The sequence below is a fragment of the Lentzea sp. NPDC042327 genome (genome assembly GCF_040647275.1).
Taxonomy (GTDB): Bacteria; Actinomycetota; Actinomycetes; order Mycobacteriales; family Pseudonocardiaceae; genus Lentzea.
In genome coordinates this window covers 1-55,795 of record NZ_JBEZBX010000005.1, presented here as the reverse complement: position 1 = coordinate 55,795, position 55,795 = coordinate 1, and the positions used below count along the sequence as shown (strand labels likewise).

The 55,795-nt window shown below is 68.9% G+C and carries 62 protein-coding genes and 1 tRNA gene (1 of these 63 cut by a window edge); 24 read left to right on the top strand and 39 right to left on the bottom strand.

What is annotated here, in order from left to right:
• Positions 1 to 115: the 5' portion of a DUF1453 domain-containing protein gene (locus AB0A63_RS14065; RefSeq protein WP_360390048.1), read on the bottom strand. Its footprint begins 350 nt before the window's first position; the window shows 115 of its 465 coding nt (coding positions 1-115); it begins with the start codon at positions 113 to 115; its stop codon lies beyond the left edge, outside the window.
• Between the two features lie 63 nt (positions 116 to 178).
• Between AB0A63_RS14065 and AB0A63_RS14060 the strand changes: the two genes are divergently transcribed.
• Together AB0A63_RS14060 and AB0A63_RS14055 are read left to right on the top strand one after the other, a co-directional pair.
• The gene (locus tag AB0A63_RS14060; RefSeq protein WP_360390045.1) at positions 179 to 775 is read left to right on the top strand and encodes a TetR family transcriptional regulator C-terminal domain-containing protein; all 597 of its coding nucleotides are present in this window, start codon (positions 179 to 181) and stop codon (positions 773 to 775) included.
• 106 nt (positions 776 to 881) lie between these two features.
• The gene (locus AB0A63_RS14055) at positions 882 to 3,890 is read left to right on the top strand and encodes a BTAD domain-containing putative transcriptional regulator (RefSeq protein WP_360390042.1); all 3,009 of its coding nucleotides are present in this window, start codon (positions 882 to 884) and stop codon (positions 3,888 to 3,890) included.
• A 36-nt stretch (positions 3,891 to 3,926) separates the two neighbouring features.
• Here the strand turns inward: AB0A63_RS14055 and AB0A63_RS14050 are convergent, their stop codons facing one another.
• Complete coding sequence (locus tag AB0A63_RS14050) at positions 3,927 to 4,376, bottom strand: helix-turn-helix domain-containing protein (RefSeq protein ID WP_360390039.1); 450 nt, start codon at positions 4,374 to 4,376, stop codon at positions 3,927 to 3,929.
• 71 nt (positions 4,377 to 4,447) lie between these two features.
• On the opposite strand from AB0A63_RS14050, the gene AB0A63_RS14045 reads away from it, so the two are divergent.
• From AB0A63_RS14045 to AB0A63_RS13955, 19 genes are all read left to right on the top strand, one after another.
• Positions 4,448 to 4,960, top strand: a complete 513-nt coding sequence (locus AB0A63_RS14045) for a GNAT family N-acetyltransferase (RefSeq protein ID WP_360390036.1) — start codon at positions 4,448 to 4,450, stop codon at positions 4,958 to 4,960.
• 24 nt (positions 4,961 to 4,984) lie between these two features.
• Positions 4,985 to 5,446, top strand: coding sequence for a hypothetical protein (locus tag AB0A63_RS14040; RefSeq protein ID WP_360390033.1), 462 nt, complete (start codon positions 4,985 to 4,987; stop codon positions 5,444 to 5,446).
• Positions 5,447 to 5,538: 92 nt separating this feature from the next.
• Entirely contained in the window at positions 5,539 to 7,014 is a 1,476-nt protein-coding gene (locus tag AB0A63_RS14035; RefSeq protein WP_360390031.1) for a hypothetical protein, read from the top strand.
• Between the two features lie 266 nt (positions 7,015 to 7,280).
• A complete protein-coding gene (locus AB0A63_RS14030; RefSeq protein WP_360390029.1) occupies positions 7,281 to 7,796 on the top strand; it encodes a hypothetical protein in 516 nt (171 codons plus the stop codon).
• Between the two features lie 38 nt (positions 7,797 to 7,834).
• Entirely contained in the window at positions 7,835 to 8,101 is a 267-nt protein-coding gene (locus AB0A63_RS14025; RefSeq protein WP_360390026.1) for a hypothetical protein, read from the top strand.
• Positions 8,102 to 8,191: 90 nt separating this feature from the next.
• Positions 8,192 to 8,866, top strand: a complete 675-nt coding sequence (locus tag AB0A63_RS14020; protein ID WP_360390024.1) for a hypothetical protein — start codon at positions 8,192 to 8,194, stop codon at positions 8,864 to 8,866.
• On the top strand, positions 8,859 to 9,989 hold the full coding sequence (locus AB0A63_RS14015; protein WP_360390021.1) for a site-specific integrase: 1,131 nt from the start codon (positions 8,859 to 8,861) through the stop codon (positions 9,987 to 9,989). Before AB0A63_RS14020 ends, AB0A63_RS14015 begins: the two co-directional genes overlap by 8 nt.
• Before the next feature lie 1,041 nt (positions 9,990 to 11,030).
• Positions 11,031 to 12,140 carry a site-specific integrase gene (locus AB0A63_RS14010; RefSeq protein ID WP_360390019.1) on the top strand — a complete coding sequence of 370 codons (1,110 nt, stop codon included), beginning with the start codon at positions 11,031 to 11,033 and terminating at the stop codon, positions 12,138 to 12,140.
• A gap of 665 nt (positions 12,141 to 12,805) precedes the next feature.
• A complete protein-coding gene (locus AB0A63_RS14005) occupies positions 12,806 to 13,900 on the top strand; it encodes a hypothetical protein (protein ID WP_360390016.1) in 1,095 nt (364 codons plus the stop codon).
• Positions 13,897 to 14,193 (top strand): hypothetical protein, encoded by a 297-nt coding sequence (locus tag AB0A63_RS14000; RefSeq protein ID WP_360390014.1) that lies wholly within the window; start codon positions 13,897 to 13,899, stop codon positions 14,191 to 14,193. Before AB0A63_RS14005 ends, AB0A63_RS14000 begins: the two co-directional genes overlap by 4 nt.
• A complete protein-coding gene (locus AB0A63_RS13995) occupies positions 14,193 to 14,996 on the top strand; it encodes a hypothetical protein (RefSeq protein ID WP_360390011.1) in 804 nt (267 codons plus the stop codon). Before AB0A63_RS14000 ends, AB0A63_RS13995 begins: the two co-directional genes overlap by 1 nt.
• On the top strand, positions 14,996 to 16,435 hold the full coding sequence (locus AB0A63_RS13990) for a hypothetical protein (RefSeq protein ID WP_360390008.1): 1,440 nt from the start codon (positions 14,996 to 14,998) through the stop codon (positions 16,433 to 16,435). The genes AB0A63_RS13995 and AB0A63_RS13990 overlap by 1 nt, the downstream gene beginning before the upstream one ends.
• On the top strand, positions 16,432 to 17,937 hold the full coding sequence (locus AB0A63_RS13985) for an SCO6880 family protein (protein WP_360390005.1): 1,506 nt from the start codon (positions 16,432 to 16,434) through the stop codon (positions 17,935 to 17,937). Before AB0A63_RS13990 ends, AB0A63_RS13985 begins: the two co-directional genes overlap by 4 nt.
• Positions 17,934 to 19,463, top strand: coding sequence for an ATP-binding protein (locus AB0A63_RS13980; protein WP_360390002.1), 1,530 nt, complete (start codon positions 17,934 to 17,936; stop codon positions 19,461 to 19,463). Before AB0A63_RS13985 ends, AB0A63_RS13980 begins: the two co-directional genes overlap by 4 nt.
• Positions 19,456 to 20,076 (top strand): hypothetical protein, encoded by a 621-nt coding sequence (locus tag AB0A63_RS13975; protein WP_360389999.1) that lies wholly within the window; start codon positions 19,456 to 19,458, stop codon positions 20,074 to 20,076. Before AB0A63_RS13980 ends, AB0A63_RS13975 begins: the two co-directional genes overlap by 8 nt.
• A gap of 115 nt (positions 20,077 to 20,191) precedes the next feature.
• On the top strand, positions 20,192 to 21,328 hold the full coding sequence (locus AB0A63_RS13970; RefSeq protein ID WP_360389996.1) for a C40 family peptidase: 1,137 nt from the start codon (positions 20,192 to 20,194) through the stop codon (positions 21,326 to 21,328).
• Positions 21,325 to 23,196 carry a TraM recognition domain-containing protein gene (locus AB0A63_RS13965; RefSeq protein WP_360389994.1) on the top strand — a complete coding sequence of 624 codons (1,872 nt, stop codon included), beginning with the start codon at positions 21,325 to 21,327 and terminating at the stop codon, positions 23,194 to 23,196. Before AB0A63_RS13970 ends, AB0A63_RS13965 begins: the two co-directional genes overlap by 4 nt.
• Positions 23,193 to 23,792: a hypothetical protein gene (locus AB0A63_RS13960; protein ID WP_360389992.1), complete on the top strand. Its 600-nt coding sequence runs from the start codon at positions 23,193 to 23,195 to the stop codon at positions 23,790 to 23,792. The genes AB0A63_RS13965 and AB0A63_RS13960 overlap by 4 nt, the downstream gene beginning before the upstream one ends.
• A 31-nt stretch (positions 23,793 to 23,823) precedes the next feature.
• Complete coding sequence (locus AB0A63_RS13955; protein WP_360389989.1) at positions 23,824 to 24,087, top strand: hypothetical protein; 264 nt, start codon at positions 23,824 to 23,826, stop codon at positions 24,085 to 24,087.
• An 18-nt stretch (positions 24,088 to 24,105) separates the two neighbouring features.
• On the opposite strand, the gene AB0A63_RS13950 is transcribed toward AB0A63_RS13955, so the two are convergent.
• The 9 genes from AB0A63_RS13950 to AB0A63_RS13910 all read right to left on the bottom strand — a co-directional run bounded on the left by AB0A63_RS13950 (position 24,106) and on the right by AB0A63_RS13910 (position 28,404).
• Positions 24,106 to 24,549 carry an Imm1 family immunity protein gene (locus tag AB0A63_RS13950; RefSeq protein ID WP_360389986.1) on the bottom strand — a complete coding sequence of 148 codons (444 nt, stop codon included), beginning with the start codon at positions 24,547 to 24,549 and terminating at the stop codon, positions 24,106 to 24,108.
• Entirely contained in the window at positions 24,540 to 25,328 is a 789-nt protein-coding gene (locus tag AB0A63_RS13945; protein WP_360389983.1) for a DddA-like double-stranded DNA deaminase toxin, read from the bottom strand. Before AB0A63_RS13945 ends, AB0A63_RS13950 begins: the two co-directional genes overlap by 10 nt.
• A gap of 157 nt (positions 25,329 to 25,485) precedes the next feature.
• On the bottom strand, positions 25,486 to 25,731 hold the full coding sequence (locus AB0A63_RS13940) for a hypothetical protein (protein WP_360389980.1): 246 nt from the start codon (positions 25,729 to 25,731) through the stop codon (positions 25,486 to 25,488).
• 76 nt (positions 25,732 to 25,807) lie between these two features.
• Complete coding sequence (locus tag AB0A63_RS13935) at positions 25,808 to 26,215, bottom strand: recombinase family protein (protein WP_360389978.1); 408 nt, start codon at positions 26,213 to 26,215, stop codon at positions 25,808 to 25,810.
• 25 nt (positions 26,216 to 26,240) lie between these two features.
• A complete protein-coding gene (locus AB0A63_RS13930; RefSeq protein WP_360389975.1) occupies positions 26,241 to 27,053 on the bottom strand; it encodes a hypothetical protein in 813 nt (270 codons plus the stop codon).
• Between the two features lie 39 nt (positions 27,054 to 27,092).
• Positions 27,093 to 27,169 (bottom strand) — tRNA-Leu (locus tag AB0A63_RS13925).
• Between the two features lie 7 nt (positions 27,170 to 27,176).
• Positions 27,177 to 27,404 (bottom strand): hypothetical protein, encoded by a 228-nt coding sequence (locus AB0A63_RS13920; RefSeq protein WP_360389972.1) that lies wholly within the window; start codon positions 27,402 to 27,404, stop codon positions 27,177 to 27,179.
• On the bottom strand, positions 27,391 to 27,825 hold the full coding sequence (locus tag AB0A63_RS13915; protein WP_360389970.1) for a hypothetical protein: 435 nt from the start codon (positions 27,823 to 27,825) through the stop codon (positions 27,391 to 27,393). Before AB0A63_RS13915 ends, AB0A63_RS13920 begins: the two co-directional genes overlap by 14 nt.
• Positions 27,826 to 28,143: 318 nt before the next feature.
• The gene (locus AB0A63_RS13910; protein ID WP_360389968.1) at positions 28,144 to 28,404 is read right to left on the bottom strand and encodes a hypothetical protein; all 261 of its coding nucleotides are present in this window, start codon (positions 28,402 to 28,404) and stop codon (positions 28,144 to 28,146) included.
• Between the two features lie 756 nt (positions 28,405 to 29,160).
• Here AB0A63_RS13910 and AB0A63_RS13905 point away from each other — a divergent pair.
• Positions 29,161 to 30,351 (top strand): helix-turn-helix transcriptional regulator, encoded by a 1,191-nt coding sequence (locus tag AB0A63_RS13905; RefSeq protein ID WP_360389965.1) that lies wholly within the window; start codon positions 29,161 to 29,163, stop codon positions 30,349 to 30,351.
• 38 nt (positions 30,352 to 30,389) lie between these two features.
• Positions 30,390 to 30,734, top strand: coding sequence for a hypothetical protein (locus tag AB0A63_RS13900; protein WP_360389963.1), 345 nt, complete (start codon positions 30,390 to 30,392; stop codon positions 30,732 to 30,734).
• 427 nt (positions 30,735 to 31,161) lie between these two features.
• Here the strand turns inward: AB0A63_RS13900 and mobF are convergent, their stop codons facing one another.
• The 4 genes from mobF to AB0A63_RS13880 all read right to left on the bottom strand — a co-directional run bounded on the left by mobF (position 31,162) and on the right by AB0A63_RS13880 (position 38,796).
• The gene (gene mobF, locus AB0A63_RS13895; protein WP_360389960.1) at positions 31,162 to 36,036 is read right to left on the bottom strand and encodes a MobF family relaxase; all 4,875 of its coding nucleotides are present in this window, start codon (positions 36,034 to 36,036) and stop codon (positions 31,162 to 31,164) included.
• 268 nt (positions 36,037 to 36,304) lie between these two features.
• Positions 36,305 to 37,018: a hypothetical protein gene (locus AB0A63_RS13890; protein ID WP_360389958.1), complete on the bottom strand. Its 714-nt coding sequence runs from the start codon at positions 37,016 to 37,018 to the stop codon at positions 36,305 to 36,307.
• Between the two features lie 290 nt (positions 37,019 to 37,308).
• Entirely contained in the window at positions 37,309 to 37,659 is a 351-nt protein-coding gene (locus AB0A63_RS13885) for a hypothetical protein (RefSeq protein ID WP_360389956.1), read from the bottom strand.
• A gap of 72 nt (positions 37,660 to 37,731) precedes the next feature.
• Entirely contained in the window at positions 37,732 to 38,796 is a 1,065-nt protein-coding gene (locus AB0A63_RS13880) for a hypothetical protein (RefSeq protein ID WP_360389953.1), read from the bottom strand.
• A gap of 897 nt (positions 38,797 to 39,693) precedes the next feature.
• On the opposite strand from AB0A63_RS13880, the gene AB0A63_RS13875 reads away from it, so the two are divergent.
• On the top strand, positions 39,694 to 40,221 hold the full coding sequence (locus AB0A63_RS13875) for a hypothetical protein (RefSeq protein WP_360389950.1): 528 nt from the start codon (positions 39,694 to 39,696) through the stop codon (positions 40,219 to 40,221).
• 66 nt (positions 40,222 to 40,287) lie between these two features.
• On the opposite strand, the gene AB0A63_RS13870 is transcribed toward AB0A63_RS13875, so the two are convergent.
• The 24 genes from AB0A63_RS13870 to AB0A63_RS13755 all read right to left on the bottom strand — a co-directional run.
• The gene (locus tag AB0A63_RS13870; RefSeq protein ID WP_360389947.1) at positions 40,288 to 40,713 is read right to left on the bottom strand and encodes a hypothetical protein; all 426 of its coding nucleotides are present in this window, start codon (positions 40,711 to 40,713) and stop codon (positions 40,288 to 40,290) included.
• A gap of 410 nt (positions 40,714 to 41,123) precedes the next feature.
• Positions 41,124 to 41,573, bottom strand: coding sequence for a hypothetical protein (locus AB0A63_RS13865; protein ID WP_360389945.1), 450 nt, complete (start codon positions 41,571 to 41,573; stop codon positions 41,124 to 41,126).
• A 194-nt stretch (positions 41,574 to 41,767) separates the two neighbouring features.
• Positions 41,768 to 41,992 carry a hypothetical protein gene (locus tag AB0A63_RS13860; RefSeq protein WP_360389942.1) on the bottom strand — a complete coding sequence of 75 codons (225 nt, stop codon included), beginning with the start codon at positions 41,990 to 41,992 and terminating at the stop codon, positions 41,768 to 41,770.
• A 114-nt stretch (positions 41,993 to 42,106) separates the two neighbouring features.
• Positions 42,107 to 42,307 carry a hypothetical protein gene (locus AB0A63_RS13855; RefSeq protein WP_360389939.1) on the bottom strand — a complete coding sequence of 67 codons (201 nt, stop codon included), beginning with the start codon at positions 42,305 to 42,307 and terminating at the stop codon, positions 42,107 to 42,109.
• 105 nt (positions 42,308 to 42,412) lie between these two features.
• Positions 42,413 to 42,832 (bottom strand): hypothetical protein, encoded by a 420-nt coding sequence (locus AB0A63_RS13850; protein WP_360389936.1) that lies wholly within the window; start codon positions 42,830 to 42,832, stop codon positions 42,413 to 42,415.
• Positions 42,833 to 43,002: 170 nt separating this feature from the next.
• A complete protein-coding gene (locus tag AB0A63_RS13845; RefSeq protein WP_360389933.1) occupies positions 43,003 to 43,386 on the bottom strand; it encodes a hypothetical protein in 384 nt (127 codons plus the stop codon).
• 143 nt (positions 43,387 to 43,529) lie between these two features.
• Positions 43,530 to 44,027 carry a single-stranded DNA-binding protein gene (locus AB0A63_RS13840; RefSeq protein ID WP_360389930.1) on the bottom strand — a complete coding sequence of 166 codons (498 nt, stop codon included), beginning with the start codon at positions 44,025 to 44,027 and terminating at the stop codon, positions 43,530 to 43,532.
• A gap of 295 nt (positions 44,028 to 44,322) precedes the next feature.
• On the bottom strand, positions 44,323 to 45,189 hold the full coding sequence (locus tag AB0A63_RS13835) for a hypothetical protein (protein WP_360389927.1): 867 nt from the start codon (positions 45,187 to 45,189) through the stop codon (positions 44,323 to 44,325).
• A 48-nt stretch (positions 45,190 to 45,237) separates the two neighbouring features.
• On the bottom strand, positions 45,238 to 45,612 hold the full coding sequence (locus AB0A63_RS13830; protein ID WP_360389925.1) for a hypothetical protein: 375 nt from the start codon (positions 45,610 to 45,612) through the stop codon (positions 45,238 to 45,240).
• Between the two features lie 100 nt (positions 45,613 to 45,712).
• Positions 45,713 to 46,219, bottom strand: a complete 507-nt coding sequence (locus AB0A63_RS13825; RefSeq protein ID WP_360389922.1) for a hypothetical protein — start codon at positions 46,217 to 46,219, stop codon at positions 45,713 to 45,715.
• 121 nt (positions 46,220 to 46,340) lie between these two features.
• Positions 46,341 to 46,757 carry a hypothetical protein gene (locus AB0A63_RS13820; protein ID WP_360389919.1) on the bottom strand — a complete coding sequence of 139 codons (417 nt, stop codon included), beginning with the start codon at positions 46,755 to 46,757 and terminating at the stop codon, positions 46,341 to 46,343.
• A 285-nt stretch (positions 46,758 to 47,042) separates the two neighbouring features.
• Positions 47,043 to 47,237, bottom strand: coding sequence for a hypothetical protein (locus AB0A63_RS13815; protein ID WP_360389916.1), 195 nt, complete (start codon positions 47,235 to 47,237; stop codon positions 47,043 to 47,045).
• A gap of 112 nt (positions 47,238 to 47,349) precedes the next feature.
• Positions 47,350 to 47,481 carry a hypothetical protein gene (locus tag AB0A63_RS13810; RefSeq protein WP_360389913.1) on the bottom strand — a complete coding sequence of 44 codons (132 nt, stop codon included), beginning with the start codon at positions 47,479 to 47,481 and terminating at the stop codon, positions 47,350 to 47,352.
• A 103-nt stretch (positions 47,482 to 47,584) separates the two neighbouring features.
• On the bottom strand, positions 47,585 to 47,797 hold the full coding sequence (locus AB0A63_RS13805; RefSeq protein ID WP_360389911.1) for a hypothetical protein: 213 nt from the start codon (positions 47,795 to 47,797) through the stop codon (positions 47,585 to 47,587).
• 105 nt (positions 47,798 to 47,902) lie between these two features.
• On the bottom strand, positions 47,903 to 48,136 hold the full coding sequence (locus tag AB0A63_RS13800) for a hypothetical protein (protein ID WP_360389908.1): 234 nt from the start codon (positions 48,134 to 48,136) through the stop codon (positions 47,903 to 47,905).
• A 168-nt stretch (positions 48,137 to 48,304) separates the two neighbouring features.
• Positions 48,305 to 48,769 (bottom strand): hypothetical protein, encoded by a 465-nt coding sequence (locus AB0A63_RS13795; RefSeq protein WP_360389905.1) that lies wholly within the window; start codon positions 48,767 to 48,769, stop codon positions 48,305 to 48,307.
• Between the two features lie 25 nt (positions 48,770 to 48,794).
• Complete coding sequence (locus AB0A63_RS13790; RefSeq protein ID WP_360389902.1) at positions 48,795 to 49,544, bottom strand: XF1762 family protein; 750 nt, start codon at positions 49,542 to 49,544, stop codon at positions 48,795 to 48,797.
• Positions 49,541 to 49,936, bottom strand: a complete 396-nt coding sequence (locus AB0A63_RS13785; RefSeq protein WP_360389899.1) for a hypothetical protein — start codon at positions 49,934 to 49,936, stop codon at positions 49,541 to 49,543. The genes AB0A63_RS13790 and AB0A63_RS13785 overlap by 4 nt, the downstream gene beginning before the upstream one ends.
• Before the next feature lie 536 nt (positions 49,937 to 50,472).
• Positions 50,473 to 51,447: a hypothetical protein gene (locus tag AB0A63_RS13780; RefSeq protein ID WP_360389897.1), complete on the bottom strand. Its 975-nt coding sequence runs from the start codon at positions 51,445 to 51,447 to the stop codon at positions 50,473 to 50,475.
• 183 nt (positions 51,448 to 51,630) lie between these two features.
• Complete coding sequence (locus tag AB0A63_RS13775; RefSeq protein ID WP_360389894.1) at positions 51,631 to 52,635, bottom strand: DUF932 domain-containing protein; 1,005 nt, start codon at positions 52,633 to 52,635, stop codon at positions 51,631 to 51,633.
• A 286-nt stretch (positions 52,636 to 52,921) separates the two neighbouring features.
• Positions 52,922 to 53,884: a hypothetical protein gene (locus tag AB0A63_RS13770; protein WP_360389892.1), complete on the bottom strand. Its 963-nt coding sequence runs from the start codon at positions 53,882 to 53,884 to the stop codon at positions 52,922 to 52,924.
• A gap of 132 nt (positions 53,885 to 54,016) precedes the next feature.
• Positions 54,017 to 54,907 carry a hypothetical protein gene (locus AB0A63_RS13765; protein WP_360389889.1) on the bottom strand — a complete coding sequence of 297 codons (891 nt, stop codon included), beginning with the start codon at positions 54,905 to 54,907 and terminating at the stop codon, positions 54,017 to 54,019.
• Positions 54,908 to 55,027: 120 nt separating this feature from the next.
• Positions 55,028 to 55,522 (bottom strand): hypothetical protein, encoded by a 495-nt coding sequence (locus AB0A63_RS13760; RefSeq protein ID WP_360389886.1) that lies wholly within the window; start codon positions 55,520 to 55,522, stop codon positions 55,028 to 55,030.
• Between the two features lie 65 nt (positions 55,523 to 55,587).
• On the bottom strand, positions 55,588 to 55,795 hold a 208-nt coding region (locus AB0A63_RS13755; protein WP_360389883.1), incomplete at its 5' end, for a hypothetical protein.

Here is a 55,795-nt window from a genome sequence, read left to right as displayed (position 1 = left end):
CGAAGAACAGCAGGAACACGGGTGGCGCGAGGAGGTCCCTGGCGTTGAGCGGTTCACCCAGGAACCGGCGCACGAGCACGTACAGGACACCCGCTGCTATCAGCAGATACGTCATGGCTTCCCCCTAAGTAGCATGACCATGCTACTTAAACTAGCAGGGTCGTGCTACAAAGTGGCCGTGTCTCCCCGAGTCGTCGATCCCGCCGCCCGCCGCAAGCACGTCGCCGAGGCGGTGTTCCGCGTCGTCGTGCGCGACGGCGTCGAGGGCGCCTCGCTGCGCACCGTCGCCCTGGAGGCGGGCCTCGCCATCGGCTCGGTCCGCCACTACTTCGACAGCCACGACGCGATGATCGTCTTCGCGGTCGAGGCGCTGGTGGACTCGATCGGCGCCCGCGTGCTGGCCCACGTCGAGCGGCTGGGCGAGGCCGAGTGCAGGCCGGGTGTGCTCGTCCTGTCGGAGGTGCTGCCGCTGGACGACCGCCGCCGCGACGAAGCCGTCCTGTGGCTGGCCTTCGCGACGGCGGCGCGAACCAGGCCGGCCCTGCTCCCGCACGCCGAACGGCTGTACGACGGGCTGCGGTTCCTCTGCGGGGAGGTCGTGCGTCGGATGGTCGCGGAGGGCACCGCCGCCGCGGACCTCGACGTGCGGGTGGAGGTCGAGCGGCTGGCGGCACTGGTGGACGGGCTCACCGTGGGAGGGGTGCTGCACCCCGATCGGATGACACCGGAACTGGCGGTGGCGTTGCTGCACCGGCACCTGGAGTCGCTGCGGTAGCACCGGTCGTGGCCCGGAACGCCGAAACGCGTTGCCCCGAACGCCGAGTAGTGCATCCTCGTAGACGCACACGCGTGCTCATCTACTGGGGGATGGGGGTGTGGGCGTGAAAGCGCTCGTACTGGGGCCAGTCGAAGTGTGGGTCGGCGACAGACAGGTGAACCTCGGCGGACCGAAGCCGAGAACCCTGCTCGCCGCGTTGTTGTTGCAACCGAGGCAGGTCGTGCCGGTGGAACGGCTGATCGACCTCATCTGGGACGACCAGCCGCCGCAGACCGCGGTCGCGCTGGTGCACACCTACGTGTCGTCGTTGCGCAGGGCGCTCGACAAAGCGCTGATCACGCGCGCACCGGGGTACGTGCTCGACGTCGACAGCGATGCCGAGATGTTCGCCGGGCACGTCGCCACGGCGCGGCAGGCGGAGCGGGCAGGGGACCTGAGCACCGCCGTCGCGCACTACCGGCAGGCGCTGGCGCTGTGGCGCGGACCGGCGTTGCACGGGGTCGAGGCGCAGTTCGCACGGGGGCACGCGCTCGCACTCGGCGAGCAGCGGCTCAGCGCCGAGGAAGGTCTCGGCAGGTGTGAGCTGCACCAGGGCCGGGAGCAGGACGCGATCAGCAGGCTCACCGCGTTGGCCAACGCGCACCCGGCACGCGAGGAGACACGTGAGCTGCTCATGCGGGCATATCACCGTGCGGGGCGCACAGCGGATGCGCTCACGGTGTACCGGGAAGCCCGCGAGTATCTGCTGGACGAGCTGGGGATCGAGCCGGGCGAGAAGCTCAGGGACCTGCAGACCGCGATCCTGAACGGCACGATCGAGGAGTCGCCCGCCAGGGCGGTGCCGGCACCGGTCGTGGTCCGGCCGCAGGTGGTCCCGCACCACCTGCCGCCGGACATCAGCGACTTCACCGGCCGCGAGGAGGCGCTCAAGCAGGTCATGGCGCTGTGCGAGGCGCCGGCGGACAGCACCGCGACGCCGACGGTCGTGGTCTCCGGGTTCGGCGGGGCCGGCAAGTCGGCGCTGGCCGTGCACGCCGCGCACCTGTTGCGCCGCACCTACCCCGACGGTCAGCTGTTCGCCGACCTGCGCGGGGCCGGGCGCGACCTCGAACCGCAGGAGGTGCTCGGGCGGTTCCTCGGCCTGCTCGGCATCCCCGGCAACGACCAGCCGGCGGCACCGGACGAACGCGTCGAGCTGTACCGGCGCACGGTCGCGGACCGCAGGCTGGTGGTCGTGCTCGACAACGCCAGGAGCGAGGCGCAGGTGAGGCCGCTGCTGCCGGGCAACGCCAACTGCTTCGTGATCATCACCAGCCGCAGCCGGCTCACCGGCCTGGAGGGCGCGGAACCGATCGAGCTGGGGTTCCTCGGCGAGGAGGTCTCCGCGGAGATGCTGAGCCGCATCGTCGGCACCGAGCGCGTCGGCGGTGAACCCGAGGCCGCGCAGCAGATCACGAGGCTGTGCGGCGGGGTTCCGCTGGCGGTGCGGGCGGCGGGCGCGAAGCTGCTCGCCCGGCCGCACTGGCCGCTGCGGACGCTGGCCAGGCGGCTGTCCGACGAACGGCGCCGGCTCGACGAGCTGGAGACGGGTGACCTGGCGATCCGCTCGTCGCTGCGGCTCAACTACGCCGAGCTGGACGCGCGGCACCGCAGGGCCTTCCACCTGCTGTCGCTGCTCGACCTGCCGGACTTCAGCGCGTGGGTCGCGGCGCCGTTGCTGGACATCCCGCCCTACGACGCCGAGGACGTCGTCGAGCACCTGGTGGACCTGCGGCTGGTGGACGTCGCGGGCGTCGACCAGCTCGGCCGGGTGCGCTACCGGTTCCACGACCTGGTGCAGCTCTTCGGCGCCGAGCAGGCGGCGGCGGAACCGGCGGAGGAGGTCGCGGCGGCCGTCGCGCGCACGCTCGCGACGTGGCTCGCGCTCGTGGAGACCGCGGTGCGGGCCCTGCCGCGCGTGACGCTCGGCCTGCGCCCTCCGCTCGCCCCGCTGGTCGAGGTGGACCCGCGGCTGGCCGAGGACGTCGAGGAGGACCCGACCGGCTGGCTGCACGCGGAGACCGGTGCGGTGGTGCGGGTCGTGGAACGCGCGCACGACCTCGGTGTCGACGAGCTGACCACGACCGTCATCGCGTCGCTGCTGTCGTCGCCCTTCGCTGCCCGCAACGAGTTCGGCAACTGGCAGCGCACCCACGAGGTCGCGCTGCGGGCCGCCCGCGACCGCGGCAACCGGCGTGCGGAGGCGGTGCTGCTGGCCGGGCTCGGGCAGCTGCGCTACGAGCAGGACGACTTCGTCGAGGCGTTGCGGAACTTCGAGCAGGCCGCGGAGATCGCGCGGGACATCGGCGAGACCGCGACGCTCGCCGTCGCGTGCGTGGGCATGGGCACGGTCCTGCGCGACCTCGCGGAGTTCGAACCGGCCCGCGAGCTGCTCGGCCAGGCGATCGCGCTGGGGGACGAGGGGGTCGTCGCCGCCGCGAGCTACGGCGTCGGTGCGATCCACCGCGACCACGGCGACCTCACCGAGGCGGTCGCGGCGTTCGAGCGGTGCGTCGAGCTCTACCGGCGGCTCGGCGACCAGCGCGGTGAGGCGCTGGCGTTGCGCGGGCTGAGCCTGTGCCACCGCGCGGAGGGGACGTACGTGCGGGCGGTGGAGCTCAGCCGGGACGCGGAGCGCGTCCTGCGCGCCGCCGGGGACGAGCTCGGTGCCACGTACGCGGTCCAGTCGCTCGCCAAGGCGGCGCTGCGGGCGGGTGAGGCCGCCGGTGTCACCGACGTCGAGGACCTGCTGGCCGGGTGCCTGGAGGTCTGCACCCGCCAGCACGACCGGTTCGGCGTGGCGCTCGTGACGAGGACGCTCGGCGAGGCCGCGCTGGCGCGGGGCAGCGACGACGAGGCCGCCGGCCTGTTGCGGGACGCGCTGGACCGGTGGACCGCGCTGGGGCTGCCGATCTGGCGGGCCCGCACGATGCGCGACCTCGCCGCCGCGACCGGGGACGAGGAGGTCTGGGCCGAGGCCAAGGCGCTCTTCACCGGGCTGCGCGCACGGGAGGCGGGGGAGCTGGCGGGGCTCAGCGCCGTCGAGTGGCGGGCGGCGCACCTGCCCGCGTGAACCACGGCCTCGCCCGGCGCCACCCGCCGGGCGAGGTCACCCGCGCGCCGTCACGTGCACGTCCCGCGCGGTCAGCTCGGCCCCGCAGTCCGCGCACTCGACCTTCGCCCGCACGCCACCGCCGCAGTCGCGGTGCTCCAGCGTGAACGACTCGTCCTCCTGCTCGGTCAGCATCCACTTCTCGCCCCACGTCCGCAGCGCCATCAGCACCGGGTAGAGGTCCTTGCCCTTCTCCGTGAGGCGGTACTCGTGCCGTGTGCGCCCATCGGCCTGGTACGGCACGCGCTTGAGCACGCCTTCGTCGAGCAACATGCTCAGCCGGTCGGTCAGCACGCTGCGGGAGATCTCCATCGTCGTCTGGAAGTCCTCGAACCGCCGGGTGCCCAGGAAGATCTGGCGGAGCAGCAACAACGTCCAGCGCTCGCCCAGCAGTGCGGCCGGGCGGCCCAGCGTGCACGGCAGGCTGGCGAAGCTCGCGTACGACATGCCCCCAGGATATCCCTTGCGTTCGTTTTTCGAACTCAGCTACGGTTCGGATTCCGAACTCAGGGGGTCTCATGCGCGTCACCGAGCTCGACCGGACCACGGCACCGGCGGCGGTGGACGCCGTGTTCGCCGGTCTGTCGGCACGAAGCCGCTTCCAGCGCTTCCACTCGCCGACACCGCGCCTCACCGCCGCCGCGCGCCGGGTGCTGGTGGACGTCGACGGCACCCGGCACGCCGCCGTGTGCGCCCGCGTCGGCGACGACCCGATCGGCATCGCCCGCGTCATCCGCACCGGCGAGCGCGGCGCGGAGATCGCCGTCGCCGTCGTCGACCGCTGGCAGCGCCGCGGCGCCGGCCGGCGGTTGCTGGAGGCGCTGACCGAGGTGGCCGCCCGGCTGGGGTTCGCGGAGCTGCACGGCGACGTGCTGCCCGGCAACCACGCGATGCTCGCGCTGGCGCGGAAGGTGCTGCCCGGTGTGCAACTGAGCGAGGAGATCGACACGATCCGGCTGAGCTACCCGCTCGCCTGGGCCACCGCCGAGGTCACCGACGCGGACCTTATAGCGAGTTTGCAGGGCGTTTAGAGGTCGGTGCTCGACCATGGCCCCGTGACGACTGCACGCACCGCCGGACGCAGGATCGGCCGCGCCGAGATCGTGGAACGCGCGTGCACGTGGCTGCGCGACTCGGTCCCGTACGGGCAGGCGAAGTACCACGCGAACGAGCACGGCATCTACCGCGCCGACTGCTCCGGGTTCGTGTCGATGGCCTGGGGCCTGCCCGGCAAGCCGGACGACCGCCACGGCGGCCTCGACACCCCCGGTCTCGCCGGTGTCAGCGCGGCGGTCGAGCGCACGGAGCTCCGCGCGGGCGACATCGTCCTGCGCACCGACGGCACCAACCTGACCCGGCACGTCGTGATCTTCGCGGCGTGGGCGGAGGAACGGGACCGGTACTGGGCGTACGAGCAGGCGGGCGGGCACCGCACGCGGCTGCGGGTGGTCCGGTACCCGTACGACAGCGCGGAGGAGCTGTACGTGCCGCGGCGGTACCGCGGCGTCCTCGACTGACCGCCGACCGGCCGTTCACGGTTGACCGGCCGGTCGAACTCAGGCCGTTCGACCGGACCAAAACTTCACACCGCCTTGCTACGGTGACCGGCATGAGATCGCTGGGGATGTTGGCGGTCGCCGCGGCGGCCATCACGTTCGGCTCGTCGCTGGCCATGCCCGACGTCGCGGTCGCGGCCGCCGAGGGTGGCGCGAACTGCGGGACGTACGCGGCGAACTCGAAGATCACGCGCAGCGAGGTCCTCGCGCGGTCGCGGACGTGGATCAGCGCGCGGGTGCCCTACAGCCAGAGCGACTGCTTCGGCAACAAGTACGGCGCCTACCGCACCGACTGCTCCGGCTACGTGTCGATGGCGTGGGGCCTGCGCATCTCCTACACCACCCACATCCTCGAACAGGTCGCGCACCGCATCGACTGGGAGGACCTGCGCCCCGGCGACGCGTTGAACGACCGCCTCAACCACGTGGCGCTGTTCATCGGCTGGGCGGACGCCGCCAAGACCCGGCCGATCGTGCGCGAGCAGGCAGGCCCGGACGGGTCCCGTCCCGTGCAGCGGGTGTGGAGCGCCGCGACCGCGAGCCGGTACGTGCCGTTGCGCTACAACGGCCTGGTCGAGTCCGGCGGCGCCGGCGCGGTCACCGGCGACACCCCGGTCACCGACGCGCCGGCCGTGAGCAGCGGCCCGCAGATCTCCAACACCGCCGCGCAGTCGCTCGAGGTCTACGCGCGCGCCGCGGACGGCACGATCATCACGAACTTCCACAAGACGAGCCGCTGGGCCGGCTGGCAGCAGCTGGGCCCCGAGCTCTTCGCCGGCGACCCGGTCGCGCTGCTCAACCCGGCGACGAAGATCGTCGAGCTGTACGCGCGCGGCACCGACGGCCGGGTCTACCACCGCGCCGACGGCAAGTGGCTCGCGCTCGGCGACACGGCCGTGGCCGGCAACCCCGTGCTGCGCTGGAACGACAAGGACAAGGCCGTCGAGGTGCTCGCCCGCGGCGTGGACGGCGCGCTGCTGCGGTTCGCGGCCGGCCGCTGGGACGCGCTGGGTGACCGCAAGGTCGCCGGCGACCCCGCCGTGCTCGACAAGGACGTCTACGCCCGCAGCGACGACGGCAAGCTCGTGAAGTTCGACGGCGAGAAGTGGCAGGACCAGGGCGACGTGCAGATCGTCAGCGACCCGAGCGTCGCCGTCGACCAGGTCTTCGTCCGCAGCGCCGCCGGCAGCGTCGAGCAGTACGCGGCGGGCGTGTGGAAGACCCTCGGCGGCAAGGGCGTCGGTGCCCCGTCGGCGGTCTACAACACGACGACGGGCTCGATCGACGTGCTGCAGCTCGGCGCGGAGGGCCAGGTCGAGCACTCGCGTGCCACCGACAGCGGCTGGACCGCGTGGACCAAGCTCGGCACGACCAAGGTCTCCGGGGCGCCGACCGCGATGTACCACGCGCAGACCAAGACCATCGAGGTCTTCGCCCGCACCGACGACGGCAAGCCGATCCGCCGCTTCTACAAGGAGAAGGCGGGCTGGAGCCAGTGGGCGCTGCTCGGCGACCGCACGGTCGGCTGAGCCGCCGCAGCGGAGAAGGGGTCACGGCGAACCGCCGTGGCCCCTTTCGCGTTCGCGGGTCAGCAGGTCCTGGAGGGCACCCGAACGCACGGGTCGGGCGCCAAGGCGAGGACGGGTGCCTGGCCAACCCGCTCGCGCACGCCCTGCTGCCCGCCCGCCGCGACGGTGACCGGATCGTGCTCGACGGAATCGACCGGGAGGTGGTGCGCGCCGCCGAGAAGATCGCTACGTTCGCGGAACTCGGTTGCGGTTTCGGAAGGTAGCCCGTGGACACCTACATCGACCTCAGGGACGTCCGGCTCACCGGTTTCGCGAGCCAGGGCCTGATCGCCCTCGTCGCCGCGGAGTCGGTGTGGGGCGCGGTGAACGACTGGTCCGGCGGCTCGTCGACGTGGAGCTTCCTGGCGCAGGTGCTCTACCTGCCCGCCGCCGTCGCGTTCGTGCTGTGGTTCCGCAACGCCACCCACAACGCCGAGGCCATCGCGCTGCGCGGGGTCCGGACGATCACCGACGTGTGGCGGGCCAGCGACCCGTCGCAGCGCAGCAAGCCGTTCGCCGAGCGCACCACCAGTCCGTTGATCAAGCCGTGGCAGTGCGCGTTCCTCGCGATGGTGCTGACCGACCTGCTGGAGACGCTGCTGCTCGACACCGGGGCGTACCTGGTGTTCTCGACGCTGTCCACGGTGGCGGCCGTGGTCGCAGCGGGACTCGCGTGCTTCCTCGTCTGGCGCATCTCGTGGATGCAGCTGCAGTTCGCGGTGCCGCGACCCCAGCGCCGCTGACCGTGTTGTGATCACGGGGTTCCCGTTAGCCTGACCCGATGCCGTTGCTCGGACCAGCAGACCCGCTGCCGCACGTGCCCCGGCGCATCCTGGTCGCCGGGAACGCCGGCTCCGGCAAGTCGACGCTGTGCCGGCGCATCGCCGCACTGCGCGGTGTCCGCTACGTCGAGCTCGACCGGCTGTACTGGGGTCCACAGTGGACACCGCGGCCGGAGTTCGCCGGCGAGGTCGCCGAGTTCGCGCACCAGGACCGGTGGGTGACGGAGTACCTCCTTACACACCCACATCCGGGACAGATCCCGTAGCAACGGCACCTCGACCGCCCACGCGACCCCCCGGTCACCGCACGGCACACATCCCGGACCTGTTCGGCGATCGGCATCGCGGAGACCGCCATGGGTGACGGGATCATTCCTCCGCTCAAGTTCGATGAAGCCTTGGCTGAGCGAGTTACCGCGGCCGGTGACGCCATAGCGAACACGCTTGGCTCGTCCGGACCGTTGCGCACACCTCGTGCACTGGACCTGAGGCGGACCGAGCCTCCTGCACTCGGCGGTATGCCAGCGAAACAACGGGGGCGGCAGCATCGACGGCGCTACGCGATCGTGCTGCTCGACTCCGACGGCAGGGTCACCGACCAGCAGCTGTTCTCACAGCTGGGATGGTCTCCAGGCATGCGCGTGGACATCGGTGTGGGCGATGGCCACGAAATCGTCGTACGCCGTGACGAGGACGGTGACTGGGCGCTGACTGCCCGCAACATGCTGTTGGTACCCGCGCCACTTCGGCGCTGGTGCGGCTACGAGTCCCGCGAGCCGGTACTTATGGTGGCGGTACCTTCGATGGCCGCCGTGGTTCTGCACAACCTTGAGACTTTGGATCAGGCGCTGCCCGATCCCCGAAGGATCGTGGAGAGGATGCGGCCCCCCGGAACACCCCCTGGTATCGACCCATCGATGGCCGTCGACCCTGCAGTCGACCCTGACGACGGCGAGCTCCCGTCCGGGCCCGGCTCTCAGGTCAGCAAGGCAGTCCAGGATGCGGCAGGTTCGGGTGATGGTCGTGGGTAGCAGTCCGGCCGACCTGCAGGTGTTGGTCCAGATGATGGAGCGCCTCGGTGTGGCGCCGGAGGAACTCCTGGCCGTCGTGCAGCCGGAGAGCGTTCCCACCTTCGAACAGTTCGTGCCTGTGGCGTTCGAAGCGACAAGTCAGGGGTCGCGCGCTGTCTTCCAAAGCTACTGGAACCGGATTGTCGCGTGCTGGGGCACACGCAGGCTGGATGAGCCGACCCCGCGCGAATTGGTCGAGGTGATCGAGCACTTCCGTGCCACTGCAAAACGGCGCCGGCACCACACCAATGGCGCCGGCGCGGCAAAACACGCCTACGACGCGCTGGAGCGCTTGTATCGAGTTGCAGTGGATGAGCGAGTACTGTCGTCCCAGCAGAACCCGATGTTAAGGGTGCGTAGACCTCGCAGGGCCAAGACCCGGCGTTATGCGTTGAGCTCGCAGCTTCTTGATTGCATCTGCCGGACAGCGGCAGAGACCGGACAGGATCCACGGTTGGACGCCCTGTTGATCCGGTTTCACCTGGAGACCGCTGCGCGCCCCAGCGGCGCGCTCAACCTGCGACTGGAAGATCTAGACGTCGCAAATCTGCTGGTCACGCTGACGGAGAAGGGTACAAAGCGTCAGCAACCGGTCTCCCTGACGCTGATGGAGGGGCTGCTCGACCACGCGAAGGAACGTGGCGTTCAAGACAAAGAGAGTCAGCTTTTCCGATTCCCCGACGGCAGGCCGATGAGCAAGCTCCGCTATCTGAGCCTATGGGCTCGATTAGGAAGATACATCGAGGTCGTATATAAGGAGGGAATTACCACGTACTGGTTGCGGCACACCACTTTGACGTGGGTGGAGCGCAATTTCGGTCTGGCGGTGGCTCGTGCTTATGGCGGACACGCTGAAAATCACCTCTGGTATGGCGTCACCGCGCACTACGTCAAGGCGAGTCTTGCGGAGGTCGCCACGGCTCTGCAGACTTTGACTGGTGAGCCGCATCCGCTGGCCTCGCCTGGATCTTTGATTCCCCAGCGCTCGGAAGTACTCCCCACTTCAATTTATGGACTGCCCCCGCGCAGTGAACCAAGCAGCGACCAATACCTTCTCCAGAAGCCTGGTCACAATGCTTATTGAGTAGAGTGCAGGTCGGCATCAGTCCTTGACTCGTCGGACAGGCAGGGCCGTGCTGTCCGACGAGTCAAGTGTTATCACTCTGATCTCGTCGACGCGGAACGTGCCGAGTTCACACATGCTCGTTGGCCACTTACGTGTTCGGTCGCACGGCGAAGCTGCGGCTGCTGTGGCGTACAGACCAAGCCTGGTTGTGTACGTACAGTGATCGCATGCTCGGCTGTTGCCGTGATTTGCCCATTTTTCTCCTGGGCTCGCGACTGTGAGTTAGAGCTGTGCTTGGGTGCGGACTGCGGGGCGTGTAACCCGCTCGCGATGCGGGGGCATCGGAGTCGGTCACCCGTACTCGCTGTAGTGGGGTCGTGCCCTAGGCGGCCTCGCAACGGTACGAGAGGTTCTATTGTTCGGGGGCGAATGATGAACGCCATTGTGAGGGAACGCGGTACGTCTGTTCGGCAGTCGAGCTACCGCGCTGCTCGCGGATCGCGGGTGTTGTTTGTCGGAGGAAACCGGTGACGCGTCACAGGAGGCTCCGTCTTGCGCCATCGCCCACGTCTGCGCCAGGCGCTGCTGACGGAGTCGATAAGGTTATCCGTGCGCTTGTCCCCAGAAGGGTTGCAGGCGACAGAAACCGGCGACGCATGCCGCGTATCGACCTCGGTCAACTTCAGATCGCGGTCGGCAGGGAACGTCTTGAGTTCGCGTTGTGTCTACTCGATGACAGCGGACGGTTAGCTGGCCGTCCACTGTTTGAACGCTTGCGATGGTCCACAGGGCACCCTCTGGAGCAGTCATTGGGCCGAGGGTTCATCACGCTGCAGCCGGCACCGGACGGAAAATTGTCATTGGACAGGAGGATGCGCTTGGGCTTGCCGCCAGGTCTCCAGCGGTACTGCGGACTCCGTCCTGGTGACAAGGTCCTGTTGGTTGCCGTGCCAGAGCACCAAATGCTCATCCTGCACCCAATGGCGAACCTTGCGCACATGGCGCGAATCTTTCACGCGGAGCAGTTGCAACACGACATGCGGCGAGGGGTGCCCGGCCTTGGCAACTGATGACGATCTCGCAGCGGCCCGACTCCTGCTGCAGCGTATGGGTATTTCGCCCAAGGAATTGATCGAGTTCGAGCGGCGTGCGACCGCTATGTCGCTTAGTGAGCTGGTGTCCACGGTATCCAGTGTCGTTCCCGACGGGTCGAGAAAGGTATATGCGCCTTACTGGCGCAAGGCGCTCAAAGCATGGCCGGACGCCGAAGTCGGTGGGATTATGCAAACCGACGTCGTCTGGTTTATCAAGCATGCCAAGGAGAGCGCAGTAGTGCGCAGATCCAGTCGGGGAGGTCATTCTGCCGCCGAGCACGCGTATGCGGCGCTAAGGTGTCTGTTCCGTTATGCCGTCGGTAATCGGTTACTGAATCCATGGGACGACCCCACCGCGGAGGTGACCAAACCCAAGCGCTTGGCATCTAACCGGCGGGCGTTGCAGCCAGAGCTGGTGGAGGAGATCGTCGAGGTCGCCTCCGAGACTGGAGACGATCCCCCTCTCGACGCCTTGCTTATGCGCACACATCTCGAAACCGCCGCGCGAAGAGGCGGTGTTCTGGCGCTGCGACTGTGTGATCTGGATCCGGACCAGTGCCAGATTTATCTGCGTGAGAAGGCTGGCTCCAGCCGCTGGCAGCCGGTGTCGCGGACCTTGATGACGGGCTTGCAGGACCATGCGCACCTGCGGGGCGCTCAGGATCCGCACGGAAGCCTCTTGCGATACCACAACGGTCGCCCGCTCAGCGGTCGACGGTATGACAACTTGTGGGAGCGAATCGGAGAGTACGTACCGACCGTGCGCTCGCAGGGCGTCACCATGCACTGGCTGCGGCACACAACCTTGACATGGGTAGAGCGTGCTTACGGCTATGGAGTCGCTAGTGCTTATGCGGGACACGCACCCGCGGCTACCCGTGAGCGCGGCGTTACGGCTGTCTACATCAAGGCGGACATCTATGATGTTGCCACCGCGCTCGCTGAGCTGACTGGTGAAGAGCATCCGCTTGCGCTTGTCCCGCCGAGCTGGCGGGTCGACGCGGTACCAGAGCGCAAGGCCGAGACGGAGATCGCTTCGGCCGCCGAGCCGGGTAAGGCCGATCCTGCCGCATGAGCTGCATGCGGGTCGGCACGCCGCACGTCTCGGGTCAGGTTCGCCATGCCCCCATGGCCTGGGTTGGGGCTGACTCTGGGCTGGGCCACATGCCTGGACAAGGGGCTCGTGCTGAATGGCGCAAATTTCATTCAACGAAACTTGCGAATCGTCGAGTCTACGTAGCGTGATCGAGTCGTCGCTAATCTGCGGAGATTGCACAGAAAAGCTTCATTGCGTTGACTGCACTCCGATCGCCACGTGAGTCTGTGCATGTTCACGAATCAAGAAGCGCTGAACCGGGCGGGTAATCGTCGAATGGCGACGTAGCGGAGCTTGGAAGGACCTGCCTGTAGTAGGTAGGACGCCTGCTGACAGGCAGGTCGACGGCCGCACGTCATCCCTGTTTAGCGGCAGGCCCGGTTCGAAGAGGCATAGAGGCCAACGGGATCACAGCAGTGCTTACTCGTCGCAGTGATACCCCAGGCTTTAACGAGCGGCGTGACGCAGATCGTTCGGGCGGCTTCCACCGCTGCTGTGCGCTGCGCAAAAAGGGGGATCGCAACATGGTGACCGCAAGGGGTGAGTCGACGGACGACCACGGGCCGAGCACGTCTCAAGCCGCTCGCACACCCATGTCGTCCTTCAGTACGCCGGTGCTCACTACGCCCCCAGGTGAGTCACCGATGCCACTCGCCGGGCTGGTCAGTATGGCGCGCTCGCCCGAAGGCCTGCGGGCCTTCGAGGGCGAGCTCGCGTTGGCCGCCCGGCGCACGTGGCCCGACCTGCCGGGTGCCGACATCGCGGCCGCAGTCGAGGCGGGGATGCTTGCCGCCGCCGGAGAGCGAGCGGACGCGTCTGTGCGCGATCCGGGCGAACTCGGCACCGGCGGGTCATCCGACCTCGATGACGTAGCGCGTTACACAGCCTGCGCGATTGGGCATGCCGCGGCGGAACTCCAGCGGCAGGGGCTGCCGCCCGAGGCGACCAGCCCGGTCGACTGGGCCGGGTTCGGCACCGTGATCCCAGTTCTAGCCGGTTCACCGGGTGCTGGAGCATCGATGCTCGCCGCCCTGCTCACCGATGTGCTGCAGATCGAGCGGCGCCGCGTGCTGCTGGCGGACCTGGCCGACCCGGTCCGGTCGGGTCTTGCCGCCGCCGCGCGCTCGGACGGGCCGCTGCTGACGCGGCCGCACCCGCAAGTGCACATCCGTTTCTCCTGGCGGGCTCAGGCACTGCTCGCTCGCCTGCAGACGGCGCTGCCCGTGGTGGCGCCGGGCATGGTTCCGCCGCCGCGATTCTGGTTGGCCCATGGCCAGCAGCCGGACGTGACGGTTGTCGATCTCGGCCACGACTCGTGGCGAATCAGCGCTCACCCACTGACCGGTGCCGGCGTGTGGCTGCGCTGTGGAACACCGCCACCGCGCCCGGTCCTGGTCGTCCGGCCCACACGTCCTTCGCTGTTGCACGCCGAGCAGGTCCTCACCCGGCTTGACCCCTGGGTCGTGGTCGGCGCGATCGCACTGCCTGTGCAGCTGGTCGTGATGGGCGCTCGGCGTTGGCCCGCCGGCGTTGCCGGTGCCGCAGGGCGCCGGGTCGCTGCGCTGCTGCAGGACGCGGTGTTCGTGCCCCACGACCCCGATTTCGCCGCGGCCGGTGTCACCGCCGCGGTCACCCCGCTCCGGCTGCGCAAGGCGGTCACGCCGCTGCTGCACCGCTGGGGCCTTCGACCTGACGCCGCAGCTCAGGCCACCACATCGCGCACAAGGGGGCGGTCATGATCGAACACGTCGACACGGTGCTGGCCTTCGTGCAGTTACCGCCGAACCCGACCCCCGTCGCGCCACCGGGCAGCGAGAAGATCATCGAGCTGGTCGGTCAGGCCAAGTGGGGTGCGGGCTTCGCCTTGCTGCTCGGGTTCTTCATCGGCTTGATCGTGTGGGCCGGTGGCCGGTGGGTGGATCACCACCGGGCTGGCCGGGTCGGCCTGGTCATGATGCTGTGCGCCGTCGCGGGCGGCCTGCTCTACGGCATCGGCTATCAGGTCATCGACTACTTCGCGAAGAGCGGCTGATGGCCGGCCCCGCCTCGCCGTCGCGCGCCCGCACACGGGCCGGACTGCGACTGACCACCGTCGTGCTCGTCGCCATCGCGCTGGCCGTCGCCGTGGTGGCGATCCTGGTCGCCCGCAAGGTCACCCCGCCCGCAGCCCCGCCCGTCCCGGAGACCGCCGCGCCCACGGCAACCGGGCCGGGGGAGGCGGGGGAGACCGCGCTCGCGACGCGGCCGATGCTGCACCTGCCCGCTCAGGCTGCTCAGCCGCAGGCCATGACGACCACCTCGGCCGGGCCTGCGCTCACCGTTCCCGCGCCGGCCAGCACCGCCGGTCGCTGGGTGCCTGGGGGATTCCCCGCCACCTCGGAGGGGGCGCTCGGGCAGCTCGTCGCGCTCAACGAGACGACGTTGACGGCCGCCGATCCGCAGGTCTACGCCCAGAGCTACCGCGAGCTCGCCGAGCCCGGCGCCCCGGATCCCGGGTCGACCGGTCTCGCGGCGTTGCTGCGGTCGCTGCGGTCCAGCGCTCAGCTGCCCGCGACCGGCTCGGTCTCCGGGCTGACCGCGACCTTCCGTGTCACGCACGGCCAGGTGAAGGGTGTCGCCTCGGGCGGCCGCTACGTCGTCGTGTGCGTGCTGGGCCAGTACTCGGTCGGCGTGAACGGCCGGTCCGTCGCGGTCGGAGTCGGGGACTGCCAGGCGATGCGGTGGAACGGCACCGAGTGGCGCGTCGCTTCCGGCGCCCTCGCGGCGGCCGCACCGTGTGCGTGGCCGGGAAGCGCGGACGCGGTCAAGGCCGGCTACCGGGAGTTGGTGCGCTGATGTGGCCTTTCGACGAGCTCGGGGCCAAGCTCGGCGGCCCGCTCAAAGACATGATCATCACCGGGTTCGAGGCAGCGATGCTCGGGCTGTGGCAGGCCTCGCTGCTCGTGCTGCACGCGGCGTTCAGCCTCGCAGACCGGTTCAGCGTGTTCACGGTGTCCACGCGCACGGGTCCCATCTCGGTGCTGTGGCCGATGATGCTGTGGATCAGTGGCCTGCTCGCCCTCGGGCTGTTCTTCTGGCAGCTCACCACCACGGCGCTTCGTGGCGGCCGAGGCTTCCTGCGCCTGATCGGCGGGCCCGTGCAGTACGGCGTCGCCCTGGCCGTCACCGTCGGGATCACCGCGGCGTTCCTCGCGGCCGTCGACGGCCTCACCGAGGGCATCCTCGCCTACGGTCTCAAGGCGGACACCTTCGCCGACGCGCTGAGCGCGACCGGCTGGCTCGATGCGGCCGGCGACGGCGTCAAGCCCGTGGTGCTGGGCATCGCGGCGATGGTCGGGGTGCTGCCCGCGTCGCTGGGCTACATGCTGGAGATGATCTTCCGCGAGGCCGGCATCTACGTCCTCGTGGCCACGATCCCGGTGAGCGCGGCCGGGCTGCTGTCCGGGGTCACGGCGTCGTGGTTCTGGCGATGCGCGCGGTGGTTGCTCGTCTGCATCGTGATGAAGCCCGCCCTGGCCCTGGCCCTCGTGCTCGGGATCGCGATCTCCGGCGGCGCCGAGGGACTGTCCGGCCTGCTCGCCGGCATCGGCGTGTTGATCATCTCGATCTTCTGCCCGTTCGTGTTGTTCCGCTTGTTCGCGTTCATCGACCCCAACAGCGACGCGGGCGCCGCGTTCCGCGACACCCTGAGCTCGGCCGGCATGGACTCCTACGGCCGCAACAACCCCGCCATGCTCGCCGGAAGCGCGCTCGACGCCGCCGGCGGTAGCCGGGGCGGAGGCGGCGGCCAGGGCGGAAACGCGGACGGCGACGAGTCGAACGCCGGAGAAGATGCCACGACCGGCCGCTTCGACGAAGCCGAGGCCGAGTACTCCGACAAGAAGATGGACGAGAGCGGCGCAGGCCGCTCCTCCGGCACCGGTGCCTCGGGCGGCAGCGCGGGCTCCGACAGCGATCCCGACGCCGTACCCGAAGGCGGGTCCTCCGCCGGAGCCGATCCCTCCGCCGACCATGGTTCGGCCGCCGGCGGGGACCGGCCTTACGCCAACAGCGGCTCGGTTGTGTCGTCCGGCCCTGACACGGGTCCCTCCGGCGACTACGGCGGCGACGACGACCACGGTGGCTCGCACGGACCCGGCAGCACACCTCCTCCCGACGGCGGGGGCGGCGGTGGCGGTGGCGGTGGCGCTGACCCCAAGGACGGTGGCCCCAAGAGCAGTGGCGGCGGCGGGGGAGCCGCTGCCGGAGCGGAGGAAGCGGCGGTGGTCGTATGAGCAGGCGGATCTACCGGGGACTGGGCCGGCGCGAACACGCGGGCTGGATCATGGGCCTGACCCCGGTCCAGGCCATGACCTGTGTCCTTCTCGGTGCCCCGGTCCTGTGGTCGGTCAGCGCTGGGCGGTTTACCGACGCCGCGATTCTGCTGCTGGTGTGCGGCACGCTCGCTGTGCTCGTCGTCGTGCCGATCCGCGGCCGCCCCGCGATGCGCTGGCTGGGCCACCTCGTCCTGTACGAGCTCGGCGTCGTCACCGGCTGGTCGCGGTGGCAGTCCAAAGCCGCCGCGGGAGCGGTTGTCGATCCTGACGAACCGGACCTGCCCGGAGTGCTGCAGCGCGTCGCGTTCCCGGACGGGCCGCAGTTCCGTGACACCGGCCGGGTGTGCCTGATCCACGACACCGCCGAGGGCAGGTGGGGCGCGGCCGCACGCCTGACGCACTCCGGGGTCGGCATGCTGTCCGACGAGCAGTGCGAGCGCCTGGCCAACCGGCTCGGCAACCTGCTGCTGTCGCTGGGGCACCGCGAGGTCGTCGACCGGCTCAGCCTGCTGGTCCGCACGGTCCCCGACGACGGCGCCGAGCACGAGGTCTGGCGCGCCGCCCACGCGGTCGCCGACGCCCCCGCCCTGGCTCGCGAGGCCAGCAGCGAGCTGGACCGCATCATCGGCAGCGCCAGTGTCCGGCACGAGGTGTTCGTCGTGGTGTCCGGGCCCGAACACGCGCTGCGCAAGCCTGCGGCCGCAGCCGGTGGTGGTGTCGACGGCCGCGCGCTCGCGCTGTACCGGGTGCTCGACGGCCTGGAGGACCCGCTCAAGGCGCTCGGTGCCCGCACCATCGAGTGGCTCGACGGCCCGAAGATGGCCGAAGCCCTGCGCACCGGGTTCAACCCGGCCGCGCGCGCAGCCCTCGCGGTCGCTCACGAACGCCGCACCGGTGGCCGCGGCCTGGAGAAGGCCGCTGCTGGACCGACTTCCGCGCCGTCGCCGGCCGCCCGCTCCTACAGCCACGACGGCTTCACGACGGTGAGCTACTCCGTGCTGATGCCCGAGGGAGGAGGCACGCTGTTCGGGTCGCTGGGGCCGCTGCTCGCGGTCCGCACGGCGGGGGAGCGGCGCACCCTCGCCGTGCACTACGAGGTCCTCGACGCCCGCCGGGCGCAGCGCGCGGTGCGCGGAAACCGGTTCCGCACCGGCGTGATGCGCGATATGAAGGCCCGCAAGGGGTTCAGCACCACCGCGATGGACGAGCGCGACGCGCACGGCGCGCTCACGCAGGAACGCGCGGTCGCCGCCGGGCACTCGATGGTCAGGTTCGCCGTGGCGTCCTCGGTCACCGTGCCCAGCGGCTGGAACGTGGAGGACCACGCGGCGAGGCTGGAGAACGACGCCTCCGGCCGATTCCGGCTGCTGCGGTTGGAGCTCGCACAGGACTCCGGGTTCGTGGCCGCTGTGCTCCCGATCGGGCTGGGTCTTCCCCGGCAGCGAGGAGGCCTGCTGTGAGCAGGCGAACCGGCCGTGAACGCAGCGCGGCGCAGCTGCTCGCCCAGTTCGGCGCGCTTCCCACGACCACCGCACCCGCGCCGCGACGCGCCCGCGGCGGGCGGGAACGCGTGAACCGGCCGATCGCACCCCGTCGAGGCCGGGCACGTCCTGGTGAGGGCTGGTCGCCGGTTGAAGCTCCGCTCGCGGTCTACCAGGCCGCGACCAGTGAGATCGGTGGCCTGTACCCGCTGCTCGCCTCCGACGGCGTGCCCGCCGTCGGAGCGCGCATGGGCTACGACACCCTCAGTGGCGGTGCCTTTTACTGCCACCCCGTCGAGTGGGTGCTGCGCGGCGGCATGGCCACCAACCCGAACCTCGTCGTGTTCGGTGAGCCGGGCCGGGGCAAGTCCTCCACGATTGCGGCGTTCCTGCTGCGGATGATGCTGTTCGGGCACCGCACGCTCATCGCCGGAGACGTCAAAGGCGAGTACAGCCCGCTGGTCAGGGCCCTGGGCGTCACTCCGATCGCACTGGGCCGGGGCAGCCCCGCCCGCCTCAACGCCCTCGACCTCGGCCCCCTGCGTCAACGCTGGTCCGAGTGGACGGCCGACCGGCAGCGCGAAGAACTCGCCGGCGTGCTGGGCCGCTGGACCAAGCTCCTGGTCGCCCTCGCGGAGGCCCAGGGCTACACGCCCACCGTCACCGACGAGGCCGTGCTCTCCGCGGTGCTGCGCCGCCTGGTCGGCGCCGACGACGGCTACACCGAGCTGCGTCCGATCACCATCCCGCAGGTCCAGCACGAACTCGCCGACCCCGACGACGCGCTGTGGCGCGACTGCCGGTTCGCTGACCGCCGGCAGTTCCTCGACATGCTGCGGCCGATCACCGACGCACTCGGCAACCTGATCACCGGGCCACTGGCCGGGCTGTTCGACGAACCCACGAACTTCCTGCTCGACTGGGACGCACCCGTGCAGTCGATGGACCTGTCGCTGCTGCGCTCACGCGGAGACCAGGCCATCGCCGTCGCCCTGACCTGCCTGGGCTCGTGGTCGAGCATGGCCACCGACCTGCGAGCCGGAGGCGAGATCCGGATCGTGGTCCGCGACGAGATGTGGCGGCAGCTGCGCCTGGGCCTGCGCGCGGTGCAGGCCGTCGACTCCGAGCTGCGGCTCTCCCGCGTCGAGCAGGCCATTCAGATCCTCGTGGGGCACAAGCCTTCGGACTTTCTCTCAGTCGGCGCCGCCGGCTCACAGGAAGTCGCGATCGCCCGCGATCTGCTCGCCCTGTGCTCCACCCGCGTGCTGCTCGGCCAGTCCACCCGCGTCGCTGACGAACTCGCTGACGCTCTCGGGCTGTCCGAGCGAGAACAGGACGTCATCACCGGTTGGGCGATGGAACGCCAGGGCCGGGCACTGTGGAAGATCGAGACCACTCCCGGTTTCAAGGTCCAGACCGTGCTCTCGCCGGCAGAAAAGCGGATCTTCGACACCAACGCGCAGCTCCGCACACCAGCGCTGAGCAACGGCGGCCGCGATGGCTGACGCATCGAGGGCGCATCCCGACTCGCCACCAGCCGAACTCCCTGGCCTGCGCCAAGGCCCCGAGGAATCGCCGAGTCCCCAGACCGCAGAGGCGCTGATCGAGGCCACGCTCGATCCCGGCCAGCTGCTGCAGATCAAGGCAAGCGCCCTCAACGCCGAGGAAGCGATTCGGGATCCGGACGCCGTGCGCGCGTACGAGGCCAAGATCAAAGCGGAACTCGGGGCCAACGTTCACTGGACGGCGTACTCCGACACCCATGAACGCGCACACGCGGCGTGGCACCAAGCGATCCGGGACAAGTCCACCGAGCTCGGCGTCGGAGCCGGCGCCTACTTCCACTCCGATCCCGACGAGGTCACCAACTGCGACGCCACATGCGCGACCAAGTGGCCCGAGGTCACCGCGGTCGCCGACGAAGCCCACCCCTACGACCTGCACCTGACCATGCACACCTACTTCGAGCCCCACGACCTCCCAGCGGACGAACCGGAAGTCTTCCTGCAACAGGCACCCAGCAGCCGTTTCGCGGACGACGACGAGTGGCTGCGATCAGTGCTGGAGGCCGAGCAACCGGTCACCGACATGGACACCGGAATGGGGACTGGGTACTGATGCGCCAGCAACCTGACATGCGAATCCGTGCTGCTGGTTCTTCGCGCCGGCGTCGCCGAAATGCTCACGCAGAGCGTCCAGCCACCCCGGTCCGCAGCTGGACGGGTAGGTCGCGGTGACGGCACCCGGAAGGCTCTCAGCACCGGCCGTCGGTGGGATCGCGGCCGTCTTGTACCTGGTCGTCGTAGTACCGGCGCTGATGATCGCCACCGTCCTGGTGTCGGCGACCAGCGCGCTCACCGCCGCGGCCGCCTCGTGCACCTCGCTGGCCACCGGATTCGGTCCAGGCGGTGTGTCCCAGCAAGTCGGAGACCAGCAGTATTCCGCCGAGCAGCTCACCAACGCCCAGACGATCGTAGGTGTCGCGGTCAGCCGCAAGCTGCCCCGACGAGCCGGCGTGCTGGCCGTGGCCACGGCGATGGTCGAGTCCGAGCTGCGCAACCTCGACCACGGCGACCGCGACTCGCTCGGGTTGTTCCAGCAGCGGCCCAGCATGGGCTGGGGCAGTCCGGCACAGCTGCTCGACCCGGTCTACGCCACCAACAAGTTCTACGACGCGCTGCTTGCCGTGCCCGACTGGCCGACGAAGCCACCCGGTGAGGCCGAACAAGCCGTCCAGCGCTCCGGCTTCCCCGAGCGATACGGACCACGCGAACCGGCGGCCGCCGCCCTCGTCGAGAAGTACTGGCAGGGCCCGGACAACCCGGTGCCGCCCACCTCGGGCACAGGACCCGCGCAACAGGTGGACCTGGCGTACGGAGGCTGCCCGGACAGAGGCGGCGGCGAGCGCGTCGAACTCGACCCGGCAACGCTTCCGCCCGACTTCGCCCTGCCCGAGCATCCACAGCAACGCGTTGCCGTGGCCTACGCGCTGTCCAAGGTCGGCAGGCCCTACGTGTGGGGGGCGACCGGCCCGGACAGCTTCGACTGCTCCGGACTCACCCAGACCGCGTGGGCCCAGGCCGGCGTGGCGATCTCCCGCACCACCTACACCCAGATGTATGACGGCGTCGCCGTCGGCTCCCTGGCCCAGGTGCAGCCCGGGGACCTGCTGCTCATACCTGGCTCGGACGGCACCGCTGCCCGGCCCGGGCACGTCGCGATGGCGATCGGGCACGGCTACGTCGTCGACGCCTACGACAGCGACCACGGAGTCATCCTCACCCGGCTGGAGTCCAGGGCGGCCAGCGTCGTCGCGATCCGCCGCGTTATCCCTGGCACCGGAGAACCGGGAGGTGACCCCCGGACATGACCAGCCGCATGTCACCGGCCGGCGACCGCGACCTGGCCCTGATGGGCCTGATCGGCGCCGTGCTCGTCGTGCTCGCCGCGGCCGCAGCCGCCCTGATGTTCGGGGCGACGGTGAGCACCGCGCTGCTTGGCGGCCCCTGGCGGATGCCAGCCACCGGCAGGTGGCTGACCGGCGTGTTCGAGGTTGTCGCGAATCCAGGACAACCAGCAGCCGCGTTGGGGGAGCCGTGGGCGAGCACGCTGACCGGGCACACGGGCTGGTACTGGACGGTCACCGTGCTGCTGCTGCTCGCGCAGGCCACGCTCGTCGTCGCGGTCGTGATCCCGCTGTGGCGCCGCTTCGGCCCGGTACAGCCCGGCCACGCCCGCCGCGCGGACATCCACGCCGAGCTCTCGCTCGCGGCCGCGCGCCGCACCGCCGCCTGGACCCGGCCGGACCTGACACGGGCGCAAGCCCAGCGGGCACCGATCGACGAGGTGGCCGCACCGCTGCACCTCGGCCCCGACGGCCGCACCCCGCTGTGCACGCCGCTGGAGAACCCCAGCGGCACCCTCGCGCCCACCCAGTCCGGCAAGTCCCGCCAGGACCTGGTGCACAAGGCGATCGCCGCGCCGGGAGCCCTGCTGTGCTCGACCACCAAGCCCGACCTGCTCGAACTCAGCGCGCTGATGCGCGCCGCGCGGCACCCGAACGCCCCGGTCATGCTCGCCGACGCCACCGGCGCGGTGTCCTGGCCGGCGAAGATCCGCTGGTGGCCGATGCAGGGCTGCCACGACGTCCAGGTCGCCTACCAGCGCGCCTCGACCATGGTCGAGGCCGCCTCGGTGGGCATGGACGGCGTCGGCGGAAACGACCGCGTGTTCCGGGACCGGGCGAAAGTCGTGCTGCAGTCCTACTTCCTCGCGGCCGCCGTGCACCGCCGCGGCGTCGACGACCTGGTGCGGTGGGCGACGAGCAAACCGATCGACCAGGAACCGGTCAGGCTGCTGCGCGAGGCCGGACTCGACGACTACGCGCGCAACCTCCGCTCGGAGATCGGCATGGTCGCCGAAACCTCCGACGCGGTCTGGCTGTCGGTGCGCCGTGTGGTCGAGCCGTTCATGGACCCGGCGATCCGCGAGCTGTGCAGTCCGGCGCCGGGGGAAGACTTCGACGTGCAGGACTTCCTCGCGCGGCACGGCTCGCTGTACCTGGTCGCCGGGCAGCACCAGGCCGCGCAGGCAGCGCCGATCCTCACCGCGCTGGTCGAGCACTGGCTGACCACCGCCCAGGAGATGGCGCTGCACACCCCGTACCGGCGCCTGGCCCCACCGGCCACCGCGATCCTCGACGAGGTCACCAACGCCACGCCGGTGCCGCAGCTGCCCGCGATCGTGTCCGACTCCGCCGGCCGCGGCGTGCTGATGCACTGGGGCGCCCAGTCCATCGCCGCACTGGAAGAGACCTTCGGCAGCCAGCGCACCCGCCAGCTGATGGACAACACCACCACCCTGACCGTGTGGGGCGCGATCAAGGACCGCAGCACCCTGGAGTGGGTGTCGTTGCTGACCGGGCACCACGATCGGCGCCGCTACCAGCAGCAAAGCGACGGACTGCTCGGCCACGCCCGAACCTCGGTCGGAGTCGAGACCGTGCCGACCTACCGGCCTGGCGACGTCCGCCGTATTCGACGCGGTCGCGTCCTGGTTATCCACCGCCATCTTGACCCGGTCCTCGCCCGCACCCTCGACGTGCGCAAACGCCCGGACTGGCACGTTATCCGTGAACACGTCGAAGCCGTGCGTGCCGGTGCGGTCCCGATCGGACCTGACGGCCTCGCCCAGGCGACACCGCCTGCGGCGGACCAGATCGGGCGGCTTGCCTCATGAGCGCCGGCGAACCCGCGGACAGTGGTGGGGGAGCAGGGGATCGGGACGCACAGATCACAACCCTGATCAACCTCGCCGAAACGCTCAAGCGGAAGCTCGCACGCCTCGAACTCAAGCTCAACGAGCTGGCCGCACGCATCCCGGCCGAGACCCAAACCGAGGAAGAGGACCCGGCGGCACCGGCGGCATGGGTGTGGTTCATCCCGCCAGCGGCCGCCGAGAACGACCCTGGTGGAGACGAGGATCCGCGGTTCACCGTCGGCAACTTCGTCGCCTGGTACAACGTCACCTTCGTCGGCGTCGACGGAGGACGTGCCCGGCCGATCCCACCGTGCTGGCCACAGCACCCCGGCCTGGCGATGGAGATCGCTGCCCTCGCCTACACCTGGCGAGCAGCCAACATCGGACCCGCGGCCACCGAACGCGACGCCCAGCAGTGGCTGCACCAGTGGCGCCCCGGCTTCGCCGACAGGCTCGCCCGCGACTGGGTTCATCCCGACTGCCTCGACAGCGACCACCGCGACGAGCAGGCGGTGCGAGCCAACCGATTCGAACTCGCCGCGCAGATCGCCGACGAACCCACGCCGGAGCCGTAGAACCCGGTTCGACGATGCAGCTGAGGGCTCTGTGTTCAAGAACCTTCGAGCGATCAACGGTGCCCGCGTGTCGATGAAGCGGAGCGACGAGCGCGGGGACGTTAAGGTGCCGCACATCGCTCAGCACGCCACGGGGAATCGGTGGGCTGAGCAGCATGAGGTCATCGTCATTGACGCGTTCGAAGACCTCGACGTGTCCGCGGACAAGGTCTCGCCGTTCAACCGGCCGGACCTCAAGCCACTCGTGCTCTCCGACCAAGTCGTCTCGTCGCGCTGGGTCCGCACCCAGCGCTAGACAGCCAGGGGCTTCACGTCAGGCTTCGGAATCGCCTGAGATTGCCGAAGCCGGCTGCCATGCGACCGCGTCCGGAAGCTGTCCGTTCGACTCCGCGAACTGCACGACCGCGCGCCGAATTACGTCGATCGGGTAGAGCGACGACGGCGGGAAGTCGCGCGTCTGGTTCATGTGGTCGAAGTAGACCCGCTCTGCCAAGTCCTGCTCGAAGCTGCTCGGTGCGGCGAGGGTGTAGCAGCCGTGTTCGGCCTGCGGGCCGCTGAAGTACAGCGCGCCCAGCTCCTTGTGCAGGCCCACATCAAGGATCGAACCCTGATAAGGGTCGTCCGCGTCCAGCACCTCGAACATGATCGGGTAGTCGACCGTTCCACGGGCCTGGTCAAGCAACGCCCACAGTTCCTCAGGCGACTCGACACGAGTGGGCTCGGTGGCGTCGCTGTTCCACCACACCTCTAGCGCCACGGCGACTTCACCCCTCCCCGATAGGTCTTCCTCTTCACTCCGGCACCCGTCACCTCGAACACCGTGAGTGCGCTGCCTTCGGGCAGCAGCACCGGCACCAGCGTGTCACACCCGAACGGCCCCTCGCACACGCTGTTGTTGATGACGACCATCGCTTCCCTAATCCCGGAATCGGCCATGTGCACCGCAAGCTTGATCTCAACATCCGACGTCGTGACTGGAGCACGGCGGGCACCGAGTTCCACGAGCTTCTGATCCGCCCGTGCTGATAGCGCGTCCTTCCCGCTCACGATCGCCTCCTCGGCACCTTCTTCCGCGCCTGGGGTGAACCACCGGCCGTGCGTCTTCTGACCCGCACCGCGCTGCACAGGGGGAGGAAGCGCCTCCTTGATCCTCTTCAGCCAGCGCGGTAGGCCACCACCACCACCACCACCGCCACCACCACCGCCACCACCACCGCCACCACCACCGCCACCGCCGCCGCCACCACCACCACCACCACCACCACCCGACGCCACTTCGAGCCCGTAAAGGATTCCTTCAACACCAGACATCGCATCGCCGAGGGCGCCATGCAGTTCGCCGATGCCCGCAACCGCTTGCGTGAACTGTGCCGTCACGGCTTCGACATCTGCCTGCAAAGTGCCGGCGCCCGCGACCGAAAGTAGCTGTCGGGCGCCTTCGGCTAGCTCCGCAGCATTCTGAAGTGCCGTGCCCGCCTCCGCGGCCTTGTTGAGCACCTTGTTGAGACCGTCGCCGACCTCCCCGATCGATGCCACACCGCGCCCCCTTCTCACGATGCGCTGATGGTTGCACGAGCCACCGACAACCGAAGGCCCCACAGGCTCGCCGGCCTGCGGGGCAACGGTTCCAGGTATTGCCTATCGACGCAGCGCCAATCGGCCTCCTCTCGGCGGTGGTCTGGGAGCGCGACGCCTACAGCGCGTTCGCCCAGGTTTCGATTGCCGTTGCGGCGGGATGGACCAAGCTGGTCAGGTTACTGATTCCGATTGACCCGATTGCGTCCCAGGCGGCAACGGCTTCAATGGCGTAGGGGCTGAACGCGCCGGTCGAATATTCTGTCAGCTTGGCGAGTACCTCGTTCACATACTCGTCATACGGCTGAATGAGGCCAAGTCCAAGATCACTTCCGGCGATCTCCAGAAGTCCGGCCTTGATCACGGCTAGATTAGTCATTTTTTGATCGACCGCAGATCGAACAGTTGTGTTTTCGCGGTCCCACTAGGGCCGTAGAATTTCAACGGATTGCTCCAATTCTCCTGCTGGGTTCTGCTCCATGCCGTGCCGGAGTGTTGCGCGTATGCCCCGTCATCATCAGCGTGCACTCGATCTTCCGGAAGATTCGGCCAATAAGAATAAGATCGGCGTTATCCCGCGCAAAGTGCCACGGAGTCGGTATGACCACTATGCCAACGCCGAGCTGCCGAACGGCGCTGATCATCGACCGAAAGCCCGGGCGCGATTGAGCCGGGGCGTTTCCGGTGTCACTGAACGTCGAAACCAGTATCAGGTTCCTGTCCGAGCAGTACGCCGAAATCTCTTTCAGGTATTCCTGGCGTTGTGATAGCGGTCCCGACCCGGAGCAGAAGTATCCATACGCCGGGATAGCGGTGTCGTTCGCGATGGATGATCGAACTGTGAGCACTGGCTTCTCCGGGAACGATAGGTTGCTACAGACCGCCCTTGTTTGACCTGAAGGTGTGCATGTAGAGCATGCTGCACATGTCGTCTTCACTCATGTGCCGCAGAATATGGAAGCCGTGGCGCTCGTCGAATCCTGGCATCAGGTAGTGCAGGACGTCATCGACACTTTCGAAGAACCCTACCGGCTTGCCGTTCATCCTGAGAATAAGGCAACCGAGCGGCTCGATGCCGCCGTTGAAAAATTCAATACCCCAAGCCAATACATTTCTGACTTCGAGGCCGCCGATGACCTTTCCCTGCGTCCAGCAGACGGCGAACAGCCGTGGCCAGGCGGTCCAATCTTCGGCTTCGTCCGAGATGTCTGGGAGAGGAAACGAGCCCTCCGGAATCATCACGAGCGGTAGATAGGTGACCGCGTACCCGGACTCCCCGACGGGATCTGATCCTGTAGGAGGCTTGCGGAACTTGATGGTCGATCCAGCATGCACGCCCATGCGCATCGTCACGACTTCGACAGCGTCCTCGAACGTCCGCACCCGAGGGAAGTCGACAGCATCTCCTTCGGGCGTGGCTGTCGACGCCGAGACACTCAACTTCCGGCGGCCAAGGTTACTCAGTCGATAGCCGATGGACTTCGGCTTCAAGATCAGACCGGCCCGAACAAGGTCGTCCAGCACCTCATCGAGCCTCTTGAGCGGTCCTCGCACCTCAAGCCACAAGGAGTTGCGCCACCACTGCCGGCCACCGTCCTGAGCGAACAGGCTGAGAACCCGTTCCCGCAGCTCGGCAGGATACGGCTGACGTGGGCGGCCGAAGCCAAGGCGCCGCAGAAACTTCATCTACGATCCAATTCACTCCGCACGCGGCTAGGCGTGCACTGGTGCCCTTGAGCAGATTCGAACCGCTACTGAGACTCTTTTAAGGAGCTTGCCTCTGCCAATTGGGCTACAAGGGCCGGTATTTCAGTTCTCATGTCCGATGAGGAAAAGTTGCACCCTCCGGTCTCCGAACTCAATGAAGACCTGCTGCCCTTCGCAGGCGATGGCGTTATAGAGAGTATTTCCATACCAAAGCACGCGGTGAATCGCCTCGGTCACGCTCACTCCGTCACGCCGCATGACTTCTTCTATTCCAGACCAGTTTCCAGGGCTGATGTTCACAGTCAGCCGAACGCCGTCATCCTTGCTCACGGCCACCCCGCTTGCCGTGTCGCTCAATCAGGGAAAGGAACGGCAGAAGGATTTCGGCACTGCGGATTCGGCCGCAAAGCTCCTCTGCCGCGTCGTAATCGCGACGCGGCAGAGAACCACGGAGAAGGCCATACCGAATGAGGGTGGAGCAGCGAGACAGTTCTACCACTTGAACGTGATACGTCGTCATGATGATGTCGAGCAGCTCCGGGGCATCGTGTCCCGCCGGCTCGAAAGCCCTCAGCTCCAGATAGACGCGCTGGGCGCCCAGCGCGTCCTTCAAACTGACAGGGTCCAGCCCGAGCTGCCTGCCAATCCTTTTCGTCCGGAGAAACAGGCGCGTCCGCAGTACCAACGTGCTCGCGTATCGCGATGCGATATATGCACACTGGGAACGATCGGGTTCGATGACGAAAGACACAGATTTTCCTCGGCTCGTAAATGCGGATGAGCGCTTCCCGGCTACACGGCGAAGCGAGAGCCGTGCTCCTTGTGCCAGGCCGGAAACCTCATCCTCATATAGCGACCCAGCTCCCGCTTGACGTCGGCATTGTCTACCCACTTGGACGGCGTAGCGAAGTGATCAATCTTCCGAAGTGTCTCCCGCTTGTCTCGGAAGTCCCCGCTGAAGACCTCCATATAGCTGTTTTCCTGGCTCCATCTGATGGAGATGTTCACTTCTGGTATGAAGTCCCAAGAGATTACATAAGCCTTCTGTTTGTTCGTGGCGGGCGACATGTCACCACGCCGGATTCCGGTCGCCCGACCACGAAAGCCCATGCAGGAGCTGAACCTTCGCCTCGCGCAAAAGGAACGCTGTCTCCGCGGCGTCGTGCGCGGCCAGGCGTGCCATGCGGCAACTCGACCAAAAGGCCGCGATCTCCTCAGGAACGTCTACTACGTCGCCGACCTCCAAGGGCCAGATTGGCAACAACACGTGAACTTTCACTTCTCCCCCGACGGGCGCGAGCGCTGCTTCAGTGATGGCCTGGTTGGACATCAGGCCGAGTGGAGATTCCCCGTGCGGGCACGAAAATCGTGCTGACCGAGCCAGCACGACGCCCTGCGTCGATCCGCCACGGTGTCTGCGATCCGGGCGAAGACCGTCACGAGCGCCCAGTCCAGGCACAACCAACCCACGACGTCATTCCTGGCCTCCACCGGCGAACTGCTTGCGCCCTGCGCCTGGAAGACGGCGAGGCCGGTTTACGGGGGTACCGACCTCGCCGCCGCTAAAGGGCGGGCGCACGACGGAGCGCGATCCTGCTCGGGGCAGCCGCGCTCGGAACGTCGTCGCCCGCCGCGAAACCCGACGCCGCGCCGCCGGGAGTCAATATTTCGGGATGCCACGGCGGTCATCGCCCGCCCCGTGTCCCGAAATAGGTACAAATGCTTTCCCTTAGTCTGCGAATACCGTCCAGCATTGGGTCAAACAGAAACCTCAATTGCACGAACTCGTCACAGGGGGCGCAGCCACCCCAGGCATGCCACAGGCGGTATAGGTATGCCGCAGTGAATCCGCAGGCGAGACCCAGCATCGCGAGCAATACCCCAGCGAGCACCGACACACCTCCTGACCGTTCGAACCGCAAAGCCTGCGTTCGACTTCCTCGTGTCTTGATCGAGCAGGCGAATTCGAAGGTAAGCGGAATCGGGAACCTGGAGTGACAGTGAAGTGACAGTCCGTTCGGGTGATGGGCTGACTAGGTACCCTTGAAGGAGGCGGCGACAACCTGCCACCCCACCGGGAGGACTCGTGACGAACTCGACCGGCGTCGGTGCGAACATCGCGCGGGCACGCAAGCTCCGCAGCTACACCCAGGACCGGCTCGCCCGCGAGATCGGCTACTCGGTTTCGATGGTGCGCAAGGTGGAGCGCGGCCTTGAACCTGCCGCTCCCGCGTTCCTGTCCGCCTCAGCCCGAGTCCTCCGCGTGAGCGTCGACGAGCTGACCGGCGCTCCATACCAGGACACCATCGAGCGCAACGGCGGACTCGACGGACTTAGCGAACTTCGCGCCATCCTCGCCGAGGGGCTGCACGTACGGGCGATCGAACCGCTGGCACTCAACGAGCTGGCCGCAGAGCTGGACCGTGTAAACCTGAACTACCGCAACGACAAGGGCAAGCAGGCGCTCGCGAAGCTCCCGATCGTCATCAGGCAGCTCCATGGCGCGCTCTACAACGCCACAACCGACGCCGAGCGGGGCGCGGTGTACTCGTTGCTGTCGAGCGCGTATGTCACCGCAGAACGCATCGCACGCCGGTTCGGCCACCTACCGCTGACCACCCCGACGCTCGACCGGCTCGAAGTCTTCGCCGAACGCGCGGACGACCCGCTGTACGCCAGCCAGGCGCTGATGAAGCGAGCGCGGGTCCTGATGTATCACGACAGCTACGACGTGGGCCTGTCGCTCGTTGAGCAAGGACTCGCCCTGGTTGAGGGTAGCGACGAGAAAGCCCTCGCGGTCCGCGGGTACGGCCACCTCGCCGGCGCGATCGTGGCGGCGCGCGGCCGTAAACCGGACGTTGCGCGAGCCCACATCGAGGAAGCGCGGAGCGTCGCCGAGCACGTCGAAGGGGAGTCCGACGCATACGGAACGCTCTTTGGCCGAGCGAACGTCGGCATCCACTCCGTGGCGGTCGAGTTGGAGTCCGGCGACCCCGCCACCGCAGCTCGCGAAGGCTCGGCCCTGCACCTTCCTAAGTCGATTGCGCCGCCGCGCGCCGGCCACCACTGGCAGGACACCGCACGGGCTTATCTGCTGGCTGGCGACCCAGCACGGTCTCTTGCAGCGCTCGGCCGCGCTCGGAAGGTGGCTCCCCAGCAGACGCGGCTGCACCCGATGGTCCGGGAAACCCTTCGGGGCATCGCGATGCTTGAGCGCCGGAAGTCGGACACCGTCTCGAACTTCGCCGACTGGCTCGGTCCGAACGCCGTGCTCTGAGTTGAGGAAGCCCACCCGACCAACGCATAATCGAACATGTGATCGAAGGGCTCGGCAGTCGCGCGGAACCCCCGCGCAAGGCGGGCCGCGTCGTTCGCTGCCACCCCAAAAAGCTGGTCTGGATTCATCTCGACAAGGTGAACCCGATCGACGGCGCACCTCGATTCGCCTTCCCGGCAGGGCTTGATCTTCAATCGCGCGTGCCTGGCGAGCTGCACTTCTGGCAGATGACGACCACTGGCCACTGGGCGGGGTTCGTGTCGTATCGGATCTCGCAGGAGGGCGACGGCGGGCTGCCCATGTCGCACATGGTCATCGAGACCGCACTGGAACCCCGCGAGGACGCTCCCGCCCGGCCGGAGCAGCGCCGTCGGGGTCACTGACGCTACAGCCGCGGGCGCTACGATGGACTTCCTCGACCGCTCTGCTAGGCGGCGAGGAGCAGCACTTAGCTGAGCAGGGAGTGCATGGACACTTCTGCGCTTAGGCATCGGAGATGAGCGAGCACGCAGTAGCGAGCTGCGGGTTCGCCGGCGCGTCAAGGTCCCTGATCAGGGCCGCCCGAAGTTGGCGCGCTTGCATGACCCTTCCATGAGCGGCATCGCGCAGGTGGTCGAGCGACAGCACCGCCGCGGCCACCGAGTACGCGGACTTCGGCAGGAAGCGGCGCCGGCCCGCTCGTTCCGACGGGCCCAGCGGCGGCCGCCCCGTCCATCGCGCTCGACCGGCACCTCGGTGATGTCAGGCCCGCCCGCCGGAGAGGCAGGGAATCGCCGGTGCCGACCTGCGGCGGTGCTGCGGGCGATCTGGTCAGTACCCGAGGCCTGCGTCGAGGTCGGCGCGTTCGTCGATCTCGTGCAGGTCGTCGTAGCGGTCCAGTTCTTCGGCGACTTCGCCGCGCTCGGCGTCCAGGCCGCGGGCGTCGGCGAGTGCTTCAGCGTCCTCGCCGAGGTCTTCGACGCGCTCGATGACGTCGTCGCGGAGCGCGTCGAGGCGTGCCTGGTTGCGCGAGAACTGGTTCTCGGGCGTGGTCATGGTGGTCCTCCACTGGTCGTTGAGGGTGGTCCATCCCTGGGCGCGGGCGTTGGTGCCGGGTGGTTGAGGACCGAGCGGGACATCCGCGCTGGGTGTGGTGATGCGGTAGGTCTCGCGGTAGGCGGCGACATCGCCGACGAGCTCATCCCACCTCGCCGCGGCCGCCGGGTCGGTGGGCCGCGGGCCGAAACCACGTGACCAGTCCGGCTGTACTTCGGTGACGTTCTCGCGCACCTGGGCAGCGCGGTCGGTGATGGCTTCGCCGAGCAGGGCGAGGTGCTGGGCGAGTTCCGGCCGGTCGGCCAGCACCTGCGGTGCGGGGGCGTGAAGCCAGGGGAGTGGGCCGCGCTCGTGCGCGGGCTCGCCGGGGGGATCGGCACGCTGGACGCGTTGCTCGACCAGCCGGTACAGCACGGCGGCGGGATCGCGGGCGCTGTCGAGGCCGGTCAAGCTGTCGGCGTCAGGAACGACCTGCTCCACAGTCCAGCCCTGTGCGTGCGCCTGCCGGAGAAGCCACCGCACCGCAGGTTCGGCGTCCTGGCCCAGCGCGGACGGGACGCGGGTGGCGAGCACGTCGGTGATCCGGTCGTCGAGGTGTTCCGCGATGGCCGCTCGCGTGCCGCGTTCATAGCGGCGCACCAACGTGTCCAGGCGTTCCTCGGCTGCCGGCGCGGTGAGCAGCTCATCGCCGCTGATCACCGCGATCAGCTCGTCGAGGTCGAGGTCGTCGGTCAGGACGTTCGTGGTGCCGGTGTTTTCGAAGGTGCCGGCCTCGTCGGCGATCGGTGGTCCCCACCTGCTGATGAGGCTGCGCCACGCTCGTGCGCTCAGGCCCTGGTTGTCCGGTTCCGGACCGAGGGGATGCTCGGGGTCGTTGGTGGTGACGCCGTGGCTCTCGCGGTAGGCGGCACCGAGTCCGGCGAGTTCGTCCCAGTGACGTGCGGCGTGGGGGTCGTCGAGTGGCCGGGGTCCGAGGCCTGCTGTCCACACGGGTTCGTCGGCGAGCGCCGTGGCGCGCAGCTCGTTGACGCGGGCGCCGATGGCTTCGTTCACGCGGTCCAGGTAGTCCAGCAGCTCCGGTGTTTCGGTGAGCTGCTGGTGGTTCGGGTGTGCCAGCCAGGGCACGGCCGGGTGCCATCCGGCGCCTTGGTCGCGTTGGCCGCGCAGCGCGGAGTCCAGCGCCACGACGGTGAACTGGTGGTCGGGCAGCGGGTCGGCGATCGGTTTCGCGGCGAGCCAGCGCGCGGCCTCGGTGATCGCGGCGTTCGCGTCGAGGCCCTCGTTCGCGGCGGCGGCCGCCATCTGCCACACCCTCTCCCACGTCGGGTCCTCGACCGCGGCGTCGGGCTGGTGCTGCTCGATGATGACGCGCCAGCGGTTGGTGGCATCGAGCGTCGGGGCGGCGGTGCGCGCCGGCGCGGGGGTCTGCGCGACGCGTTGCTGGATCCGCCACTGCAGCACGGCGGCGGCGTCGTCGACCTCGTCGCCGGCGACCGGGCCGCTGGCCACCGCGGCCAGCACGAGGTCCTCAGGCTGCCAGCCCAGGCTGTGCGCGGTGCGCAGCGTGGCCCGCAGCGCCGGGGCGGCGGGGTTGTCGATCAGGTCGGGGACGTGCTGCGTGAGCGCCGCGTCGACCTGCTCGTCGACACCGAGCGTCGCGACGTAGGTGTGCCGGCCGACCAGGGTGCGCAGCGACTCCGAGGCCGCGAGGGCATCGCGGAGTTCTTCGTTGGCCGAGGTCTCCGCCGAGGAGCGGGCCAGAGCGGCCTGCAGCAGGCCGCGGGCAGTGAGCGGGAGCGGCGTCTCCTGGTGGGAGTCGATGGTGTGCTGCTCGGTCTCGGCGTAGATCCGGTTCTCGTGCACCGCGCGGGTGATCAGCGTGTAGAGCTGCTCGGCGGACAGTCCTTGGGTGACGATCGCGTGCGCGGAGCCCTTGCTGGTCATGCCCTGGACACGGTTGATCGTGGCGCAGTAGGCGAGCTCGACGTCCTCGCGGATGTACTCGGCCGGGACGACGACGGTGCCGGCGTTGGCCTGGTTGCGCAGCTTCAGCGAGCCGTCCCGGCGGACGGCAAGGACGGTCCAGGTGTCGCCGTTTTTCAGGAAGTCCCGGCCGCCGAACAACGTCCTGAGCCGGTCGTTGCGGCGGGTGACGACCCAGTCGCCCCGGCTGGCGGAGGTGCCGTCGTGCAGCAGAACCGACGGGCCGCGGTCGTCGACGTCGCCACGCGTCACCCGCAGTGCGCGGGCTTCGAGGTTGAGGGCGGTGACATCTTCGTTGGTGGGGACGATCAGCAGGGACTGACGGCCGGCGTCCAAGTCAGCTCGCCATGCGCGGTGGGCTGCGTCGCGGATGGTCTCCCGGCTGCCTTCGGAGACCCAGTCCTGCGAGAAGTAGTAGTCGAGTCCGGCAGGGTCGCCGGCGTGCAGCGCGAGGGAGGCCGCGCGCTGCTCGGGGTCGTTGAACCGGACGACCTCGGTGAGCCGGATCGCGCCGTTGAGGTGCTCGAACCACCGGACGGCGCCGCCGGCCTCGACGGCGGCGAGCTGTTTGTCGTCGCCGACCAGCTTCACGTCGGCGCCGCAGCGCAACGCGTAGGCGACGACATCGTGCAGCGTGTGCGTGCCCGCCATCGACACCTCGTCGATGATCAACACGTCACCGCGGCGGAACCCGAATGCTTTCTCGACCACGCCCATCTGCTGCGCGGTGGTGACCTGGTGCAGGGTGTGCGGGTGCGCGTCGATCGACTCGGCGAGCACGTGCGCGGCCCGCGCGCTCGGTCCGAACGCGTACACCCGGCCGCCTTCGGCGCGCACCGCGTCGGCGTAGACCTTCATCGCGGTGGTCTTGCCCGCGCCGGCCGGGGCGAAGAGCAGCTGCACTCGCCGGCCTGAGGTCGCGAACCGGGTGATGGCGGTGCGCTGGCCGTGGTTGAGCTTCTTCGCGGACGCCATCGCCCTCGTGAGGGTGTCCTGGTGCAACCGGCGGCCGTCGGTGAGCCGGCCCCAGGATGCGAGCGCGGACTCCTCGCGCAAGGTCCGGCGGGTGGTGAACCGCTCGCTGTTGTGCTGAACGAACACGGACTGCCCGGAGCGGCGGCGCAGCGCACTCGGCTCCTCGACCAGCGACGGCGCCTGCAGCGAGATCAGCTCGTTCGACTGCAGCACCGTGTTCACCACGTCGGTGATCAGCGCGTCGCGGCCGCCCGCGGGCACCCGCAGATGGGCGGTTTGGCGGTGTGCCTCAGCTTCGAGGTTCCAGCGGTTGAAGTGCGAGTAGTAGTCCGAGACCATGCCCACGGTCGCGGCCGCGAGCTCGCTGACGTCGATCTCGGAGAGCGGTTCGCCGCGGCCGCCGAACACCCGCTCGCCGAGCGCGGAGACCACGTCCTCCGGCACGATCTGCTCGGCCTGCTCACGCCACAACCGCAGGTGATCGGCCAGTGACTTCGGTTCCTGCTTGCCGGCGCGGGTGCTGTACTGGGCGCGGCGGGAGATCTCCAGCATCTCCTTCGGGGCCGGTTCCCGCCCGTGGGCATGGCGGAAGGCGACGATCTGGCGGGCGCGTTCCTGCTCGACCTGCGAGGCGCGCGTGCTGAACCCGGCGAGCAGTTCGGTGGGCACGCCGTCGAGCTCCCAGGTGGGCCTCTTGAGGTCGATGCCGCCCGCGGGCTTCTCGTTCCAGACCGCGCCGTGATCACGCATCAGGTCGCGGACGCGGCTGTTGTAGAACTCCGACATCGTCACGCTGGCTGCGAGGATCGTGCGGCCGTCCAACGAGGTCCAACGACCGTCCGCGCTCTGGACCTTCGTGCTGATCGGCACGTGCGTGTGCAGGTGCGGATCACCTGCGCGGCTGTCCCAGTGCTCGAAGATCGCGGCGGCGATGCCGTTGACGTCGTGCTGGGTGTGCCCGCCCGCGCCCTTGCGGGTGTAGGCGACGGTGTTCTCCAAGTAGGCCAAGGTGTCGAGCACGGCCTGGCGGTGCACGCCCACGACCAGCTCGCGGGTCGCCGCGTCGCCCAGCGCGAACATGACGCTGACCGACTTCGGCGGGGCGAGAACCAACTCGAAGCCCGCCGTCGCGGACTTCATCGCCTTCTTCTGCTCCGTGAGCCACTTGACCAGCTCGTCGTCGGACGGCGCCCGGCCGTCGTGCTTCTCGGCGTAGGCCCGCGCCTGCACCTCGCGCCGGATGACCGCTCTCGTGGCCTCATCGATCGGCGCGCCGGGCGGCTGGTTGTTGTCGAGGTTGTGCTGCTTGTACGCCTCGATCACCTTGCTGCGCAGCTCGTCCAAGCCGTCGTACTGCGCGAACCGCGCGCCGAGTTTCGTTGCCGCCATCGCCTCGGCCGGGGTGTGGCCGGCGGCGATCATGTCCGCCTCGATCCGGGCGGCGTCCGGGTGACGCCCTTCGCCGAACAAGGCCAGCATCTGCTCGCGGCTGACTTCGCCGCTCACGCCGAGCGAGGCAGCGCCCTTGCCGAACCATTCGCCGGGCGGGTAGCCGTGCGCGAGGTAGTAGTCCGCCAGCGACTCGCCGTCGTCCAGGCCGCGGTCGGCGCACGCCACCGAGCCGGTCAGGTACGTGTACCCGCCGGGGCTCATCTTGCGCACGCCGATCACGAGATCCAGCCGAAACGGCACGTCAGCGGCAGTCCAGGAGTTCGGTGAAAAGCGTGCAAAAACTCGCTACTCGAACGATTCAGAACCGTGGCGCACTCAGAGTGCAAGAGGTGCTGTGTGCCGGCGGGTGGGCCGGAAGCGAAGGGGCGGCAGGCTGGGGTGGCGGGCTGGTGGGTGGCGGACGGCGGGTGAGGCGCTGGCGGGGCTGGTGGTGGCGTGACGGGTGCGTAGTGGGTGCGTGCACGACAAAGGCCCCCCGGCCGAAGCCGAGGGGCCTTTGCAGGCGAGTTCAGGTACAGGCGGAGCACCGAGGGAAGCGTTCACCCGGTAGCCGTCGGGGGCATGAGCGGCCGGTGAGGCGGGCTGCTTCGCGCCGTCGGGTCTCGGCCTGTGCCTTGGCGTCGCACTGTTCGCAGACGCCCCGGATGTACTGGGCGTCCGGGTCGGTGATCGGCCCTTGGCACTGCGCGCAGCGGTACGGGTTGAGTTCGTAACGGCATTCCCAGCACAGGCCGTCGTCGTTCGCGGCGGCCTTCGGGTCGTCGCAGTAGCGTTCGCGCTTGCACGCGGAGCAGTCGGGTACTGGGATTTGTGGGCGGTCGTCTTCTCCAGCCCAGCACTGGGCGAACGTGTCCCTGGTGTTCGGTGCGGTGTGTTCCCGGTGCTGCCACTGGTTGCCGCGCACCGGCTCGGTGGTGCTGTTGTGGACGCTGTAGGTCACGGGTGACTCGTCGAACTGGGATCGCCACCCCGTGTAAACCGTTCCGGGGGCGTAGTGGTCCCAGTCTTCGTGCTCGGCTGCGTCCAGCACCCGGACCCGAATGCGACCGTGCCCGCGCTCGTGGAGCAGTTCCACCACGTGGTCACCACCAACGGGGTACAGGATGGGGTTCGCAGAGTTGAGCGGACGAACACCGGTCAAACTGGGCACGTAACCGTGCGGCTCCTCGGGTCGGGCCACCTTGGCGGCGGTGCCGGTGATCGAACTACGGCTGTTGCTCACGATGCCTCCAAAGCGGCGGAATGGCTGGGTGCCTGGGGGCCGTGGTCCGGCGGGCGGCCGGACCACGGCGGCGGGCGACTACGCGGCCCAACGGCCCTGGCGGGCGGCGCGGCGGTCGCGGCGCGTGGCGCTGGCCTTCGCGTCCTTGACTCGGCGCGCCCATCGGCGCGTACGGGAACCGACGTCGTGGCGCATCTCGAAAACCATCGTCTCTTCGAACTGGCGGCACGGGCGGCGGCCGGTGCTGGGGCGGGTGCTCATCGGGACTCCTGCGGGTGGCGTGGTGGGGACTAGTCGGCGTTCGTGGTGCGGCGTTCGTGGCACCAGTCGCAGAAGGTGTCTTCGGGGGAGAGATCCTGGCCGCAGATCGCGCACGGTTCGGGCTCGATGTGTGCTGCGGGGAAGACGGTCCGTCCGCCCGCCTGGATCAGCACCTCACCGGCGGGCACGTCGCCCGTCCATGTGTTCGTGACCCGGCCTGCCGCGTGCGTCCGGTGGTGGCGGGGCTCGGCGGCCTGGATGTGCAGGGCCTCGGATCGGACACCGGTAGCCGGGTCTGCGGTGGCGCGTGCGGCGGCGTGGCCGATCTGCGCCGAGGTGATGTTCAGGTCTCGGTGGAAGTTGTTGCGGACGTTGCTCACGGCGTGTTGCTCCTGCGCAAGAGTGAGGGGGCCGTGGTCCGGCTCGGCGGCCGGACCACGGCGGGAGGCTGGCTAGCGGTTCGCGGGGCGCCTGGTGCGTGCGTCCGCCTTGCGCTTGCGGCGCTTCGACTTCACCGCGTGCTGGCGGTATTCGGCCGGTGCGGCCTCCGGTTCGGTCGCCGTCTGCCCTGTGGCGGCTTCCTCGGCGGCAAGCTCGGCGACGAACTCACGGCACAGCTCGTCGGCGCACACGCCGTCACGTCGTGCGGCCTGCTGCCCGCACGAGGCGCACAACGTGCTGGGGGTCTCGTTGCGGCCTTCCTCGTCCGGGACGTTGGTCCCGACCCACTCGGCGATGAGGGCTCGCGTGTGCGCGTTCCTGCTCGCCGTGAACGCCGATCGCAGAGCGAGCAACCCGGCGAACGCGTCCTCGCGGCTGTCGAAAATGAACGCGCATCGCGCGTGAACGGCGTCGCGCAGGGTGTGACCTTCCGGCAGTGGCGCGATCCCGGGACGGTTGTCCGCGCGGCATTCGCGGCACAGGCCGTCGTCACCGTGTCCGGCGCGGGCTCGGGCGGCGTCAAGGTCGCCCCGTTCGCGGAGCCTGGTGCAGTCGAGACACGGGAGTTCGACTGCGGTGCGGTACAGGGCGGCGGCGTCGTAGTCGACGTCTCCGGACGCGTACACCTGCTCGGCTCGGGTCCGCTCGTCGCGGTCGAGGTTCTGCGCGCCTTCGGTGAGTCCGGCGCGGGTCTCGGCGTAGCTGGCGGCGATGGCGGCGGCGTTCTGCTCGTCGCGGCTGCGGCGGCGGCGGCGCACGTCGTCTCGGCGGCTGGTCGTGACCTTGCTCGGAGCGCGGTAGCTGCTGCGGTTGCGCGTGGGCTCGTCAGTGTTGGGCTGACGGCGGGGCTGCTTGTCGCCGTAGGCCATGAACGCGAGAACCACGTTGCGGTCGGCGTCGCTGGGCGCGGTGTCGTAGTAACGCTGGAAGACGGCGGCGGCCGTACGCGGGCGGTCCTTCAGCTCCTTGTCCAGCATGTGAATCAGCCACAGTTCGCGATCGGTGGCGCGCTGGGTGAGCTGCGCCGCCACCCGGGACGCCTCGCGGATGCGGCCGTCCCTGGTCAGCTGCGCCATTTCGGCGACGAATTCCGAAGTAGTCTTAACGCGAGACATTGAATTGAACCCCACTGCTGAGTTTCTACGCTGTCACCGGGCTTGGCCTTCCCGGTGTTTCTTACAGTCTTAATCTTAGTGCCCACAAAGGTAAAACTGCAAGTTTTCGACCGTCCCCGGCCTCTTGTTTATTTGATCGTTACCACTGCGGTAAGGCTCTGACCTGCGCTTTTGCTCGTCCGGGACGGGCAGTGCACGTCATGAAATGAGCGTGCAGTTAATTGTTGCCGCCCTTTCCTCCCCCGTCCCCCCTGTCCTTGCCGCGTCTTGTGTTGTGACAGTCGCGTCAAGGGGGGTCCTGAAAAAATTTTGCCGGAGCTTGCGGAGGCAAAATCTTTTCGGGTCCCTTGATGTGGCTGGCGCGACATAAGATGATTCGGTGCAGGGGGGCCCAGGTGACCACTCCACCTGATCAGGGCGACGCGCAGTGCGGTGCCGGGGAACGCTACGTACGTGCGCGCGGTCCGGATCACTTGAGGTCCAGGACGGCCGGCCCGTCGTCACCACTTCGTCGGGCGGCAGGCTCACCCTGCCGATGTTCCTGCGGGCCGGTGGTCCGCGAAGCGCGAGGATTCGCTATGCTGCTTGTGCCGGTTGGGGTTCTCTGAGCTTCTACGCGCCGGCACGTGTCGCATCCTTGGCCGGACACCGTGAGAGCGGGGTTAGCCTCCCTGCGGGGAAGCTTGTGCGGCACATCAAGGCGTGTCCTGTCCTCGGGCCGGGCACGCCTTTTACGTTCCGGGGTGCTGCTGGCGGGCAGCCCGCGCTTCGCTCCCGTTTGAACGTTCTGGTCCTCATCGAGGTCTGCGCGTCCCGCCTGTCGCTTACAGTCGCCACGGATCGACGGGGAGGTCGAGGATGGCGGAGCAGACGAAGCCGACGCGCCGACGGCATCGGCGGTCGACGGCGACCAGTCTCATGCTCGAAGCCGCGCGCGAACGCCGGCTCACGCAGCTTGCCGAGCAGCGAGAGAAGGAAGAGCGCGTTGACACCGCGCTGACGGATTTCTATGCCGCCGGTGAGCGGATCGCCGAGATCGAGCAGGACGCCCGGCGCAAGCTTGAGCCTCTGGAACGCGCGATGGCCGAGGTTGCCCAGCGGCGTGAGCGCCTGGTCGAGGAGCAGCGGACCGCGCAGGGACTGGCTGCCCTGGCGATCCACGAGAACGACGTGACGGTCATGGAGGTGGGGCAGTTGCTCGGTGTGGCGGAGAAGCCAGCCCGGCAGCTGATCGCCATCGGCCGGCACGCCGCGGCGGCCGTCTCCGGCGGCCCGTCGCCGGAGACGGCGACCGAACACCAGCTCGCGGACGATCACGACGGCGGGCCGGGGCACCAGAACGAGGGCCAGGCACCGACGGCCCCTCCTCCTGCCGTCAGCGCCTGACCTGTTGCCGGTGCCGCTGGCCTGAGACCGCGACGCCGGCAACGGGCTGGACGCGACGCTGATGGATCAGCTGGCCTGTCGTGCGGGCACGGCGCGGCGCGAGGTGCTGCGGGAGCCGCGGAACCACCGCGCCCACAGCCAGCCGGTCGGGAGCGCACCGGCCAGCATGAGCCACGCCGCGAGGGGCCGCAGGTCACCGAGTTGGCCGACAGCGACGGCGAACGGGGTGAGCACCGCACCGGCCAGTGCTCCCCAGAGCAGACGGCGCCGGAGCTTGGGAAGCAGCCAATACCGCGTCAGGCGGAACGCGACCGCCGTGACCAGCGCACCGATGACGGCGAGGAACGGCACGCCGGCCAGCCAGGGACTGCCCGGCTCGAACGCCTTGCCCGAGAGCAGGGCGACGAGACCGGCGGTCGCGGCGCCAAGGTAGGAGCCGACGCCACAGGCACCGATGAACCGGGCGAACGTGACGGCGGTGGTGAACCTCATGTCGTCCGAGAGTAGGACACCTCGGCCGCCTGGTCTGCGAAAATTGCGGGATTGTGGCGGTTGCGGACGGTGCGACGGTGACCGGGCCGGTGGCCTCGATCGTGAAGTTGCAGGGGGAGTCATCTGGAGTCCCGCCTTTCGTCCTCGGCGAGGCCTTCGCCCTACGCGAGTACGGGTCCGTGGCGGCGGCGGCCTCGTCCGCTGCTCGTTCCCAGCCATCGCCGTAACCGGTGCACTAGGATGGCGAGCGGGGACCGGGGTTGTGAGAGCGTGCGGCGCGGGTAGGCCGCCATGTCGCACTGGATGCCGCTGGCGTAGTCGTCAGGTGTTGTCACGAGTGTCTGGTCCGGCTGAACTTGTCGGTGTCCGGACCTAGTTATCGGTGGTGAGGTTGGCGTCCGGGGGGCAGGTTACGCGATCACCGAGCCAGTGGTCCGCCACTCGCCGAACGCGGAACTGACTTCGCGGGTGAACGTGCCGCGCTCGAAGTGTGCGCGGTAGGTCCGCGCGAATTCAGCCGCATCCTGCTCACTTCGCACGCCATACGACACACCTTGTGGCTGCGCGTGAAGAACTCCCAACGCGTAGCCGTATGCAAGCTGGTGAACAGCGTCGGCCTGCGTGTCGGCAGGTGCACTCAGCGTCTCTGACCCCAGGGTCTCCTCGACCCAGGCTGCCGGATTAGCGTGCCGTTGAACCTCCTCCCACAGACGGACCGCCCGGTCTTTCACCTCGATGATGTCGCCTGGCCGCATCCTCGCCGTAGTCGAGACCGACGCCACGGCGTCGCTGTCAAACCGGCCAGTGGCCGCGAACTCCGCGATCAGCCGTGCGAATTGGACGGTGTCGTTTGTCCACATGATAAGTCCTTCCAGGGGATAGGAGAGCCGAGCAAGGCTGTGCCGCGAGCCTGGGGGGTCCACGTCCGCGGCACAGCAGCTCCGGCGCTCACATTCGGTCAGCGGGCCGCACTGCTGCCGAGGGGCGGCCGCGGAGCAGCTGGCCAGCCAGCGGGTGGCTGGCCCGGCCGGTTGCGGTCAGATTCGGGAGCGCTTCAGTCGAAGCGGTGGTGCACCCTCACGGTCCCGTCGTTGGCGATCTGGTAGCCACTGGAGCGACACACAGAGCACATACCGAACAAGCGCTTCTCCGTGAGGCCGAACTGGGCCGCCCCGAGGTCGTTCGTCCGGTACAGGACCGTGCCGCGGTCGGTGAGCGCGACGTACTCCTCCCACACCCGCGTCGGGTACTTGCCGAAGCCGTCGCAGAGCCAGGGCATGGTCGATCCTTTCGTTGGTGCTGAGCACGAACCCGTGCGGCAGGCTCGGTCGGCCTGCCGCACCGGTGCGAGGTGCGATACTCGGCTCACCGATAGGCCCGAGCCGATGCGCCGCTAACTCGGCACCCAGCGCTCCAGGCGCTCGATGGTGGCGTTTCCCCGTTCCACGTGCGGCCGGCAGCAGTAACTTCCATCGGCGGCGACGACGCTGAACCGCGTGTTCGAGTCGAGATGCCAGGTGACCCAGATGCGGTCGCCGACGCGGATGTCCGTGTGGTCGGCGATCGTGCGGAGAGTCAGCTTCGCTGTGGTCATGAGACTCCTGGTGAGCGCGGCGGTGCGGACCGCTTGGCGTCAGGGGATGAGACGGAGCGGTCCGGCCCGGTGGGCAGGTCGTTGCGGGGTGCGACTGGACCGTCGTCAGCGGACCGCGTGCGGCGGGCGACGCTTGGCGGGCAGCCAGTCGTCGCTGGTGACCGGAAGTCGGATGTAGAACGGCCTTCCGGGGACGAGGTCTCCTTCGATCGTCAGCGCGTACGCGTCGGTGAAGGCGCGCAGAGCGGCCTCGTCGTAGAACGCGGTCCAGCTCATGGCGGCTGATGCGGGGCTGAAGACGAGGAACCGGTACGGCAGGCCGGGGCTCCTGCCCAGGGAGCGGTCGTTCACCTGCTGATCGGTCAGCATGTAGGCATGGACGTGCGCGTCCGGCCACAGCAGGACCTCTTCGCCTTGCAGGTCTCGCTGGATCTGCTGGCACTGATAGGGGAGCTCGTGCTCACCGCGGTACAGGGCACCAGGACCGACGATGTGGTCGAGGTGCAGCAGAGGACGTGATTTCACGGCGTGCTCCTACGTGATGGGGTGCCTCGACCAGGCGCCGCCGGAGGGGGTGTCGGCGGGCGCCTGGCCGAGGGTGAGCGGGCAGCAGTGCCTGGGGGTGGGCACGCGCCACGGCTCGGACAGAGGGCTTGCGGTGCGCTTGACCACGACGAGGTGGTAGCGCCCGGTGATCACCCGAGCTGCAGGCCGCAGTTCAGGCACAACATGACGACCGGCTCCGGCGCACCGAGGTCGGCGACCTCGGACTCGCTCATCTCCTGACCGGCCGCGTCGAACCAGGCCACACGGCGGTCCTGGCTCGGGCATTCCTCCGGACGAGGCACCGGCCACACCCTGCCGGGGACGCGGATCACCCGCTGGCCGAGCATGATCGGCTGCGCGTCCATCAGGCCCTCCGGCCCCCGGTGCCAGAGGCCTTGCTTCGGGTGTTCGCGCAGCACGGTGCCCGTCAGGTCCGGCCGCTGGAAGGGACGGCGACCGGTGAACCGAGCCGGTGCGGGCCTGCCGATGAACGTGGTGATCGCGAGCGTCCACGGCGTCGTGGACGGAGACACGGGCGGCTTCTCGAAGGTCGCAACCAGGACGGACGACATGTGGTTCCTCCAACACGGAAGTGGATGACGAGGACGGACACGCACGCGCAGGCCGGTGCCCCTCACCGAGCTGATGGGTGAGGGGCACCGGCCTGCGGTGGGTGTTAGAACGGGGTCTCGTCGGTGAAACCGCCGCCGCTCGCCGGCGGGGCCGAGCTCCACGGGTCGTCCGCGGGCGCACCGGCGCCGCCGCCGCTGGGCTGCTGGCCGCCGCCGAAGCCGTTGTTACCGGTGCCGCGGCTGAGCTTGTTGACCGTGGCGGTCGCGAAGCGCAGCGAGGGGCCGATCTCGTCGACCTGGAGCTCCACGACGGTGCGCTTCTCGCCCTCCGTCGTCTCGTAGGAACGCTGGCGCAGCCGTCCGGAGACGAGCACGCGTGCACCGCGGGTGAGGGACTCGGCCACGTTCTCGGCGACCTGCTGCCAGACGCTGCAGCGCATGAACAGCGCCTCGCCGTCCTTCCACTCGCCGGACTGGCGGTCGAAGGTGCGCGGGGTCGAGGCGACCGTGAAGTTCGCGACGGCCGCTCCGGACTGCGTGAACTTCAACTCGGGGTCGGCGGTCAGGTTGCCGATGATGGTGATCGTGGTCTCGCCGGCCATGGTGAGAACCTCTTTCGCAGATCGGTGTTCAGGTCACCGACGAGCCCCTGCTCGGTCTCCTTCCACTCGATGCAACGTCACCGAGTGGGTTCGGCCCGTGGGGCTGTCGATCTGCGGAGCGCTCATCAGGTTGCGGAGGGCCGGGTCAAGGCGTGTGGCCCTGTTGTTGGGCCGCGCGCCTTGAGGCGGACCGGGAGCGACCTGATTTGCTTCGAGCAGTTCGACAGCCCCGGCCCGGACCCGCTTGCCCCTCCTCCACCTCACCCGCCCTGGTTCCGGTCCTGCCCTTCGGTGTTCACGCGGGACGCCGGTAGGTGTCTCTCACTGTGTCCGCCCACGCCCGCGACGCCGCCACCCCTTCGATCTCGCACTGCGAGCAGAGCCCGGTTCCCCCGCACGCCGCGCAGTACGGCTCCTGTTCGCGGCGTGAGATCGACTTGCAGTTGTCGCCCGACCCCCGGCAGGACTGGCACGGAAGTGCGAGCTCGCAGCCGGGGCACACCGGGGTCGCGTTCGCGCGGGCCGCGATCAGCGTTCCGGGCAGCCAGGGCAGGTAGCGGTACTCCAGTTCGACGGCGCTGGCGGGCCGCCATGGTGCGCCGTGGTCGTGGATGATCATCGGTCCGTGGATGTGCACCCAGCCGTCCACGAGCTCGGTGCGGAAGTACGACGCGAACCCCGCATCGCGGCGAGCGAGTGGGTCGTCGCGCCACGCCTTCCAGCCGCTGCTGGCGTGAACTTGTTCGATCGCGGCGAGGACGTGGTCCACCTCGTCGAGCGGGATGGCGAAACCCACGTCAGCGGGGTACTCGCAGGGGTCGAATGCGTCCGCTGCCTCGCGGTTGCTCCACGCGGTGCTGCTCTCGGCGTCACCGAGCAGCCGCAGGCCTGCGGCTTCGGTGTGCCCGTCGGAGACGAGGTGGAACGACGCGAACTTCACGTCGATGCGCCACCCTCCCATCGCCGGGACCGGCACTGGCGCTTCGTGCAGATCCGGCTCCTGCGCAGGGGACTCCTGGCAGGAGGCGGGGGGTCCGTGGAAAAACAACAGGGCGAACATCGGCCCGAGGACGAGGGCGGCGAGCCCGAGCAACGCGAGGTCCGGCGCGTCCAGCTCGGCGAGGTCGTACGGCAGCGCGGTGAGCAGGGAGTGGTTGATCATGTCGGCTCCTCGGCGGTGCGCGGGCTGCGGGGGAGAGAGCGCGGCATGTCAGGCGTCGAGGATCAGCGCCGCGTCGGCCGCCAGCTCGTCGGCGAGGCGGCGAAGCACGCCAAGGCCGTCCGCGACCTTGAGGCTGGGGTTGGTGGTGATGCCCCACGCGAACGTCTTCGCGTGCCAGTTCGACGCCGGGTTGTCGATGATCGGCAGCCAGGCGCGTGCGGCCGGGCGCGTGGTGAGCAGGTCAGCGGCCGCCTGGGACTCGTTGCGATCGTGGGCGCGGTGGAACCGGACGCGGATGGTTCCCTCGCTGTGGCGGTAGAACCGGGTGAGGGTGTAGCGGCAGCGGTCCGGGTGGTCGGTGGTTTCGAGGTAGTGCGTGATTTCCGCGGGCTGCTCGGCCTGGTTCGGCGGGGTCGCAGACATCGGCGGTCTCCCTTGGTGCTGGCTCGTGGGCTGGACAGCGCGAAGGCCCCGCACGACCGGGTTGGTCCTGCGGGGCCTTCGGGATGGGGTCGGCGGGTGCTCAGGGGGATTGCGCGGACTGTCCGCGCAGGTGGTGGTGCACGATCAGCGCGAGAAGCGGCAGGGACGGCGGGTAGCGGTGCACCCCGTGCAGCCGGGGGTCGTCGTCTGCCGGGATCTCGCCGTTGACCGTGACCTGCCAGTGGTCGCCGCGCGGCCCGTGCGGCGCGTTCTCGATACGCGAGACGACCTCGACGACCTCGTTGTTCCGGCGGGCGAGCCGGGCGGTGACTTCGAAGCCGATGGGAAGAGCAGCAGGTCCGGCGTCGTGATCGTCTGGATGCCTGGTCGTCAGTTCGCTGTAGTGCGTCGACAGCGGGACGCCTCCGAGCAGCCGGTGCAGCTCGACCAGGAGGCCGCGGGCCCAGTTGTGGGCACCGCAGTCGGCTCCGTGGCCGCGGTGGCCGATGTTGGTCTCGACGGTGTCGGGCAACAGGTAGCTGCGGCAGGCGTCGTACGGCGTGATCCAGCGCGGCGCAGCGCGCCGGCTGGTGGATGTGAGCGACATGGGCGATCTCCAGCTCGTGCGGGCGAGGGAGGCCCAGGCGGAACTCGTCGTGAATCCGCGGACTCCGCCTGGGCCGGACGGCGAGGGCTCGTCGGCGTGGTTCGCCGACTACGCCGCGCGGTCAGTACGCGGGGGTGGTTCCGTGCGAGCGGCGCTGCGCGATGACCGGCACCTCCGCCAGCTCGAACCAGCCCTCGCGGGTGAGAGCGTGGAACCGCTCGGCGACGGACACGACGTCCCCGATCGACAGCGACCGGTTTCCGGCGGCCCGGTACTGCACCGCCCGCTGGTCGGGCTCACCGAACGCAGGGTCGTGACCGACGTTGAAGAGACGAAACGCCTCCTCGGCCAGCTCTTCGGCCAGCTCCTCGTCACTGACCGCGCTCGTCACCAGCACGGTGTAGGAGTAGACCTCCGTGACCGAGTCGTTGACCTCGAAACCGCAGAACGAGGCGGGCGCGCTGTTGTTGTGGAACACCCGGACCTGCACGTCCGACGGCGTGGTCGCGGACGCCGTCGGTTCCACGGTGATGCTCATTCACTTCTCCGTTCGCCTGAACCTCCGCTGCGCCGAGCTCACGAAGAACTCCCGCGCGGGCCCTGCCGTGGTGGCGGGGCGCGCTCGGACCGCGACGGGGGCCGGGCGGGAGTCAAACCGCGGTGCTGTTCCGCGGTTTGACACCCGGCCGTGCGGTCGGCGCACACTGCGGGCGCCCCACCACCACGGCAGGAACTGCGCCCGCCGCCGTTCCGTACCGCCAGCCCCAGCACCGGGCGGCTTCACTGGCCTGCACCTCGCGGAGTTGACCTCACCCGGCGGCGGTCAGCCCAGCAGGCCGAACTTGATGTCGAGCACGGTGACGTAGAGAGCCGCGAACACGATGAGAAACGTCGTCGACCAGCCGATGTGTCCGCCGGCCAGCGCCGCCATCACCATGAGCAGGTGCGTGATCGCTTCGGCGCAGACCAGGACGATGACGAGATCGCCCAGCCATTCGGTGAAGAACTTCGGAATCATGAAACCTGGCCCTTCAGTGCCGAGTCTCGCGCCGGTCGGGAATGGCGGGTGTCACCGGAAGATGTCGCCATAGCCAGCCGGGCGCGTTGAAGACGAGCGTCGGTTCCGGTGATCAGATGTCGCAATACGGGCAGATGCCGGCACCGACGTTGCAACGCGACGCGACGTGGGTTTCGCGATCCACATCCTCGGGCCGCCACTTCTCGGTGGCCTCGTAGTACTCGACGCTGTCGTTGTCGGTCATGAGAATCCCCTTTGAGAGACAGATAGGAATGGCGAGGCCCGGTCGACGTGGGCGATGTCGGCCGGGCCTGCGAGGTAGATGTGGGCGAGAAGGGCGGATGCGTTCAGTGCAGCCGCGGGTCGTCGCAGTCCTGCAGGTGATGGTGCTTCCAGAGCTGGGCGACATCGGGTCTGCCCTGGTCTTCCGCCCAGCCGATGAACAGGTTCAGCTCGAAGCAGGCGTAGCGCCACGCAAACTCGGCTGCCATCGCAGGGGCGTTGAGCATGTCGATGTAGAGCGCGGTCGGGTCGTAGAACAGCACGTCGGGTGCGAACAAGGCGGATGCCTCCTTTCGAGTCGGGACCCAGGTCCTGTCGGGGAGCTCAGTTCACGCGAAAGCCGGAGCGGGCCACGAGTGCAGGACCGGCTCACCGATGGGGTGTCAGGCCGCGCGGGTCTTGGTGGTCGCCGGCGTGGGCTTCGTAGCCGCAGCCCGTGTGGTCGCGGGTGCTGCTTCCTCGTCGTCGAGTTCGTCGAGGTCATCGACGACGGGCTGAACGCCGTGGCGGATGCGGTCACATACCGCGTCGATCAGCTTCGGGGCACCGGGCAGCAGCACGATGCCGCTGTAGACCAGGGCCAGCAGCACGACGAGGGCCAGAATCTCATTCCACATCGGACACTCACCTTCACGCAGAGGCGCTGCTCCGCCAGGTGGTGGAGCGCGACCTCGAAGGCACGGCCGGGCGTGTGGGGTCCAGCCGGAACGGCTTGGCCCCACACGGCTGGTCGGGCATGGTCGCGGCGCTTCACCACCTGGCGGAGCAGGACGTGCGCGACTTACTCACCGCTCAGTGACACACCCAGCGCAATGCGTGTCAGCCGCGGTGTTGTAGGTCCCACAGGCGCACTGGCTCATCAGGCCGGCGCGCACGGCGACGGCACGAATCCCGGCGGCTTCGTCCGGTGTGGCGTTCGCGATCAGCAGCGAGAGCGTGTGCGCGGGCTCGGGCTCAGCCCCGGACCTCGAACGCCAGGTCCTGCGGCGGACGTCCATGAGGCGATCCCCTTCGGCGGTGAAGCGCTCCATCTCGGCGACGTACCTCACGTGCACACCGCGGAGAGCCTGAGCCAGCCACTCCTGAGGCTGTTCGCGGGCCATGTCGAGCAGCGCGTCGAGGTCGCCTGCGACCTTCGCGTAGATCGCTGACCTGGTGCGACTGCGAACAACGAACATCGGGATCGGGGGGTATGGTGCCGGGGTGTCTTCTTGGGCCGCGGGCAGCACGCCCTCGTCGTTGTTGACCACGGTGGCCCTTCCTTCCTGAGGGAGATCATCTGGCGCCCGCTGTGTGAACGGGCTGTTCGGTGGCGGTGACGGACGTGGAGTCCCTGCGGTGCCCGGCTGCGCGGAGTGGCCGAGGCGGATACAGGTCCTCGACGTCGAGGTCGTAGAACTCCAGGCTCGCCTGCTCGACGGCCGTGAAGCACGCGCGGCACATGCCGCGGAACCGGCCGAGCTCGTCGCGGCCGACGTCCGCGCCGCATTCGCCGCAGCAGTTCGCGGCGATGAGCGCCTCGACGACGGCGGAAGCCGGTGGTGAGGAGGCCGGTGCCTGCCACAGGGCGCGGCGCACGCCGGCCGATCCGCGGTCCGCACGCGGGCGAGCCCTGCGATTCCAACCCGCGTGCCGGCGGCGTTGCGCGACGACCGTCCATCCGGCCGCGCGCAGGCTGGCGCCGGTCTCGCCGCTGTCGGGCTGGGTGTAGGTGATCAGCCGCGTGTACCCGAGCGCCTGCGCTGCCCGCCACGCGGTGCCGTACAAGGCGCTGCAGGCGTTGCGCGTGCCGTCGGTTGCGGTGCGGGTCACCTCCAGGGTCTGGCCGTCGTCGAGGTGGCGGGCCACCGGCCGCCCGACGATCACTACGCCGACCAGCGCCCCGGTCACCACGTGCACCACACCGGCGGAGAACTTGTGCCCAGCCGGAGCAGGGAGGTGCCGGTGGTGCTCGGCGACGAAGTCGCACGCCTGGGCGAAGGTCACCGGCACGATCACCAACAGGGAGGCGTTCGTGGCGCTCACCGCGGCGGCGTTGCCCGGTTGCTGGGGAGCCGTTCGACCACGATGCCGGCGGAGGGGGCGAGCGCCGCGTAGACATCGGGGGCGGCCCACCAGTCGCGCATCGTGGTCCAGGCCTCCCCGTTGTGTCGGCGGGATTCGACCGTCAGCGACGGCTGGACTTGTCCCGCGCGCAGGGTCGGCGTCCAGCGTGGACCGTTGAAGACGTTGGCGAAGGTCACGCCGTGCCCGGTGAGATCCAGGCGGATCACCGGTGTGCCGTCAGGGATCTCGTAGTAGGGGCGCGCCAGGAACTCCTCCAGGGAGATGCTGCTGACGATCTCCCAGGGGCCGCGCATCGAGCCGGTGAGCTGGTGCGCGGCCGCGGACACGTTGCCCGCCAGGCCCACCTGCACCAGCAGGAGGCGAGAGCGCTCGGGAGCGGGCGGTTGAGGTGGCAAGGTATACGGGCTGCAGTCTCCGGCATGGCCGGCCCCGAGTCTGCACTGGAACGGGATGGCGCGGCCACGGGCTTTGCCACAGTGTTTCGGACGGGACATCGAGCGACCTCCGTAGCACGAGTGGATTGGCGGCGTCCTCGACGATGTCGGCGTCGATCAGTGCGACCACCGGCGTCAGGACGTTCAAGATCGGTATGACGCGCCGTCACGGTTCGGTCGTGGTGCCGGTTGCGCGCCGTCGGAGAAAGGTGGGCGTGGGCGTTGCGTCGGCCGGGATGTGGCTGGTCATCCCGGCCGACTCGCATCCAGAGGGCAGCGGCCATGGTCGGTGATCCGCCCTGCTCGACAGACGTGAAGCAGGCGTGGCACATGCCGCGGAACCGGCCGAACTCGTCGCGGCCGACGTCGGAGCCGCATTCGCCGCCGCAGAGTGCGGCCGCGCCACCACCAGACATCGCGGTGAGGTCCTCACGCTCACCGCGGCGGCAGTATCAGCCGAAAAGCCAGGTGGACAGCGGCCAGCGCCCCGCGAGCCCGGCGGGCTCGGTGACGAAGGTCTTGCCGTTGACCGCTTGCACCGTCACCGTGCCGTCCTCATTGGAGGTCAGGATTTTCAGCACCTCGCGCTCGTACGGCGGGATGACCCCGACATAGCGGTACACCAAGGCACCCTCGAACAGCCGGTCGCCGGTGACCGGGTGGTCCTGCTCGTAGACGGTGACCAGCTCGGCCAGCCGGTCACGTGCCTCCAGGACTACCGGGCGGATGTCCTCGGGGACCTTGTTGCCCGCCAGCACGAACTCCAGGCCCAGCAGAGCGTGCAGCGGACGAGCGCCGGCGCGGGCGAAAGGATCGAGGGTTCCGGCGGCGCGGGCGAGCGCCTCCTGCTCGGTCCGTCCCATGAGCGTGACGATCGGCTTGGAGAACGCCTTGAGCAGCACGAACAACCGCTTGTCCTCGGCTGCGCGCACGCTGACCACCATGCGGCGCCATCGGATGTGGATCTCGCGGTTGGCGTCGATCACCGCGAGGAACCGGGTGTGGGCCCCGTCGTCGTGCGCAGGGTCGTCGTAGGACATGAGCACGGTGCCGATGAACCGCTGGCCTCGCGGGTTGAAGTCGGGCGTGCTGGTGGACAGCACGACGCGCTGGCCGATCAGTTCGTCGTCCGGATCCGGCACGGCGGTGGGGGAGAGCTCGACCGTCGCGAGCTTCGTTGCCGTGAACACGTTCACCGACTCGTCGTTGGAAACCGAGAGCAGGCCCATCACCGGGCCGTTGTCGAAGTCCGGTTCCTCCTCGTCGAAGCCGGGGCGAACCGCCGCGGCGCAGGGATGGTCGTCGTCGTGGACGTGCCGCTTGATCGCGTCGAGCAGGATCTGCGGCGTGGCGCACGAGGCGATGAACGGTTCGGCGAGCAAGGTGTCGCCGGCCGTCCAGTCGTTGGCGAACTCGACGCGGTACACCGTGAGGACCTGGGTCCGTGAGGGGTGTGAGTTCGTGGTCCCGGTGGACGGAGTGCGGGTCATCTGGTCATGCCTCTCTTCGGCCGCCGGTGAGCGGGCCCGGCGGAGCGGTCAGTTCACGCGGAAGCCGCCAAATCGGGCGGCCAGGCGCAGCAAGGGCGGGACGTCGTCACCGAACGCGCTCTACGCGGTGAGCAGGTCGAACGCGGTCTGCTTGCGTGCGTTCACGATCTTGCTGGTCAGCACCCGCGTCGCACGGACATCGAGGTTCTTCGCCCTCGCGTAGTGGTCCTCGAACTCGGCGACCGTCTGGAACGCCGCGTAGCGGTTGCCCTGGATGTGCTCCTGCGTCTTCGCCGTCCACAGCCGGTTGAGTTCCTGGACGCGGCGCTCGGCGATGCCCGTGGTGCGCGGGGACGCGTCGTCCTCGACCGGCCAGACGTGCCGGATCAGGTCGTTGAACTCGCTGCGGGTCATCTCCGCGCGGATCATCTTCTCGGCCTCGGCCTCGAACGCGTGGCTGAAGGCGTAGAGCAGGCCAAGCTTCTTGCGGATCTCCTCGACGTTGATCGCCGACTTGCTGGTGTGCCGGATGGACACCATCGAGACCTGGTCCTTGATGGCCACGTCGAGCTGGTTTGCGCAGAACGGCCTGAACGGCACGATCATCACCCGGAACGCCGTGCTGCCGTCGTGGGAGTTGAACACGACGAGGTGCAGCTGCAGGGCGTCGACGCCGTCGACATGCATCACACCCGGCAGCTCGATCGTGACGAACGTCTGCTTGCCGTTCTTGATCGCCCCCGCGTACCCGATGCCCTTGGCGCCGGACTCCGCGACCAGGGCGTCGATCAGGTCCGCGCCGGCCTCGTTCTGGTGCACGCCGTAGCTCGTGCCGACGGTCGAGAGGTAGCGCGGCCTGCCGGTCCACGGGTCGGTGTAGACCAGCATCACGCTCTCGGGGTTGTCGATCTGCGTGACTCCGTCGGTGCCCAGCTCGGTGCCGGTCATCGAGACCTTCCGGATGTTCCAGTTCGCCAGGCCTGCGGCGACCAGTGCGTCCTGCGCGCTGCCGGAACCCGAGACGGAGGTTCCCAGCTGCGCCCACGCGCTGAGTCGGGCCGGGTAGGCGGCGGTGAGCGGAGCGTCGGAGCCGATCGTCAGGGCAGGGACGAGGGACGTGGTCATGCTTTCCTCCACGGGATTGTCTGCTGGTTCCGCACCGGCGGGGTCCTTAACGGACTGTCGCTGTGGGATCTCCGGGCTTGGTGGGCGCGCTTGTTCCACACGGGCGCAGGGGAAAGGCGCAAGCCGCTTTTTGGCTTGCGCCGGCCCTGCGTTCGTGTGGACTGCGGCCGCCCCACCAAGCACCGGGGACTCCCGAGTGCTCGATCTCGGCGAGCGCGAGCCGGTCGCTCGACGGCGACCTGACCGGTCACCGGCGGCTCGGCCGGTGACTACGCTGTTGTGCTGGTCAGCGCGTCGTGCGGACCTGGTCGTGGTTGACCTCGACGGTGGTCTCGAAGACCTCGTCCCCCTCCACCACGGCGCACGCGGCCAGCGCCCGCGTGCTGAACGGCACGGTCTCCAGTGCCGTGGCCCGGTCCGGGCCGACGAAGTACAGGCGGACCTGCACCGGCTCGGGCGGCGGCGAGCTGAGGGCGTGCTCCCGCCGCGTCGTCAGCCGCCACGCGTTGACGTCCTGGCCCTCGCTGTCGGCCAGCTCGTAGCGGAGGAACCCCTCGATCAGGTGGGCGTTGCGGTCGAGGTACTCGCTCACGCTGAACCCGCTGCCCACCAGCAGGCGGGCGAGGTCCTCCACCGCCAGAGGGATCGCCGTCTTGACCCGCCAGCTCACCTTCTCGGTCACCTCGACCAACATCGGCACGGGCACGTCGTCAGCGCCGTCGCGCGCCGTCGCGGTGACCTGCAGCCGCGCGAACAGGTTGCAGTTCTCCTGCGCCAGCGACGGCTGAGGCGAGCGGTCGACCACGTCCGGCAGCGCACTCGGGTCGCCGTCGTGGTCGAGCAGGTGACCGGTGTAGAGGTGCAGAGTGGCCGGGCCGATCTTGTGCATCGCCGCGTCGTCGCGGTGGCGCCACAGGTAGGCCACGAGCTCGCAGACCTGCCACGGGGACAGCGCCGCGAAGCGGGCGGCGTGCTGCGGGTCGGTGTGGCGGCTGGTGAACAACGTGATCACCCAGCGCGCGGTCCTCTGGAGCGGGCGGCCGTTCAGCTGCGGGAACGCGTCCTGGGTGAAGTCGGAGTGGGCCAGCGCGGCGAGGGTCACGTGGGAGGCGAGTCCGCGGTAGGTCACGCCGTACTGGTCGGTGAACCAGTACTCCCGGCCCGTGTCCTTGGTGATACCGAGAGCGGCGGCGCACGTCTCGGCGGTGACGAGGTCGTCCTGGGCGGTGGTGTCGGTGTGGGACAGCACGGTGGAACTCCTTCTTCTCGGCACGACGAGGTGGCCTGCCGGCGCACAACCGGGAGGCCACCTCGTTGATTGCGGTGGTGTGACCTGGGAATCGGGGAGGTCAGCTGCTCGTGCAGCGCTTGGTGCTCCTGGTCAGAACCCCAGGAACGACAGTTGTTCTGCGGCTGCGGCCACGGCGGCGGCGGACGGGCGTGGTGCTGCGGCGGCGCGGGGTGCTGGGACGGCGCGGTCGGCGAAATCCACCGTGACGACCTCGACCAGGACGTTCACGTCGTGCCAGCTGCCGCGGTAGTGATCGGTGTCGATGCCGCAGTTGTGGTCCAGTTCGATGCCGGTGGCGGCCACGAACTTGTCGTACTCGTCATCGCCGGTGCCGGGCACGAACTTGCCGGCGGGGCCGGAGAACTGGAACGAGGCGGAGCGCTGGGGGATGAGAAACACTCCGTGGCGGGCGATCATCGAGGCCAAGCCGATCGTGTGGTATTCGAATCGGCGACCTCGGTAGCCGAGGGTCGCTTGGATCAGGCGGTCGATCGCGCCGTAGGGCGGGTTCGAGATGGCGGTGTCGAAGGTGCCCAGGTCGTCGAGCATGTCCGGGATCGTCATGATGTCCGCGCAGATCCAGCGGGCCTCGGGCACGACGCGTCGGCCGACTCGCACGAACTCCTCGTTGCGTTCGACGCAGACGAGTTCGCGTGAGTCGCACGGCCAGGTGTTGGTGTTGTGGTAGGCGAGGCGGCCGATCCCTGCTGCCAGGTCTACGACCCGGTTGCCGATGACTTCGGTGGACATGTCGATCGCCAGGCCTCGCGGAGTGAAGTGCGCTCTGTCGGATCGGCTGCGGCCGGTCGTCGACGCGCGGTAGTAGTCCAGGACGAACTCGCGTTCCTCCTGCTGCAGGTCGCGGCTGAGATTGACCAGCTGGCACGCCTGCCTGTGTCGGCGTTCCTGTTCGTGGGTGAGTGCGGGCATCAACAGCCCCCTTGGGTCGCTCGGGTCCCCGCTGTGGGTGGCGGGGCGCACTCGCCGGGCGACGGCGGCGGGGGAAGGGGCAAGCCGTTCTTGCTTGCCCCGGCCCGCCGCCGGCGCAGAGTGCGGTGCACCGCCACCCACAGCGGGAGGCCGGTGCGCTCTCCGCGCTCTTCAATCAGGCGGTGTGGTCCCGCCTGTGGGGTTGAGCAGGGCGTACGCCAGCTCCGGGATGAGCCGGCACACCACGGCGACCGGGTCGTTGAGCCAGTCGGATTCCGGGATGGTGATCACCGGCTGCTCGTGCTCTATGCCGGTGAGGGAGTCCGGTGCTACCCGGTAGCCGAGGCGATCGAGCTGCTGGCGCAGGTGCTCGGCGAAGTCCGCGGGGTCACCGGCGGCCGCGGGTTCGGTCTGCGTGCGGACTCCGCCGCCGGCAGGTTCGGTCTGCGAGAACTCCCAGCGGCGGGCCGCGCGGTACTGCACGACATCGTCGAACTGGTCCGACGGCCGGTGCGGCCGCTTCACGTTCAGTCCTGGAACGCCGAGCTTCGGACGGCGCCCGCGCCGCGCCCAGCCAGCCTCGGTGCGGATGTCGTGCAGCGCGAGCTGGAGTTCGCCGGCCTGCAGGATCAGGGCGATCTGGTTGTGCAGGCTCAGGTTCTGCACGCTGGGCGCCGCTGCCAGCAGCAGCTCGGTGATCGGATTGTCGGGTTGCGCTTGAGCCAGCGCCGTCAGCGTGTCCCAGGTTCGGCGAGCGCGCGTGGCCGACCGCTGGCGGGTGGGTGCGAGGAGAGTGCCTGCTGCGGGCATGCGGGTGCTCCGTTGCTCGGGTACGACGAACCGCGGCGGGCCCGATCGGGCAGCGCGTGCTCGGCGTAGTCCATGACCCGCACGTCGTACCCGATGGACGCGAGCGCGTCGACGAACGCGGCGATCGGG

Bases quoted from the DNA above. Each gene is read 5' to 3' on its own strand.
- AB0A63_RS14050 (WP_360390039.1), bottom strand. From the start codon at position 4,376: ATGTCGTACGCGAGCTTCGCCAGCCTGCCGTGCACGCTGGGCCGCCCG.
- AB0A63_RS14045 (WP_360390036.1), top strand. From the start codon at position 4,448: ATGCGCGTCACCGAGCTCGACCGGACCACGGCACCGGCGGCGGTGGAC.
- AB0A63_RS14035 (WP_360390031.1), top strand. From the start codon at position 5,539: ATGAGATCGCTGGGGATGTTGGCGGTCGCCGCGGCGGCCATCACGTTC.
- AB0A63_RS14025 (WP_360390026.1), top strand. From the start codon at position 7,835: ATGCCGTTGCTCGGACCAGCAGACCCGCTGCCGCACGTGCCCCGGCGC.
- AB0A63_RS14020 (WP_360390024.1), top strand. From the start codon at position 8,192: ATGGGTGACGGGATCATTCCTCCGCTCAAGTTCGATGAAGCCTTGGCT.
- AB0A63_RS14005 (WP_360390016.1), top strand. From the start codon at position 12,806: ATGCCACTCGCCGGGCTGGTCAGTATGGCGCGCTCGCCCGAAGGCCTG.
- AB0A63_RS14000 (WP_360390014.1), top strand. From the start codon at position 13,897: ATGATCGAACACGTCGACACGGTGCTGGCCTTCGTGCAGTTACCGCCG.
- AB0A63_RS13995 (WP_360390011.1), top strand. From the start codon at position 14,193: ATGGCCGGCCCCGCCTCGCCGTCGCGCGCCCGCACACGGGCCGGACTG.
- AB0A63_RS13990 (WP_360390008.1), top strand. From the start codon at position 14,996: ATGTGGCCTTTCGACGAGCTCGGGGCCAAGCTCGGCGGCCCGCTCAAA.
- AB0A63_RS13985 (WP_360390005.1), top strand. From the start codon at position 16,432: ATGAGCAGGCGGATCTACCGGGGACTGGGCCGGCGCGAACACGCGGGC.
- AB0A63_RS13975 (WP_360389999.1), top strand. From the start codon at position 19,456: ATGGCTGACGCATCGAGGGCGCATCCCGACTCGCCACCAGCCGAACTC.
- AB0A63_RS13965 (WP_360389994.1), top strand. From the start codon at position 21,325: ATGACCAGCCGCATGTCACCGGCCGGCGACCGCGACCTGGCCCTGATG.
- AB0A63_RS13960 (WP_360389992.1), top strand. From the start codon at position 23,193: ATGAGCGCCGGCGAACCCGCGGACAGTGGTGGGGGAGCAGGGGATCGG.
- AB0A63_RS13930 (WP_360389975.1), bottom strand. From the start codon at position 27,053: ATGAAGTTTCTGCGGCGCCTTGGCTTCGGCCGCCCACGTCAGCCGTAT.
- AB0A63_RS13910 (WP_360389968.1), bottom strand. From the start codon at position 28,404: ATGTCCAACCAGGCCATCACTGAAGCAGCGCTCGCGCCCGTCGGGGGA.
- AB0A63_RS13880 (WP_360389953.1), bottom strand. From the start codon at position 38,796: ATGGCGCAGCTGACCAGGGACGGCCGCATCCGCGAGGCGTCCCGGGTG.
- AB0A63_RS13875 (WP_360389950.1), top strand. From the start codon at position 39,694: ATGGCGGAGCAGACGAAGCCGACGCGCCGACGGCATCGGCGGTCGACG.
- AB0A63_RS13870 (WP_360389947.1), bottom strand. From the start codon at position 40,713: ATGAGGTTCACCACCGCCGTCACGTTCGCCCGGTTCATCGGTGCCTGT.
- AB0A63_RS13865 (WP_360389945.1), bottom strand. From the start codon at position 41,573: ATGTGGACAAACGACACCGTCCAATTCGCACGGCTGATCGCGGAGTTC.
- AB0A63_RS13860 (WP_360389942.1), bottom strand. From the start codon at position 41,992: ATGCCCTGGCTCTGCGACGGCTTCGGCAAGTACCCGACGCGGGTGTGG.
- AB0A63_RS13855 (WP_360389939.1), bottom strand. From the start codon at position 42,307: ATGACCACAGCGAAGCTGACTCTCCGCACGATCGCCGACCACACGGAC.
- AB0A63_RS13840 (WP_360389930.1), bottom strand. From the start codon at position 44,027: ATGGCCGGCGAGACCACGATCACCATCATCGGCAACCTGACCGCCGAC.
- AB0A63_RS13835 (WP_360389927.1), bottom strand. From the start codon at position 45,189: ATGATCAACCACTCCCTGCTCACCGCGCTGCCGTACGACCTCGCCGAG.
- AB0A63_RS13830 (WP_360389925.1), bottom strand. From the start codon at position 45,612: ATGTCTGCGACCCCGCCGAACCAGGCCGAGCAGCCCGCGGAAATCACG.
- AB0A63_RS13825 (WP_360389922.1), bottom strand. From the start codon at position 46,219: ATGTCGCTCACATCCACCAGCCGGCGCGCTGCGCCGCGCTGGATCACG.
- AB0A63_RS13820 (WP_360389919.1), bottom strand. From the start codon at position 46,757: ATGAGCATCACCGTGGAACCGACGGCGTCCGCGACCACGCCGTCGGAC.
- AB0A63_RS13815 (WP_360389916.1), bottom strand. From the start codon at position 47,237: ATGATTCCGAAGTTCTTCACCGAATGGCTGGGCGATCTCGTCATCGTC.
- AB0A63_RS13810 (WP_360389913.1), bottom strand. From the start codon at position 47,481: ATGACCGACAACGACAGCGTCGAGTACTACGAGGCCACCGAGAAGTGG.
- AB0A63_RS13800 (WP_360389908.1), bottom strand. From the start codon at position 48,136: ATGTGGAATGAGATTCTGGCCCTCGTCGTGCTGCTGGCCCTGGTCTAC.
- AB0A63_RS13775 (WP_360389894.1), bottom strand. From the start codon at position 52,635: ATGACCACGTCCCTCGTCCCTGCCCTGACGATCGGCTCCGACGCTCCG.